The organism is Nocardia sp. FDAARGOS_372 (assembly GCF_002554515.1).
In the GTDB taxonomy this organism is placed as follows: Bacteria; Actinomycetota; Actinomycetes; order Mycobacteriales; family Mycobacteriaceae; genus Nocardia; species Nocardia farcinica.
On sequence record NZ_PDDW01000001.1, the window covers coordinates 50,705 to 106,698 of the forward strand.

Here is a 55,994-nt window from a genome sequence, read left to right on the forward strand (position 1 = left end):
CCCTCGCGCTGGCGGCCGCAGCGCAGATCGACGCCGCCGAAGCCGCCCGTATCCAGTCCTCGGCTCTGCAGGCGTTCGGGCTGGATGCCAGCCAAGCCAGCCGGGTCGCCGACGTGCTCGCCAACACCGCCAACGCATCCTCGGCAGAGATCTCCGAAGTCGCCTACGCCCTGCAGAGCGGCGGCGCGGTGGCCAAGCAGTTCGGGCTGACCATCGAAGACACCGCCGCCGCGATCGGCCTCATGGCCAACACCGGCATCAAGGGCTCCGACGCCGGCACCCTGCTCAAGTCCGCGCTGCTCGCGCTCACCGACACGGGCAAGCCCGCGCAGGAAGCGATGGAGAAGCTCGGCCTGACCGTCTACAACAGCCAGGGCCAGTTCGTCGGCCTGCACGCGTTGTTCGAGCAGCTCGACGCAGCAGCTGGGCGCATGACCCCGGAGATGTATCAGGCGGCCACCGCCACCCTGTTCGGCTCCGACGCGATGCGGTTGGCGTCCATCGCGGCCGACAAGGGCGCCGAAGGCTTCGACAAGATGCACGACGCCATGTCGAAGCAAGGCTCTGCCATCGACGTCGCCGCGGCGAAAATGGAGGGCCTGCCCGGCGCGATGCAGCGCATCACCAACGCGGCCCAGAATTTGGCCCTCGAGGTGTACGACCTCGTCAAGGGACCGATGGAATCCCTAGCCGAGGGCGCCGCGAACCAGATCACCGCGATGACACCCCGCATCGTCGACGGCCTGCACGCCACCGCCGATGCCGCGATCGATGTCGGGCAAGCGATCGCGCCGGTGATCGCCACCATCGCCGACCTCCCCGCACCGGTGCTGGCGGCAGCCGCTGCGTTCGTCGTGCTCCGCACCACCTCCCTCGCGGCGATGTTCGCCACCGCCGCATCCGCAGCAGGCAGCTTCCTCGTCGCCGCCCGCAACGTCGCCACCGCCACCGGCGGTGTCGCCAACGTCGCCGGTATGGGCGCGGTCGCGATGGGCCGGTTCGGCTCCGCTGTCCAGCAACTGGGCCAGCACGCCCCGGTGGTGGCGCGGATGCAGCAGGCGTACATGAACGCCGCCACCGCCGCGAGCACGTTCGGCCGCACCCAGGGCGCTGTCGCCGCCGGCGCGGTGGGTGTGCGGTCCGCGGTCAGCGGTGTGGTCAGCGCCCTCGGCGGTCCTTGGGTCATCGGACTCGCCGCCGCCGCCGCCGCGGTGTACCAGCTGTACTCGGAGATGCGGAAGGGCGAAGAGCACGCCAAGGCGATGCGTAACAGCCTCCGCGAAATCGGCGCCACGCGAAGTGAACTCGCTGAGCTGTTCGCGCTGAACGAGGGCGCGTTCAACGACCAGGCCATTCAGAACGTGACCCGGCAGATCGGGATCATGAAGAAGAGCCTGGACGACGCGGCGAACTTCAAGCCCGGTTTCCTCGAACGCAACTTCACCCCGCCGTGGATGGACTCGGCGCGTAACAAGCAGTGGTACGCCGAGCAGTGGGAGGGCGCCAAGCGGGTCATCGACGACCTCAAGCTGTCTGATGAGCAACTTGCCGCGACCCTCGCCGACAGCAGCAAGTTCAACGAACTGTCGGCCAAGTTGCAGACGATGGGCACCCACGGCAGGTTCGCGCTCTCGGAGCTGCAGGCGTTGCGGGATGAGATCGTCCGCACGCAGGAGACCGCCCGCAACACCACGCCGGGGTTCGCCACCCTCAGCCAGGCGGTGAAGGTCCTCGCGGATGCGTCGTCGTCGGCGGCCGAGCGGATCGACGCGATGAAGACCGCCCTGGACGTGATGTCGGGCAAGCCGATCGCCGCTCAGGACGCGTTGGCCAAGTACAACCAGCAGGTTCGCGATACCGCCGCTGCCACCTCCGAGGCGTGGGACGCCTCGCAAGGATTCGGCGCCCAGCTCATCGGGCAGGGCGGGCAGGTCGACACCGCCACCGCCAACGGCCAGCGCCTGTACGAGACGCTGACGAAGATCCGCGACGCCACCATCACCGCGGCCGAGGCTGGGGTGCCGCTGGGCCCGATCCTGGCGCAGAACGATCAGCAGTTCGCGCAGTTGGCCAACTCCACCGGCCTGGCGCAGGAGCAGATCAACCAGATGGCCGCCGCCCTGGGCTACCTGCCGCGCGACATCGAGATCCTGGCCAACCTGCGCAACGCCGACTCCGTCGAGCAACAGCTGCTCGTCATCCAAGGTCTGCTGCGCACCAACGCCAACGGTGTGGAGATCCCGGTCCAAGCGTTGACCGAGGAAGCGCGGGCCCGGCTGACCGAGGTCGGCGTGAAGATCGAGGACGTCAACGGCAAGCCCGGAATCGTCAGCGTCACCGCCCCGAACCTGGCTGCGGTGTTGGCGAGCCTGGATTCGCTGATCGCGAAGAAGCTCCCGGACAAGACCCAGAAGGTGAACATCACCTACGAGGAAGCCACCGCCTCCGGTGAGTGGCGTGCCCCGATGGTGATCCCGCAGCCCCGCGCCGACGGAGGCGTGGACGGACCCCTGCCCAGCCAGGCCGTGATCCAGTCCCCGAAGTCACGGCTCTACCAGTGGGCCGAACCGGAAACCGGTGGAGAAGCGTTCATTCCGCTGGCGCCCGCCAAGCGAGGCCGCTCCGTTCAGATCCTCGACCAGGTCGCCGGGATGTTCGGGTTCGGGCTGACGAAGATGGCTGACGGCGGTATCGCGGTCGGCCGGGCCATGAACTTCCTGCGCGGCGAATCCGGCAAGCCCTACCAGTACGCAGGCGTCGGCAACCCGAGTTGGGATTGCTCAGCGTTCATCTCCGCCGCCTACGCCCTGCTCAAGGGGCTGGACCCCTACATCCGCTGGTTCACCACCGAATCGGACTTCACCGCGCTGGGCTTCCGGCAGGGCAAGGACCCGACCGGGCGCGGCTTGGACATCGGGATCTTCCGCGGCGGCGGCGGCCAATATTCGCACATGGCCGGCACCCTCGCCGGTGTCGCGCTCGAGTCGGGCGCCAACGGTGTCCTCGTCGGTGCTGGGGCGCAGAGCGCGGCCAGCCCCGAACTTCCATTGAAGTTCTACCTTCCCGCGTCGGCGTTCAACCCGCCCGACTCCGGCGCCTCCCGCAGCCGTCGGTCGCGGTCCTCGTCGACCCGCGACACCTGGGACGAGTCCGACGAGCTGGAGTTGGAGTCCGCGCGGATCTCGGCCAACCAGGCACGAGAGGACCGCGACCGGGATCTGGCGGATGCGAAGAAGACCCCGGACGAGAAGCGGCAAGCCGAAATCCGTGCCCGCCAAGCCCAGCTGCGGGTGGAAGAGATGGAGCAGCAGAAGGCCGAAGCCAACTCCACCGGCGGGCCGGTCCCGGAAGCGCCAGAACTGACCGGGTCGATGTCAGACGACGAGATCCGGTTGGCCGACCTGCAGCAGGCGCTGGAGACCGCCAAGGCCGACCGCAACGAGGTCTACGCCGACCCCGACGCTACCGACGAGGACCGGGCCGCGGCCGACCGCGAGGTGTATTCGGCGATGAACGCCATCGTCGCCGAGCAGAAGAAGCAACGCGAATCCCTCGCCGGTGCCAGCGGGTCCAGCTACACCGGGACCAGCCCGATCCAGATGCTCGGCGACGCCATCTCCGAAGCCGTCACCGGGCAGCTCAAGGACGCACTCAACGTCGTCGGACTGGGCGGAGACATCGGGGGAGTCACCGGCGCCGCCATCGGTGTCGCCGCCGACCTGGCCAAGCAGTCCCAGGACAAGCCCACACCGGCCTCACCCAGTGCGGGCGAGCTGGCCAAGCAGGGTCCCGTCGTGCCCGGAAGCCCGGGCTGGATCGAGGAGTTGATGAAGACGCTGCGCATCCCCGCGGTCGTCCGCGACCAAGGCGGCCCGTTGCCGAACAACACCGTCGCGATCAACACGAGCGGTGAAACCGAGTGGGTGCTCACCGGCGCACAGATGCGCGATGCCGCGACCCGCCGGTCCCGGCCGATGCAGAACATCGACGCCCGCACGATCATCGAGAACCTGCACACCGGCATGAGCGCGGGCGAGTTCCAGCGCGAGTGGAAGATGCTGCAGATCAATCAGCGGGACCGGGTGCGCGGATTGGTGCCGCGCGCATGATCGAGCTGCCCGACGAAACACTCATCGAGTTGGAGGGCTGCGACGGCCAATGGTGGCCGCTGGCTGGCCCTGGCCAGTGGGGGCGAGGGGTGTGCCTGGCCGACGAGGATGAGGGCACCGACTTCGACGGCATGTACGAGTCGCCGGTCACCGCGATCTACAACTCGACAGCGTTCGAGGTCGGCGCCCACTTCGGCGGCACCCGGGAGGAGAAGTTCGACTTCATCCTGGCCCTGCACGTCAAGGGCGAGAAGGGTATGCCGTGGCGGTACATCGACTCCGCGTTCCGTAACTCCCTGAGCTTCCGCCGGGAGTCGAAACTGTGGGTGGCCACCGGTGATTCGCGCCGCCGACTCCCTGTCCGGCTGGGCGCGAAGGTCAACATCAAGGCGGTCAACGACCCGAACTCCGAGCAGTACGGGAAGCTGCTGGTGCCGCTGGTCGGCGCCTACCCGCGCTGGGTCGAAGACCCCGCTGTGTCGACGTTCATCACCCAGACCGACACCACCGGAGGCGGGACAGAGACCGGGTATGTGACGGTGTCGAACCCGCTGCCGGAGGACTACGAGATCTGGCCGGTCTGGCAGATCCAAGCCTCCGCCGCCGGGATGGTGGTCACTTTGCCCGACTACTCGTGGGGCAGCGACCTCTACGACCGCGCCGAAGAAGATGCCCTCCGCAAAGTGGTGCTCGCGCCGCTGCTCGCCGGCGAGCATCTCAAGATCAACACCGACAAGATGGCGTGGGGCGGCCAGTTCAACTCCTCCCTGGACACCGAGTTCCCCCAGCGGATGGGCGGCCGGCGCCTGAACTACTCGATCCCGGGCCGCACCAAGCCCACTCAAGTCCCCGTCACCGTGACCGGCGCACCCGCTGGGACCGGTATCCGGGTGCTTTGCCCGCGGCCGTGGCCGCGCCCGTGGGGAGGTGAAGCGTGACCACCGTCGAAACGATCGACTTCGACCAGGTCTTCGGCGAGATCGACGAGCGGCTGCGCAAGGACCAAGAACGGCGTATCCGCAAACCCTTGGTGCGTATCTGGGACGGCGACTGGAACCTGGTCGGCGAAGTCCACAACGAGATCTCCGCGAAGTTCACGCTGCCGGAGAACGAAACCGGCGTCGGCACGATCGAGCTTCCCGCCCAGTACTACCTGTCGAAGTGGTTGACCAACCACGACGACCGCCTCCACAACGTCCACGTCACCGTCGACAAGGACGGCGCCCGGTGGGGCGGAATGCTCGACGACCTCGAAGGCTACAAGGACGACACCGGCCGCCGGGTCGTGAAGGCCAGCTTCAAGTCGGACTACGAGCACCTCAAGAACATCCTCGCCTACAGCAATCCGTTCCTGCCGCCGGAGATCCAGTTCCCCCGGCTGTGGATCTTGTTCGGGCCCGCGAAGTGGGCGCTCAAGCTGACGCTTTTCGTCAACCTCCTCCGCCTGCAAGGGCTCGATGGACTGTGGACGCTGCCCGACGACCCGATGGATCCCGAGCAGTGGCTCGACCTCGACCAGTCGAATTGGCAGATGGTGGTGGCGCCGACCCCGATCGGCACCGACCACTCGCAGTTCGCGATCATCAGCTCCCGCTTCAAGTACATGCACGACGTCGCCAAGCGCGCGGTCGCGGACGCGCAGCTCACATGGCAGCCGCGCCGCTACCTCGACGGTGACGAACCGCCCTGGGAGGGCGCGAACCTCAAGCACGGCTGCCTGGTGTGGGACCTCGTCGACAACTCCGGCTGGGACACCGAAACATCCTTCGGCGGCAACATCTTCACCGGACTCGTTCGCGCGTTCACCACCATCGGCTCCGACGGCATGACCGAAGGCGTCGACATCATCGACGACCCGACATTCCCGCCGGAGTACTCCATCCCCGGGTGGAAGGGCACGATCCCTCGGGCACCGGGCATCATCCTGCGCGACGGCGAACGCACCGGCATCCAGTCCCACAGCTTCCACTGGAAACCGGCCACGGCCACCGAGTTCGTCACTGGCGGCCACTCGATGCCCGGCGTGAACGAGCTGATCTCGGCCACCATCAACATGGTCGGGGATCTGGTGGCTGCCGCGTTGTTCATCCCGCCCGTCGGCGGCATGGCCGACGCCCTGCTCAAACCGCTCTACACCGACGTCTTCCTGGCGTTCATGAAGTGGCAGGACATCGGCCGCGCTCAGAAGCTGGGCTGGTCGCACTACTTCGAGACCTGGTGCGAGGGCGCCGACCGCGCCTATACCTTGTCCGCGCTGATCGCACTGAGGACGGGGATGTGGCGGACCCGGGAGCAGACGTCCCACACCGTCACCGTCGCTGACGGCGTGGAGAACCTGCGTATCGGTGAGCGGGGCAAGGGCAACGCCTTCCTCGGAACCCGCATCGGCACCACTGTCCGCGACTGGGGCAAGCCCGGCCGCGTGTACGTCGACCGCATCACCGAACTCGTCCTCGCCTGGGACCGCGCCACCACCCCGGCGTGGACGATCACCGTCGGTCACCGCGAACCCGAAGACCCGGTGGCCAAGGCTCTGGAAATGCTGCAAGACGTCATGTCCATCGCCCGCGACCTGGGTGTTCTGTAGGAGGTTGGATTGGGCAAGATCTGGCAGCTCGAGGACATCGACCCCGACGACCCTGAGCAGCGGTTCCTGCCTGTGCTCCAGTACATCCCGGTCGGGTTCGGCACCGACGCCGGCGGCCGCAACCGGATCGTGCTTCCGGAAGCGTTGGCCCGCGCGATTTCCAAACACCTCACCGAGTGCGGTGTCCCCCCGGTCGACCCCGCGCAGGCGGTGAAGAAGCTCCGCGCCCCCTACCGCGGCGAGCAGTCACCGCTCAATCCGCTCGGAGACTGGGTGTCGATCGACGAGCCCGACCCGCCCAAGGTTCGGCTGCAGGACCCGGCGGCGATGACCCCACCGGAACGCACCGCGCTGGTGGAGAAGCTGCGCTACATGGGGTACCGGATCAACGAACCCCTCGCGCCGAAGCCCGTCGCCCAAGTCATCGACGCGATCGACGACCCACCGCGCTTCGACCCGCACACGCACTCGGTGACCGAGGTCAACGCCTACCTGCGCGACCTCGACGACGACGAGGTGGAGAAACGCCGCGTGCTCTACCAGGAGAAACGCGGGCAGGCCCGCCGAGGAATCCTCAAACGCTGGGAAGGAGCCTGATGAGCTTCCGAACCGTGTACGACTACACCCATTCCGAGAACGGGTGGCCGATGTGCGACAGAGACGAATGCGTGATCGCTGACGTCCCGCTGGAGTTCATCGACACCGCGCCGATCCGCCGCGGCGACGCGGCCACGATCCTCGGGGCGTGGATGGTCTGGTACGACCGCAACGTTGAGGAGATCGTCTCCCCGGTGTGGGGGTGGTCCCGCGAGAACTTGGTGCCCAACAGCAACCACCTGTCGGGCACGGCGATCGATCTGAACGCTCCGAAGTACCCGTGGGGACGGCGGGTGATGGCCCGTGATCTCGCGGACAAGGTCCGTGCAGGGCTGCAGCTGTTCGAGGGCTGCGTTTTCTGGGGCGCGGACTGGACGAGAGCCGACGAGATGCACTACCAGATCGGCCGGCTCGAAGGCGACCCGGTGCTGGTGAGCTTCGCGCAACGCCTGCGCGCCGGGCACTTGGGCATCTACGGCCCACCTCCACCGCCGGAGTACAGCGAGTTCGTCAGGACCGGGTTCGCGCAGCTGCTGCCGCCGTCGAGGAGGATCTGATGGGCACCACCTGGGCCGACGTCTCGCAGCACCAGCGGATCGCGGTGGATGCGAGCTACCCGCACCCCGTCTTCTGCTTCCGCACCAACTCCGGCGACAAGATCGACACCCTCGCCATCGAGAACGCGGTGCGGGCACAGGATCTGATCAAGGCTGGGCAGATCCAGGCGGTGATCGCCTACTACTTCTTCTGGCCCGGCCAAGCCAACTGCGACCTGCACAAGACCATCCTGGAGCAGGCGGGGCTGTGGGGGGACCCGCGGCTGGTGACGATGGTCGACGTCGAAGGCGCACCCCTCAACGGCGTGAAGCGGATCCGGGGTGATCAGTCGCCGGAGGTGAATGACGAGGTCGACCGGCTGCGCAAGTGGTACGGCGACCCGCGGCGGGTGATCGGCTACTGGAACCCCGTCGCCGACCCTGAGTTGTGGCCGTCGCGTCTGGACGGGATGCGGCTGGTGGTGCCGTCCTACGGCCGCCCGCCCGGCCAGCCTGCGCAGAAGCCGCGCGGCTACTTCGCCCACCAGTACACCGACCGCGGTCAGTGCGCGCCGTGGCCGGAGGGCGTGGACCTGAATTTCAGCGACCTCGAGTTGCCGGAGCTGCTGGCCTCGTGGGGAATCGATCAAGGAGGAAGACCCGTGGGAGACATCGTCACCGAGGCCGCCGCCCAGCTGCACCCGTGGCCCGGCAAGATCCGCCCGATCCAGCACCCGAGCACGTCAACGAGTCCACGAAGTCTCCGGCCGAGCCGTGGACCTACGACATGTGGGCCGACGTCTGGAACGAGGTGGTGTGGGACGGCTTCGAGCTGCCCGAATCCACCGACGACGAACCGAAGTCGCTGGTCGGTTGGACGCTCGACACCGCGGCGCGGGTGCGTCGCATCGAGGCCAAGCTGGACCGGCTGCTGGAAGGCGGTGCGAAGTGACCTCGCTCAACCCGCTGCGGTACAAGCCGTCCCAGATCGCGAAGGCGCTCATCGCCGCGCTGACCTCCATCGTGGGCCTGCTCGGTCTGGCGGCGAGCACCTTCGCCGACGGCGCGCTGGCCACCGTTGGACAATGGGCGATCGCAGCCGTCCTGTTCCTCACTCCGATCCTGGTGTTCTTGAAGAAGGCGGAGCCCTGGATCGGGATGCTGGACCAGCTACGCGGTGATGCCCGCGAATGAGCGAGCTGACCGCGCTGCCGTGGGACTCGGTCGGCACCGTTGGCCTGGCCCTCATCGTCATGGCCATGGTCGTGACCGGGCGCCTCGTGCCACGGTCCATGCTCGACAAGCTGACCACCGACCTGGCGCAGCAGAACGAGTACCTGCGCAAGCACATCGACGCCCAGCAGGCCGTGAAAAGCGAGCTGGCGACACAGAACACGGAGCTGTTGAGCACCGCGAAGCTGGCGACGGCGCTGCTCCAGGCGGTCGCTCCGAGGGAGAGCCATGTGGCCCAAGACCAGGAGTGACCGCAAGGAGTCGGCGCCGACCCGGCAGGCACGCGAAGGTGCACAGCGGGCGGAGGCAGAGCTGGCGGCGGTGCGACGGCAACGCAACGTCGTCGACAACCTTGCCGCGTTCATTGCCAGGAAGATCGAGGCCAACCACTTCGGGGAGCAAATCGAGAAGTCCATCGCACTCCGGAGGGGAGCTTCATGAGCGTCCGCGTGAATCACATCGTCCTGGCCGCGGCGACCCTGGCCGGGGGAGCGGCGTACATCTTCGTCCCGAACCGCGAGGCGCTGGCGAACGGGCTGCTGGCGACGATCGCTGTCCTCGGCTGGATCTTCGTGGCCGCCTACGGGATCCGCTCGAGGTGGACTTCTACCGCCGCCGGCCGGGGGTGATGCGGCTGATGGTGTGCCTGGCGCTGATCTGCACCCACGGCACCGCCACCCTGCTGTGGGGCTACCCCGGACGCGACTTCATCCGGCCGCTGCTCCTGCTGGCCATCGTGCTGGCAGTGCTCGATCTCCTGGCGACCCTGCTCCGTCTGCAGAGGACGAGGAGTGAGGCCGGATGACCACGCCAGGCGGTTCGCCTCCCGACGACGACTATGCGTGGGAGTGGGGCACGGACTTCGGCTCCACCCTAGACGAGGCCACGATCCTCGCGATCTCCACCAACGGCGCCAAGACGAAATTCACCGGCGTGCAGGGCGCGGTCGGATCCGAGATCCGCGAACCCGCTGAGCACACCCGCCTCATCGCCGTGTCAGCGCAGGGCACCGCGGACGAAGCCGTCACCACCGCGCAAGCTGCCGCGAACGCGGCCGCGAACGCGGAGAACCTGGCCGACGCCGCGTACGAGAACAGCCAGGAATGGAGCCTGGAGTTCGTGTGCGCTTCAGCGGAGGTGCTGCTGGGCGTGAACGAGCTGCTGGTGGGGCCCATGCTGAACGTGCGCGACGGCCTGAACGCGATCCTCACCGACATTCACGTCGCGTTGCTCGAACAGCACAACGGCATGACGATCCAGACCCGCAAATGGAACGCCGAGGGCACCGCGTACACGGTGGCGCATGAAGGCTCACTCGGACCCAACACCACTCGGCGCAGCTTCTCCGCGCTGTCAGTCCCGGTCGAAGACCTCGAACGGTTCTTCCCCTACGTCACCGCTGTCGTCGGTTCGGTCCCTCCGCAGGTGCTGCAGATCTGCGTGGCCGGCGTCTACGTCCCTGAATGAGGTGGTCTTGATGGCACGAGTATTCGAATGCGTCAGCGCCTCGGGCGCGGCGGTGCGCGACTACGTGATCCAGCCGAACCGGGAAGCCCTGTGGTGCGCGCTGTTCGATGTCGCGTCACTCGACAACCTGTTCGACATGACCCCGGCCGAGCAAGCGGTGTCGGTGGTCGACGCCGCGATCGCTCGGCTGACCGCTGACCCGGAGGCGTTCCGGCCGCTGCTCGCCGACGACGACATCGTGGGACTGCGCGGCAACCGCGGCGTGCTGATGAGCCTGCGCAAGCACCTGGTCACGGTAGGTGGCACGATCTCCGGCGCGGTGGAGTCCGAGTGAGCTTCCTGCTGCGCCGGAACCTACCGTGGGCGTGGGCTGGCTGGCGCGACCTCGACGCCGAGCACGCACGCCCGGACGAGAACCCGATCAAGCCGCCCTGGAAACGCACCAACATGGCCAGGTCGGTGTGGCTGCAAGGCAACGAACTACGCATCGCCGACTACTCCGAAACGGTGTTCCAAGTTGGCGGGGTCTCCTACGAGCAGATGTGCTACACCCCGGAGTGGGGCGCCGAGTACGACCTGAACATCGACGGCAACATCATCCAGCTCCAATTCTGGGGCGCGGCGATCTCTTCGTCCTGGTCGAAGGTCGGGTTCAGCGACCTGCTGAACGTGCCCATCGTGGTCGTGTACCGCGATGCCGCCTCCGCGGTGAACACGATCCGGATCATCGTCTACCGCAACGCCTCCACCATCGAGACACTCGCCTCCACGCAGGCGTACTCGGGGCTGATGCAGCGGTCGTGGTGGCGGATGAAGATCCGCATCAGCCTCGACCACCTGGTGCGCGTCTACTACAACGACATCCTGCTCCTGCAGCACTGGCTACCGAACTCACTGGCAGCCGGACCGAACAAGCGGGCACTGAGCTTCCTGAACCAAACCAGCGCCACCTCGTATCAGAAGAACTTCCGCCTCGGCGACTACCCGCCGGAGTACCAGATCCTGCGGCCGTCACAGTGGGCGGAGATCTTCGCTGACGACTTCAACCGCCCGGACGGAGCGGTCGGAAACGGCTGGACCCAGTTCGGTGTCAACGCCGAGATCAGGTCCGGGTCATGGACGACGATCGGCACCACCAACGGCAACCGAGCGATCCTGCGCAACTCCGGCAACGTCAACGGGGTGCAGCGGGTCGAAGGATCCTCGGCGGGTTCATCGACCCCACCACCGGCTATTCGTCGCTCATCGTGCGCGGGAACGCTGAGGGCACCCTCGGGCTGATCGGGACCTTCGCCGACAACGACCTGCGCATCGCCCGCTACACCAGCATCCTGTCCGGCGGCACCGTCGAGGCCGTCACGTATGTGACCACCGCCGATTACGGAATCCTCGACAACAACCTGCCCGTCGCTTTCTGCGCCAACGGGCAATTCGCGTGGCTGGAAATCGACGGAGAAGTGGTGCTGCTGTGCGAGATCACCAACGGCCCGACCGGCTCGTGGATGGGCGCACGGGTGCAGCGTGACGGCGTGAACTCCGCATCGTGGAACAGCATTCGACTGATGGAGGCAGCCCTGTGAAAAGCTACGGCCTCGGGTGGGCGCCGCACCGCAACCACATCAACCTCTACACCGGCGCCGACTGGATCCTCGAACGCACCAACCCCGACGGGATCTTCCCACCCGGCACCTCGATCGAGATCAAGTGGGAGAACGGGCAGACCTGGCCCGGCAGCATCGACGGCGACACCGTGTCCTGGCGCGTCGAATCCGCCACCGTCGCCCTCGTCCCGGACCAAACCGAGTTCACCATCTGGGTCCGCTACCCCAACGCCGAAACCTCCACCACCGACGACTACCCGTGGATCATCGGCGCCGCCCGATACCAGCAGTGAGGAGCCCTTCATGTCTTCGACCACCGCCGTGAAGAACTCGATGGCCAACGCCTGGGCCGCCCAAGGCAACACCTACTCCCTGCACACCGGCGACCCCGGCGCCGCGGGCACCGCCAACGAAGCGACCGGCGGCGGCTACTCCCGCCAGAACACCACCTGGGGATCAGCATCCGCCGGCACCGTCACCGGATCTCAGATCACCTTCACCGTCGTCGCGGGCAGCTACACACACATGTGCCGCTGGAACGGGTCGACGCTGTTGAACGTGTTCGACACCACCGACGCCATCGTGAACCCCGCCGGAGAAGTGAAGGTCACCCCCTCCTACACCTACACCGGCGACTGATGCGCCTACCCGACGCCGACACCGGCGCATTCCCCGCACCACGCCCTGACACCGGCACACTCACGGTGCCGGGCAGGGACACCGCATCGGTGACATTCCCGCCGCGGCCGGTGTTCGCGGTGATCATCACCGCCCCCGCCATGGCCGCCGGTGTCGCGCACGCGGTGATCGTGCACGTCCCCTGGCGTGACGCCGCCGCGGCAGGCGGCGGCACCGGCTCCGCGGTGCTCGTGGCAGCCACAGCGATCACCGTCGACGCCGCCGGGGCTGGTGACGGCACCCCGACGGTGGTGAAGACCGTCATCGACGCACCCGCTTACGGTGAGGGCGCGGCCTCGCATCTGGTCGCGGTCACCGCTACCGGTCTCGTCTCGGCTGCCGGTTCTGGTGCTGGTGCCGTGGTAACCGGTGTGGCGTCGGTGCTCGCTGCGGCAGCGGCCGGGCAAGGAACCACCGCAGTGGTTGTGGTGGTGACGCCAGCGATCACGGTGCCTGCCGCCGCGACCGGTGCAGGGTCGGCTGCGGTGACCCCGAGCGTGGCGGTGACCGTCGCCGCGGCTGCGGTCGGCGCGGGCTCGGCGGTGGTGTTCACCGGCGCCCAGTACAGCGACGACTTCGACCGCGCCAACGGACCATTGGGCGCGAACTGGGTCACGCTGGGAAGCTTCGCCCCCGTCATCGACGGCAACAAGGCCCAAGCCGGAACCAGCGGCCCGTCCAACACCGGCACCGTGTACCCGGCGCGGTGGGCGCAACCGGTCGCCACCGACACCCACGAAGTGTCCTGCGTCGTCATCACCCCCGCCACCGCGCCGAATCTGCAACGCGGCGGTGGGGTGTTCGTTCGCTGCGACAGCGCAGGCAACCGGGTCGAAGCGCTCGTCTCCGACACCGACGCCTACATCTTCACCCGCATCGGCGGCACACTCACCCAACGCGCCACCATTCCCGCCGCCATCCCCTCCGGCACCGCGCTGCGGATCCGCGCCTCCGGCAACGTGTACAGCGTGTACCTGGCAGGCAGCTCCACCCCAGCGCTCACCTGGACCGACACCGGCGGAGCCATCAGCATCGGCGCCAACAACCGCTACGTCGGCATCCTCACCGCCGGCACCGAGAACTTCTCCGGCACCCCCACCGGATACGGGTACGCCATCGACAACTGGGTCGGCAAGGACAGCTAAGGAGAGACATCATGGCCGCGGACAGCATCATCGCCGGACCTCTGCTGCTGCAGACGAAATGGGGTCCCGGCGGCCTCGGCCCCGCCCGGCCCGGAGCGATGGGCATGGGCTACGCCTACGACTCGACCACCGGCGAGATCGCCACCGACAACGACGGCAACGCGATCCTGGTGTCCGCCGAGGAGGAGTTCTCCCTGGCCGACTACCCCGACACCACCGCGCTGCGGGCTCGGATCATCGCGAACATGACCAGCCAGTTCAAGGCCGCTGGCCTGATCCCCGCGGAGGCCGAGGTCACCGCCCAGTGGATCGACGTCCCACCTGCGGCCTAGCTGGTCGCGATGTCGATCGTGGCCGCCACAACTACCAGGACGAACAGGCCACCGAGGATGATCCACAGGCCACGCAGCGAACCTCCGCGCCCGGACTTTCGCACGGGCGCGTCGGACGGTGAAAGGGTGGACCAGGCGACGAACGTGCACGCCAGGAACAGCACTGCGCCGCCAGCGATCCAGGCACCGCGGTTCGAGGGGTTCGTACGGCAGCTCTCGTAGCCGAGTATCGAGGTGCTGCACACTTCCTGCGGGTTCGCAAGGTCGAACACCAGCAGTACGACTCCGACAAGCAACGCCACCGCACCGGCTACCGTCAGCGATCGCATCAGCGCCAGCTGAGGTTTGGTCATCATCTCCCTTCGTCCTTCCGACGGAGGGACGCTACCTGTACACGAACGCCCCCGCTGATCCTTCACAGGATCGGCGGGGGCGCATTCGGCGTTTCAGCAGTCGAGCGGCCGAGGGAAGAGGACACTCGGGGATGGTGCGCGACTACGAGGCCGAGATGCATGCGTGGATCGCCAAGCAGCAGGTGGAGAAGTGGCCGCCGCTGTCTGAGCGGCAGAAGCAGGTTATCCGCGCGGCGTTCGCTGAGCTGCATCGTCGGTCAGTCTTCGGCCGGGACCGCGATCATGTCCCCGCCGAGGTCGACGAGGACTGACACGGCACCGTCGGCGTCGACCATCCATCCGCGTGGCCCATCCGAACGCGCGGCTTGCATCTTGGCTTCGTCGTCGGCTTCCCACATCGCCCGCAGCTCGGCGAGATCCATCATTCGAGACCCCGCGTGCTCCGCGGGTCGGGTACGACGTGGCCGGCCTCGACGAGCACCCGGTGCGCGGCGCGCTTGCGGGCGCACGTCTCGATCGGGCAGGAGGCGTGCCGCTGCATCGCGTAGTGCGCAGCATCGACGGTGAAAGGGCGGTCGGGTGCCTCGTGCGGCCAGGCTTGCGGGAGCATCGTGCGGTCGAGTAGTGCGTCCTCGAGCGCGATGTGCTCGGTGATGTCGGGTGCGGCCATGTGTCCCCCAGGGGCGGCGTGGATTGGTAGGCACCCGACGCCGGGGCGGGAGCACTCCCGGCGCCGGGGCTGCCCTCAGCCTCACCCAGCGGGACACGCTGCCGCACTGACAGATTCAGGCCGTGTCGGCCGCATCTAGTACTTTGCGGGATCCCGCAAAGTCACAGCTCGAGACGCACGGTGTCGGCGAGCTGGCGCATCTCGTCGGTCAGGGTGCGGCGGCGCTCCACCATCTCGCCCACGATGTCGCGGGCGTAACGCTGCTGCGCCAGCCACTGGGGCGCCACCTGCGCGACCGTCAACAGCGCGCCCGTCGCCTCACTCCACTGGCCGAGCTGGGTGTGCGCGTTGGCCATGTCGAGGCGGTGACGCAGGCGGCCGGCCGCGGTGGGAAGCAGCGTGGCCGGCGGCGTGCGTTCGGCGATCGCCAGCGCGAGCGCGGGTTGCTCTGTGATCGCGGCCGTTTCGGCGGCCAGGTGCTCGACGCTGGTCGGCCCGAAGATCCGCGTGGTCGCCAGCTCCGTGCACACCTCGGTGCCGATGCGGGCCGCGGCGGCGCGGGCCAGGCCGAGCGCGTCGTCGTGCTCGTGCGGGCGGTTGTCACGGGCGGCGATCGTGGCGACGTACAGCCACAGCCGCCCCCAGATCGCCAGCGCCGACACGGTCGCCCGCGAGAAACGCGGCTCGATGCGGTCGGCGGTGGACATCGCCAGCGTGCGGGCCTCGGAGAGATTGCCTTGCCGGATCTCCGACCACACGCGGGTGGTGACCGCGCCCGCGGCGAGGATCTCGTCGTCGGCGGCGTCGACGGCCTGGTCGAGCACGACCGCGGCGTCGTCCCACTGCCGATTCTGGACGAGCAGCCAGCCGACCATGCCGAGCGCGGCCGACCGTAGCCCGCGGTCGTCGATCGTCGCGGAGTCGCGCAGGAGCGCCGGCGCGTCGGCGGCCATCTCCGAATACCGGTGCGCGGCCATCAGACCTTGCAGGCGGCGCAGCTCGGCGCGCACCTCGGTGGCGGTGGGCTGGTCGGCCTCGTCGGATTCGGGCGGGGCGGCGAGCGCGTGACGTACAGGCTCCCACAGGTCGAGGGTGGCTGTGTCGGCGGATTCGGCGTCGCTGTGGCTGTCGCCCTGGAGCACGCTGGTCGGCACGCCGAGCGCGGCGGCGAGCTTGCGCAGCGTCGCCAGGCGCGGGGTGCCGTGCTCGTGCTGCTCCAGCTTGCAGACGGTAGAGAGGGAGACGCCGGCCGCGGCGGCGAGTTCGGTTTGAGTGAGGCTGCGCCGCTTCCGTATCGAGGCCAGACGGTCGCCGAGGTCGCGGGTACGATCAGACACGATTCCTCCATCCCAGGAGTCCGGGCCCCCGAGCGGTAGCCGCCGCTGCGGGGGTCATTTCTGCTCAGGGTACGACGATTTCGCCGCGCGCCGCTCGGGAAGCCAGGGCGTAGGTCGGTCGCGCAGCTGCGCAAACAAGTACCGCTAACAAGTAGTGAGCGGGGCGAACTTCACGATCGTGCTCACGGTGGTGCTCGGTGCGGCGCGGCGGCTCGGCCTGAGTCCGCGGTCCGCGGTGGCGGTCGCGGCGGCGGCGTTGGTGATGTTCGTGGTGGTGGCGCGGCCGGATCCGAGCGTGCTGCGCGCGGCGGCGATGGGGGTGGTCACGCTGGCGGCGGTGACGACCGGGCGGCGCAAGCAGGCGCTGCCCGCGCTGTGCGCCGCGGTGATCGGGCTGCTGCTGTACCGGCCGGAATTGGCGGTGAGTGCGGGGTTCGCGCTGTCGGTCCTGGCGACCGGCGCGCTGATCCTGCTCGCGCCCAGCTGGGCGGACTGGTTGCGGGAGCGGGGGTGGTGGCAGCTCCCGGCCGAGATCGTCGCCGTCTCGGCGGCCGCGTTCACCGTTACCGTGCCACTCCTGGTGGCATTGACCGGCCGGGTCAGTCTTGTCGCGGTCGCGGCGAACGTGCTGGTGGCTCCGGTGATCGCGCCGGTGACGATCATCGGGGCGGCCGCGGCCGCGGTCGCCTGGTTCTGGTCGCCGCTCGCGGAAGTGGTACTGCACCTGGCGATCCCGCCGTTGTGGTGGCTGCTCACCGTCGCCGGCCGCGCCGCCGCGTGGCCGGGCGCGGTGCTGTCGGTGCCCGGTGGGGCGGCAGGCGGGTTCGTCGCGGCCGCGGTGGTGGTCGCGATCGTCGCGGCGTTGCGGTACCGGGAACCGCGCCGGATCGTGACGGTGGTGGCGGTGGCCGCCCTGTCGACGCTGTTCCTGGTCCGGCTGTTGAGTCCCGGTTAGCGCCGCGGCGATCCACGGACCGCCGCTCCGCGCGCCCGAAGGAACTCCCGTACGGCCGGGTCGTCGGTGAGCGTGGCCGCCGTGTCGTACGCGGCGGCGGCTTCGGCGAACCGTCCGGCGCGGGCGAGGAGATCCGCGCGGGTGGCGTGGTAGGGCTGGAACCGCTCCCGCTCGGGCGGCAGGCGGTCGAGTAGGCACAGCCCGTCCTCGGCGGAGTCGGTGCGGCCGAGCACCGCGGCGTGCGCGGTGCGGCTGCCGAGAGTGGGGGCGACGGCGACCAGGGCGGTGTAGAGGGTGCGCAGTGCCTGCCAATCGGTGTCGCCGGTGGTGAGCCGGGCGCAGTGCACGGCGTGGATGGCCGCCTCGAGCTGGAAACGGCCCGGCGCCGCGCCCGGCCGCTCGGCCCGGCGGAGGTAGTCCTCGCCCTCGGTGATCAGCCGCGGATCCCAGTCGGCGGGGTCCTGCGCGTCGAGCGGCCGGAAGACGGTGTCGGCCGGGCTGTTCCGCGCCGCGACCAGGGTGGTCAGGGCGGCCAGAGCCCACGCCTCCGGTTCGTCGGCGAGCAGGGTGGCCAGCGTGACCGCGAGGTAGCGGGCCTCACCCGCGAGCGACCGGGTGCCCTCGCGCCAGGTCAGGGCGTGGCACCCGTAGATCGCCTCCAGTACGGGCGGCAACCGCTCGGCCAACGCGCCCCGCCCCGGCACCACGAACGGGATCCGGGCATCGCGGATGCGGCGTTTGGCCCGCACCAGCCGCTGCTGCATCGCCGCCGGTGACACCGCGAACGCCCGGGCCACCTGGGACGAGTCGAAGCCGAGCACGGTCTGCAGCATCAGCGGCGTGCGGGCCTCGGCGGCGACGGCGGGGTGGGCGCACACGAACAGCAGCGCCAGCCGCCGGTCCGGAATGGCATCGGCGTCGAGGTCGTCGAGCAGCGCGACGCCCTCGACGGGTGGGTCCTCGGTGTCGAGCGGCACGCTGCGCCGGTACCCCGCCGACTTCCACACGTCGCGCTGACGGTTGCGCGCCACCGTCAGCAACCAGCCCTCCGGGTTGGCCGGCACACCCCGGCGGGGCCAGGTGCGAAGTGCCTGCTCGAAGGCCTCCGCCAGGGTGTCCTCGGCGAGCGTCAGGTCGCCGCAACCGGCGGCCAGCACCGCGACCAGCCGCCCGTACGACGTGCGCGCGGTGTGCTCGGCCACCGCCGCCGCGGTGTCCGCGCCGGTCACGACGGCACCCAGACCCCGTCCTCGGTGTGCACCGCGCCCGGACGGATCTCGACGCAGCCCCAGCCGAGCGGCGGTGCCTGACGGGCGAGGTCCAGGGCGGCGTCGAGGTCGGGGACGTCGATGATCATCACCCCGCCGAGCTGCTCCTTGGTGTCGGCGTACGGGCCGTCCTGGATGCGCAGCCGCCCGTCGACGAGTCGCAGCGTGGTCGACCGGTCGGAGGGCTGCAACACCTGGCCGGATACGAGGACACCGGCCTGTTCCAGCGTCGCGGCGTAGGCGGCGAACTGCTGCCTGCCGGACGCCATCGCCTCGGCGCCGAGCGACTCCTCGGTCTCCTCGGGGTAGTGGAACAACAGCATGTATCGCATGATTCGATCCTCACAGAGTGGCGGGCCGCGCGGACCCGGTCGCGGGTGATGGGTGGCGACGCGGTCGCGCCGCCGACACCTCCATGACGAGAACGCCCCCGCGCGACCGACACCGCGGCCGATCCGGTGCTGTCGGTCGCGGACCGTAGGATCGGCCGGGTGAGCGAACGGCCTGCGGCGGTGCACCTGGTCCTCGGCGAGGAAGAGTTGTTGATCGAGCGCGCGGTCGCCGCGATCGTCGGGGACGTACGCGCGGTCGCACCCGACCCCGAGGCGGTGCCGGTGGACCGGCTGCGGGCCGGTGACGCGAGCACCGCCGAGCTGGCCGAGTTGCTGAGCCCCTCGCTGTTCGCCGAGGACCGGGTGATCGTGCTGGAGTCGGCGGCCGAGGCGGGCAAGGACGCGGTGGGCGTGATCACCACGGCCGCGGCCGACCCGCCCGAGGGCGTGGTGCTGGTGGTGCTGCATTCCGGCGGTGGCCGGGCCAAGGCGATGGCGCCCGCGCTGCAGAAGGCCGGGGCGACGGTGCACAACTGCGCCAAGCTCACCAAGGCCGCCGAGCGGGTGGAGTTCGTGCGTGCCGAGTTCCGGGCCGCCGGGGTGCGGGTCTCCGGCGAGGTCGTGCAGACCGTGCTCGAGGCGGTGGGCTCCGACCTGCGTGAACTGGCCGCGGCCTGCTCCCAGCTGGTGGCCGACACCGGCGGCAAGGTCGACGTGGCGGCGGTGCGCCGCTACTACTCGGGCCGGGCGGAGGTGACCGGTTTCGAGGTCGCCGAGCTGGCGGTGGCCGGTGACCGCGGTGCGGCGGTGGAGGCGTTGCGCTGGGCGATCGATCGCGGTGTGCCGCATGTGCTGTTGGCCGACGCGCTGGCGGACTCGGTGCACACCATCGCCCGGGTCGGTTCGGCGGGCCGCGGCGATCCGTTCAAGCTCGCCCAGCAGCTCGGCATGCCGCCGTGGAAGGTGAAGAAGGCGCAGGCCCAGGCCAGGGGCTGGACACCGGCCACCATCGGCTCCGCGCTCCAGGTGGTGGCGACGCTGAACGCCGACGTCAAGGGTGGTGCGGCCGACTCGGGCTTCGCGCTCGAACTCGCGCTCGGCCGGATCCTGGACCTGCACGGCTGAACCCCTCGGCCGGAGCCGAGGGGACGAAACTCATTCGGCCGAGTCGAGCGAGAACTCCTCGTCGTCGGGCTCCTCGAAACGGCCCTCCCACTCGTCGTACACGGGCACCTCGTCCTCGCGGGTGACGATCCATTCGGGCGCGTAGCCGCCGTCGTCGTCGGGAACCATGACGTTCTCGATCTTCAGGCCGATCCCTAGTACCTCGGCCGCCCGGATCACATCCGGCAGATCCTCGGCTCTGACCACAGTCTGATTCGCGTACACGGTTACCATGCGCGGAATGGTAGCCCCCGCGGCCGACATCGCCGCGACCCTTCGGTGAACTCCCGCGCGCCTGACGCGCACCGCGGCGAGGTCACGGCGGCGGGCACGACAAAAGCCGCCGTGGTCGTCGAGGCCGCGGCGGCTGCGTCAGAGGATGACGTGGTCCCGGCGAGGGGACCGGCGCATCAGAGCTTGTTGAAGGCCAGCGCGAGCGCGGACTTCTTGTTGGCGGCCTGGTTCGGGTGGATGACACCCTTCGAGGCGGCCTTGTCCAGCTTGCGGCTGGCGAACTGCAGGCGCTCGGCGGCCTTGTCCTTGTCGCCCGCCTCGGCCGCTTCCCGGAAGCTGCGGATCGCGGTGCGCAGCGCGGACTTGACCGACTGGTTGCGCTTGCGCGCCGCCTCGTTGGTGCGGATCCGCTTCATCTGGGACTTGATGTTGGCCACGCCTGTTCCTCGTGTTCCTGTCGCTGAGTGGATGTGCTGGAGAAGTCTCGCGCCGGCGACACACCCGGAAACACCGGGTAACGCCATGCCGAAGGTCGAGAGTACCAGCCGGGGCGCGGCACGCGAAATCGATCCGGCGCCGGATCATTGTCCCGGGCCCTCGTCTGGCGTAGTTTCCAGGCAGGACCGTTCGATCTTGAACAGCCCCGGCTTCACAGCAGTACCTCGTCTGGACAGCAGTAGCAACGGCTCGAGATGGCGGAAGGTGTGTCTGTATGTCTCCCACGGCTCAGGAAGTGGTCGAGGAAATCGCCGAGGACCGGCGGATTCCCGATGGTAAGAAGTGGGCCGCCGAGGCCCTCGGTACGTTCGTGCTGGTGATGGGTGGCGTCGGCACCGCGGTGCTGGCCGGTGAGCGGGTCGGGGCGCTGGGTGTGGCGCTGGCCTTCGGTCTCACGCTGATGTTCCTGGTCTATTCGATCGGCCCGATCTCCGGCTGCCACGTCAACCCGGCGGTCACCCTCGGCCAGTTGATCCTGGGCCGGGTGTCGGCGGTGAATGCCGTCGGCTACGTCGTGGCCCAGCTGATCGGCGCGTTCCTGTCCGGTCTCGTGCTGTTCGCGATCGCCAAGAACCTGCCCAGCTACGACCGCAGGACCGACGGCCTCGGCGCCAACGGCTGGGGCGAGCACAGCCCCTCGGCCAAGACCGGGCCGTTGGGCGAGGTCGTGGTGCAGAACGGCTACGGGTTCGCGGCGATGATCATCGTCGAGGTGATGCTCACCGCGATCCTGATCTTCGTGGTGCTCGCCTCCACCGACCAGATCTCGGATGTGCCGTTGGCCGGCCTGTCCATCGGTGTCACCCTGGCGGTGCTGCACCTGATCTCGATCCCGGTCGACAACACCTCGGTCAATCCGGCCCGCAGCCTGGGCGTCGCGTTCTATCAGGAGGGCGCGGCCGGGCAGGTCTGGGCGTTCGTGGTGTTCCCGCTGATCGGCGGTGTTCTCGGCGCGCTGGTCTACGGTCTGCTGTTCGGCCGCCGCCGCGAGATGGTGAGCTGATCGCCGACGACACCGCAGCCCGGGGCGGTGGCCGCGACGGCCGCCGCCCCGGTGCAGGTCAGCTCCAGTTGTATTCCACCACCAGCCGGTGCGCGACCAGGTCGAAGGTCTTGCGGGCGAGCACCGCCCCCTCGCGCCGGATACCCGCCTCGGGCACGTCGAGCACGCGGTCCAGGCGCACCCAGCTCGGCCTGCCCTGGTGATCCCAGCTACCGCTGCCGATCGCCAGCCAGTTGCGATCGTGGGCCCGCTCGGGATTCGACGACAGCATCAGCCCGAGCAGGGTGCGCTTGTCCCGGCCGACCACCAGCACCGGGCGATCTTTACCGTTGCGCGGATCCTCCTCGTAGGGCACCCAGGTCCACACGATCTCGCCCGGATCGGCCCGCCCGTCCAGGTGCGGTGAGTAGACGATCCGGCGGGCCCGCTGCTCGGTCGGCACCGGTACCGAGGCGGCCGGGCGCACGGGCACGCCGGGGGAGCGGCGCTGGCGCTGCGCGAGACCGCCGACCAGCTTCTCCACCAGCTTCGGCCCGTGCTGTTTGGCGATCCGCGGACCCTGCTCCTTCGCGATCAGGCTCAACTGCTTGCCCAGAGCGTTCCAATTACGCGCCATCCCTGGAGAATAACGGCGCGCGGGCGCGTGGGCCGAGCCCCGGCGGGACCGGTGGGCAGTCACGCCGCGCGCACATGGGACGATGGACGGCAGTTTGCCGATACCCAGCTGAGGAGTGGAGTGCCCGCCAGCTTCGCCGACACGACGTTCACCGATCCGTCGCGGATCAGGAACTTCTGCATCATCGCTCACATCGACCACGGCAAGTCGACGCTGGCCGACCGGATGCTGCAGCTCACCGGTGTGGTCGAGGAGCGGGCGATGCGCGCCCAGTACCTGGACCGGATGGACATCGAGCGCGAACGCGGCATCACGATCAAGGCGCAGAACGTGCGCCTGCCGTGGCGCGTGGACGACACCGACTACGTCATGCACCTCATCGACACGCCGGGCCACGTCGACTTCACCTACGAGGTCTCCCGTGCGCTCGAGGCCTGCGAGGGCGCGATCCTGCTGGTGGACGCCGCCCAGGGCATCGAGGCCCAGACCCTGGCCAACCTGTATCTGGCCCTGGACAAGGACCTCACCATCATCCCGGTGCTGAACAAGATCGACCTGCCCGCGGCCGATCCCGACCGCTATGCCGCCGAGCTCGCCCACATCGTGGGCTGTGAGCCCTCGGACGTGCTGCGGGTCTCGGGCAAGACCGGTGTCGGCGTGCCGGAACTGCTCGACGAGGTGATCCGCCAGGTGCCGCCGCCGGTCGGGGACGCCGACGCACCGGCGCGGGCGATGATCTTCGACTCGGTCTACGACACCTACCGCGGTGTGGTCACCTACGTGCGCGTGGTGGACGGCAAGCTGACCCCGCGCGAGAAGATCAAGATGATGTCGACCGGCGCCACCCACGAGCTGCTCGAGATCGGCATCGTCTCGCCGGAACCCAAGCCCACCGACGGGCTCGGCGTGGGCGAGGTCGGCTACCTGATCACCGGCGTGAAGGATGTGCGCCAGTCCAAGGTCGGCGACACCGTGACCGCCGCGCGCAACGGCGCGGCCGAGCCGCTCACCGGCTACCGCGAGCCGCGGCCGATGGTGTACTCGGGGCTGTACCCGGTGGACGGCTCGGACTACCCGGACCTGCGCGACGCGCTGGAGAAGCTGCAACTCAACGACGCCGCGCTGAGCTACACCCCGGAGACCTCGGTGGCGCTCGGCTTCGGCTTCCGCTGCGGCTTCCTCGGCCTGCTGCACATGGAGATCACCCGGGAGCGGTTGCAGCGCGAGTTCGACCTCGACCTGATCTCCACCGCCCCCAACGTCGTGTACCGGGTGGAGATGGAGGACGGCACCGAGCACGTGGTGACCAACCCGTCGTACTGGCCGGAAGGCAAGGTGCGCAAGGTGTTCGAGCCGGTCGTCAAGTGCACCATCATCTCCCCGAGCGAGTTCATCGGGTCGATCATGGAGCTGTGCCAGTCCCGTCGCGGCGAACTCGGCGGCATGGACTACCTGTCGGAGACCCGGGTCGAGCTGCGCTACACGCTGCCGATGGCCGAGATCATCTTCGACTTCTTCGATTCGCTGAAATCGCGTACCCGCGGCTACGCCAGCCTCGACTACGAGGAGTCGGGCGAGCAGGAATCGCAGCTGGTGAAGGTCGACATCCTGTTGCAGGGCGAGGCGGTCGACGCGTTCTCGGCGATCGTGCACAAGGACGCCGCGCAGGCCTACGGCCACAAGATGACCACCAAGCTGCGCGAGCTGATTCCCCGTCAGCAGTTCGAGGTGCCGATCCAGGCGGCCATCGGGTCGAAGATCATCGCCCGCGAGAACATCCGGGCCATCCGCAAGGACGTGCTCGCCAAGTGCTACGGCGGTGACATCAGCCGCAAGCGCAAGCTGCTCGAGAAGCAGAAGGAAGGCAAGAAGCGGATGAAGACCATCGGGCGGGTGGACGTCCCGCAGGAGGCCTTCGTCGCGGCACTGTCCTCGGATGCCCAGGCGGACAAGCCGAAAGACAAGAAATAGCAGACGCGCACATGTGTTGCTCGTCACACCGGGGGCTCCTGCTCGCAGCGAGGATGTGACAGCCGGGTCGGGCGCAAATATCGTTATGTGATCTTCACTCGGTCGGGCGGGGTGAGGATGGCTGGAGACCCCGAGACGTGGAGCTTGTATGACGCGCGACCTGCCTTTCGACGACGACACCGAGGTGACCGAGCCCGGGGGTGACACCGCCTACAAGGTGGCCTCGGGGGTGGCCCGGGTCGCGCGCGCGGGCGCCTACGTCACCGGTGGGGCCCTGGTCGCCTCGCACGGCGGCGGAATGCCCACCGAGCCGGGCGAGCAGCGGCTGGACAGCTGGAACGCCGGATGGGCGCACAACAGCGATCCCGACCCCGACGTGCCGAGCCCGGTGGTCACCTTCCCGGACCCCGAGCCCACGTTCGAGCCCTACACCCCCGGCACGCCCGGCGGTCCGGCGCCGGTCGCCCAGCACACGCCGGGTGCGCCCGCGCCGGGTTTCGGCATCACCGTGGGCGCGCCACCGGCGGCGGAGCGGTCGGACAGCTCCGGCTACGGCGAGTACCCCGAATACCACGAGTACTGGCGGCATTCCGGCACCGACGCGGGCTACGGCATCGACCCGGGCTACGGCGGCGGCGCCCCGGAGGGGTCGGCACCCACCGACGGCGGCGGCGAAAACCCCTTCGTGCGACCGGAATTCGGCTCCGGCGCCGACGACCCGTCGGACTGGTGGCAGCAGCCAGGCGGATTCGGGCTACCCGGGCACGGACTCGGCCAGGCCGGACCGGGTTTCGGCATGCCGGGCGCCGGCGGATTCCTGCCGCCCGGCTCGAATCCGTTGCTGTCCAAGGTGCCGGTCGCGGAGGAAACCGACGGCGCGACCGATGCCGCCTCGGGTGCGGTGCGGCTCGGTGCCGACACGAACCCGGCCACCCCGACCAACCCCTACACCGGGTCGGACGTGTACTCCGGTTTCGACGGCGTCGGCGAGGGATTCGGCGTCTACCTCGAGACCGACGCCTACGCCCAGGTATGGGCGAAGTTCGATGTGGACCTCGAGATGGGCCCCAAGGGCGTCTACCTCACCACCGACCTGCGGGTCGAGGCCTCCGCCGGGCTGACGGTCAAGGCCGCCGCAGGCACCGACGTCGGTGCCCAGATCGACAACTTCTCGCAGTGGCTGGACAGCTCGCGGCCCGGCGGCGGCAGGCTGAACGAACAGCAGCACGGCGCGGGCCAGGCCGGCGGGGCGCCCGGTGCCGCGAGCCCGCTCGGCGCCGCCGCTCCCGCCCCGGTGCACGCGCCCGCGGCGCCGATCGCGCCGGCGGTGGCCGCGACGCCGATCGCGCCGGTCGCCCCCGTCGCGGTCGCTCCGGTCGCCCCCGTCGCCCCGGCCCCGCCCCGCGGCGCCCGCCGCCGCGGCCGCCGCGCCGGTGGTGGCCACGCCGTTGCAGACCACGATTCAGCCCGAAGCCGCCACCCGCCCCATCGCCGACGTGTTCGGCGGCGGGAGCGGCCCGTCTCCGCTGACGGTGCCCGCCGCGGACGTGCCCGCGTTGCTGGACCTGCCGGGCAGGCACCACACCCCCGCGCCCACCACGCCGGAACCCGGCACGCCGCGCCCCACCGACGTCGTGCCCGGCACCACCGCGCCGAGCGTGCCCACCCTCACGCCCGCGGTGCCGACGCCGAGCCTGCCGCTGCCCACCCCGGGCACGACCCTGCCGACGGACGTGGTGACCACGCCGTCGCTGCCGGACACCGACATCGTCACCAAGACCCCCGGCGCCACGGTGACCCAGGTGCCCACCCCCGACGACGACATCACCACCCCGGGCACCGGCACCGGTGGCGGCACCTCCGGTGGCGGTACGGCTCCCACCACGCCGTCGGCGCCGTCGGTGTCCGTTCCGCAACCCACGGTGAGCGCTCCCGGCGCGCCGACGGCGAGCCTGCCCGCGCAGACACCGCCCACCCAGAGCGTGCCGACCCTCGACGTGCCCACCGGGGCCACCGTGCCGCCCACGGTGGACGTGCCGACGCTGCCGAGCGCCGCCGTGCCGACTCCGGTCGCGCCGGTGAAGCCGCCGGTGCCGCTGGATCCCAAGCCGAAGCCGATCAGCGACGACGGTGGCAGCCTGTACCACTACGCGGCGTACACCGCCCCGGCCGACCATGCGACACTGGCGCACGGCCTCGGCACGGGCCTGTGGTCCGACAGCGGTGTCGCCGACGTGCACCCGACCGCCGGACCGGACGCGGTCCTGTTCTAGCCGAGCAGCTCGCGACGACAGGAGCGTGCTCGTCGAACGACGCGACATGCAGCAGTAAGGAGGAGGCTTGTCTGCCGCAGCCGGGCTGGAGTCCGCGACGGTGAAACATCCCGACGCCATGGCGCCGCTCATCCGGATGCTCGACGAACTGCGGGAGATGGCCGGATCCGCGGGCCGCGACGACCTGGGCGGCCGACTGGGCATGGTGCGCGCCAGGATCAGCGATCCGCGGGTGCGTCTCGTCGTCGTCGGCGATCCGAAGAACGGCATGAGCACCCTGGTGAACAGCCTCGTCGGCGCGCAGGTCAGCGCGACCGACGCCGAGCGCAGCGCACCGGTGATCGTCGAATACGGTCCGGAGCCCACCGCCACGCTGGTGAAGGCGGCCGGGCCGGGCCGCACCGAGCGGCAGTCGGTGGACCGGCTGAGTTCGCGCCCGGCGCTCACCGCCGCCGACGTGGTCCGCGCCGAGTTCACCGAGCCCAGCGCGCTGCTCGCCGACGGCATCGTCCTGATGGACGCGCCCGGCGGCGGCGACGAACGGGTGACCTGGTCGATGATCGCCGCCGCCGACGCGGTGCTGTACGTGACCGAGGCGTCCTCGGAACTGTCCCCCGCGCAACTGGATTACCTGCAGCGGGTGCAGCAGTTCTGTCCCACCGTGATCTGTGTGCTGAACAAGATCGACCTGTATCCGCAGTGGTCGCATGTGCAGCAGCGGGACCGGGATCTGCTGGACGCGGCGGGGCTCGGTTTCGCCGTCGCCCCGGTGTCGGCGCGCATGCATCGCCCCGGCGCCGACCCGCATCGCGACATCGAATCCGGGGTGCCGCAGCTGATCGACCACCTGCGCGATCAGGTCATCGCGCGCGCCGACGCCGTCGCCCGCGACGCCGCGCTGCGCGACATCCTGCTCAGCGCCGACAATCTGGCGGTCACCCTGTACTCCGAGGCCGAAGCGCTGCGCGATCCGCGCCGCCGCGGCGAGATCACCCAGCAGCTGATGGTGGCCCGCGACGAGGCCGACCAGCTGCGCCAGCGCACCGCCAACTGGCAGATCGTGCTGGCCGACGGCGCGGCCGAGCTCATGGCCGACATCGAGCACGATCTGCGGCACCGGCTGCGCAGGCTCACCCGCGACGCCGAGGCCGAGATCGCCAGGACCGATCCGGCCCGCGGCTGGAAGGAGTTCGGCGCCGACCTCGACGCGCGAATCTGCGAGGCCGTCGAGGAGAACTTCGTGATGGCGCACTACCGCTCGGTGGAGCTGTGCGAACAGGTGGCCGCGAAGTTCCCCTCCGGCCCGCGCACGCCGCCGCTGCCCGACCTGCGGCTGACCGATCCGGGCGAGGTGCTCGAGCACGTGGCTCCGCTGGAGTCGCTGGACAGCGCCACCCCCGGGGTCACCCAGCAGGTGCTGTCGGGTCTGCGCGGCTCCTACGGCGGCATCCTGATGGTCGGTCTGGCCACCAGCCTGCTCGGGATGTCGCTGGTGAACTGGTATTCGGCGGGCGCCGGTGTGCTGCTGGGCGTCAACGCGATCTGGGACGACCGCAAGAACCGCAAGCTGCGCCGCCGCGCCGAGGCCAAGGTCGCGGTGGCGCGGCTGATGGACGACGTGGTGTTCCAGGTGGGCAAGGAGTCACGGAACCGGTTGCGGGCCATGCAACGGTCGTTGCGTGACCACTTCACCGACATCGCCACCGACGCGCTGCGCGCCGCCGACGAGGCGCTGCGGGCCGCCGAGGAGGCCTACGGCCGCTACGGCGACCGCCGCGAGGACCGCCTCGCCGAGCTGGACGCGCAGCTGGGCAAGCTGCGCGCGGTGCGCGACCGGGCAGCCGACCTGGCCGCCTGAGCCGAACCGGGCGCCCGAGCCTCAGTTCGGGTGATGGGCGGGGGAGTGCGCCGGGCGGAATCCGCCCGCGTCCTGCTCGTTCTCCGCGCGGATCACGTGCGTGACGGCGTTGATCAGCGCCAGGTGGGTGAACGCCTGCGGGAAGTTGCCCAGGTGCCGCCCACTGCGCGGGTCGATCTCCTCGGCGTAGAGCCGCAGCGGGCTGGCGAAGCCGAGCAGGCGCTCGCACAGGTGCCTGGCCCGGCGCACCTCGCCGATCTCCACCAGGGCCGACACCAGCCAGAACGAGCAGATCGTGAAAGCGCCCTCCGCACCGGTCAATCCGTCGTCGGTGGTCTCGGTGCGGTAGCGCAGCACCAGGCCGTTCTCGGTGAGCCGGTCGGCGATGGCCAGGACGGTCGCGCGCACCCGGTGGTCGTCGGGCGGCAGGAACCGCACCAGCACCACCAGCAGCAGCGAGGCGTCCAGGGTGTCGCCGCCATAGGTCTGGGTGAACACGCCCTCCTCGTTGACCCCGTGCACGAGGACGTCGGTGCGGATCTCCTCGGCGATCTCGGCCCACTGCGTGGCGCGTTCGAGCTGGCCGTGTAGTTCGGCCAGCTTGGCGCCGCGGTCGAGCGCCACCCAGCACATCACCTTGGAGGAGGTGAAATGCTGTGGCTCGCCGCGCACTTCCCAGATGCCGCGGTCGGGCTCGCGCCAGTGTGCGATGGCGGCGTCGACCTGTCGTTCCAGCAGCGGCCACAGCGCTTCGGGCACCTGCTGCCGGGATTTCACGTGCAGGTACACCGCGTCGAGCATGGTGCCCCAGATGTCGTGCTGCTCCTGGTTGTAGGCGCCGTTGCCGATGCGCACCGGCTGCGCGCCGTCGTAGCCGGCCAGGTGCGGCAGTTCGCGCTCGGTGAGTTCGCGTTCGCCGCCGATGCCGTAGAGCACCTGCAGCGGCACGGGTTCGCCGTTCGGCCCGGTGGTGGCGTCGTTGAGGAAGGCGAAGAAGTCGTCGGCCTCGCGGTCCAGCCCCAGTGTGTACAGGCCCCACAGCGCGAAGCTGGCATCGCGTACCCAGGTGTAGCGGTAGTCCCAATTGCGTTGCCCGCCGGGCTGTTCGGGCAGCGAGGTGGTGGCCGCCGCCAGCAGCGCACCGGTCGGGGCGTAGGTGAGGCCCTTGAGGGTCAGCGCACTGCGCTGCAGGTAGCTGCGCCAGGGGTGATCGGGGAACTTGCCCAGGGTGATCCACTGCCGCCAGCACTCGATCGTGCGGTGCATCTTGTGGGCGGCTTCCTCGAAGGTCTTCGGCGCGGGCAGCTCCGACCAGGTGAGGGCGACGAAGATCTCGTCGCCCTCGCGCATCCGGGTGCGGGCGCGGGCCTCCCTGCCTTCCAGCCCGAGCCGCAGATCGGTGGTGAGCACGAGGGTCGGCCCGGCGGCGGGATCGTCGGCGCGCACGGCGGTGGCCTCTTCGTAGACCTTGCCGGTGTACTCCCAGCGCGCGCCCGCCAGGTGGTAGTCGAAGCTGGGCTGGCAACTCATCTCCAGCTCGACGGTGCCGTTGACGCATTTCACGGTGCGCAGCAGCATGTGTTCGGCATCCCAGTCCATCGGGGTGCGCCGGTGCGTGCGGCTGCGCTGGTCGTTGTTGTGCCAGGGGCCGAGCACCAGCGCGTCGCGCACGATCAGCCAACCGGTCTCGGTCTGCCAGGTGGTCTCCAGGATCATGCCGCCGGGCAGATACCGGCGGGCGGCGGGGACGTTGCGGCCGTAGGGGCCGATCCGGAAGTGGCCCGCGCTGCGGTCGAGCATCGCGCCGAAGACGCTGGGGGAGTCCGGCCGCGGCAGGCACATCCATTCCACCGAGCCGTTGGCGGCGATCAGGCAGTTGGTCTCGCAGTCGGACAGGAAGGCGTAGTCGTCGATGGGCGGATACGCGGCCCGATGCCGATAGCCGCTCGGCGTGCTCGATGCGGTCGGGTCGTGCGATTCGTGGGGCGACGCCATACTTCATCATCCGTGCCCGGCGGCGCGATCGTCCACCGCACGCCGTGCGCGCCCGGCGCGCGGCGACCAGTAGGCTGGCGGTGTGGATCGCATCGCTGGCTGGTGGGACGGGTTCGAGCTGTGGGTGGCGGGATTGCCGTTCATCCCGCAGTTCCTGGTCGTCCTGGTGGGCATGGTGCCGGTGAGCTTCGCCATCGCCTACCTGCTCGATCGCGGGCTGCGCGCGTGCCTGCGCCTGCTCGGCCGCGACCGACGCCCGGCGCCGCCCGCCGCGCTGGTGGCCACCGCGCCGCCCGCCGAGACCGTGCGCCGCGAGCCCGTGCAGAGCGGAGCCCGCTGATGCCGCGCTCCCGAGTCCAACTCGCCCTGCTCGCCCTGCTCGTGCTCGTCGTGGTGGCCTGGTTCTTCACCCGCTGATGTCGTGAGCGGTGAGTTTCTCGATTCGAGAAGCCACGGGCGGCTCTGCTAAAGTCTGCCCGTGTCTTCGAGTGCCGTCCCGCAGGTCCGCCATGAATTGGCGTTGATCGCTGTCGGCAATCTCGCGGTCGCCGACATTCTCTGTCGCTGATCGGCGTCCGGGCACGTCCGCGCCTCCCGCCTCGTAGACCGGCGCGCGCCCCTCGCAGACGTGACCCGTAACCCCGGCGGCCTTCGGGCCGAAGTCGCGCCACCGCCGTGTGCGGTTCGGTCTACGACGATCAGCAGCTCTGTCAGCACCGAAAGGTCACCCCGATGTCTCGCACAACCTGGCTCGCCCCGCGCCGACGCTTCGCCGCCGCCGCCCTCACCACGGTCGCCGCGGTCGTCCTCACCGCGTGCGGTGGTGGCGCCAGCGATGTCGCCGGTGGCGGCGGCGCCGACGGCAGTGGCGGCAGCCTCAACCTCTACGCCTACGCCGTGCCCAAGCCGGGCTACGACAAGGTGATCCCGGCGTTCAACCAGACCGAGGCCGGCGAGGGCGTGCAGATCCAGCAGTCCTACGGTGCCTCGGGCGATCAGTCCCGCAAGGTCAAGGACGGCGCCCAGGCCGATGTGGTGAACTTCTCGGTCGAACCCGACATCACCCGCCTGGTCGACGCGGGCCTGGTCGACGCGAACTGGAACGCCGACGCCAACAAGGGCATCCCGTTCGGTTCGGTGGTGGCCATCGTGGTCCGCAAGGACAACCCCAAGAACATCCGCGACTGGGACGACCTGCTGCGCCCGGACGTCGAGGTGGTCACCCCCAACCCGTTCAGCTCCGGCTCGGCCAAGTGGAACCTGCTCGCCCCCTACGCCGCCAAGTCCGACGGCGGCAAGAACCCGCAGGCGGGCCTGGACTACCTGACCCAGCTGCTCACGCACGTGAAGGTGCAGCCCAAGTCCGGCCGCGAAGCCACCGAGACGTTCCTGCAGGGCACCGGTGACGTGTTGCTGAGCTACGAGAACGAGGCGATCTTCGCCGAGCGCAACGGCGACCCGATCGAGCACATCGTGCCCGCGCAGACCTTCAAGATCGAGAACCCGGTGGCGGTGCTGAAGAACAGCCAGAACCCGGAGAAGGCCGTGGCGTTCCGCGACTTCCTCTACACCCCCGCGGGCCAGAAGGCGTGGGCCGAGGCCGGTTTCCGGCCGGTGGACCCGGCGGTCGCCGCGGAGTTCACCGCCGACTTCCCGACCCCGGAGAAGCTGTGGACCATCGCCGACCTCGGCGGCTGGAAGCAGGTGGACTCGCAGCTGTTCGCGCCGGAGACCGGCAGCATCGCGGTGATCTACGACAACGCCACCAAGTAAAACGCCACCAAGTAGCCGGATCGATACGGGAAACTCGAGCACTGTGAGTGACAGCAGTAGCGCCGGTACCGAGGCGGGCACGCCCGCCCTCGGTACCGGCGTCACCAGGAAACCGACGCGCTCGCCGCTGGCGTGGCTGCGGGTCACCGGGTCGGTGGGCCCGCTCGGCATCGCCACCGCGGTGCTGTGGTTGAGCATCATCGTGCTGCTGCCACTGGCCGCCCTGACCGTCACCTCCTTCGAGGACGGCTGGGGCGGCTTCTGGGACGCGGTCACCGCCCCCGCGGCGCTGGACTCGTTGCGCATCACCGTGCTCGTCTCGGTGGTGGTCGCGCTGATCAACGTGGTGATGGGCACGTTGATCGCCTGGGTGCTGGTCCGCGACGAGTTCCCCGGCAAGGGCGTGGTCAACGCCCTCATCGATCTGCCCTTCGCGCTGCCGACCATCGTGGCCAGCATCGTGTTGCTCTCGCTCTACGGCCCGCAGAGCCCCATCGACATCCACCTCAACGCCACCCAGCCGGGCCTGGTGGTGGCGCTGGCGTTCGTCACGCTGCCGTTCGTGGTGCGCTCGGTGCAGCCGGTGCTCATCGAGGCCGACCGCGAGGTGGAACAGGCCGCGCTCTCGCTGGGCGCGGACAACTGGACCACCTTCCGCCGGATCGTGCTGCCCGCGCTCACCCCGGCCGTCATCAGCGGCGGCGGCCTGGCCTTCGCCCGCGCCATCGGCGAGTACGGATCGGTGGTGCTGATCGGCGGCGCGATCCCCCGCAAGACCGAGATGGCCTCGCAGTACATCCAGAAGCAGATCGAGATCGATCGGCCGATCAACGCCGCCGCGGTGTCGGTCGCGTTGCTGGCGATCGCGTTCGTGACGCTGCTGGTGCTGCGGCTGCTCGCCGACCGCGCCGCGCGCAAGGAGCAGGCGAGCCGATGAGACTGTCACCGTTGACCCGCCTGTCGCTGCGGACGGTGGCCCTGGGCTACCTGTTCGTGCTGCTGGTGCTGCCGCTGATCGTCATCCTGTGGCGCACGTTCGAAAACGGCATCGGCGCCTTCGTCGACTCCATCACCACCCCGGCCGCCATCTCGGCCTTCCAGCTGTCGCTGCTCATCGTCGCGATCGTGGTGCCGGTGAACGTGGTGTTCGGTGTGATCACCGCCCTGGCGCTGGTGCGCGGCCGGTTCCCGGGCCGCACCCTGGTGCAGGGCATCGTCGACCTGCCGTTCGCGGTGTCGCCGGTGGTCGTCGGTGTGGCGCTGATCCTGCTGTGGGGTGCGGGCGGCTGGCTGGGCGGCGTCGAGAACCTGGGTTTCAAGGTCATCTTCAGCTTGCCCGGCATGGTCATCGCGACCATCTTCGTCACGCTGCCGTTCGTGGTGCGCGAGGTCGAGCCGGTGCTGCACGAGATCGGCGACGACCAGGAGCAGGCCGCCGCGACCCTCGGCGCCTCGCGCTGGCAGACCTTCTGGCGGATCACCCTGCCCGCCATCCGCTGGGGCCTGACCTACGGCATCGTGCTCACCGTCGCGCGCTCGCTCGGCGAGTTCGGCGCGGTGATCATGGTGTCCTCGGCGCTGCCCGGCAAGTCCCAGACGCTCACGCTGCTGGTGCACGGCCGCTACATCAACGACCACAACACCTTCGGCGCGTACTGCGCCGCCACCTTGCTGATGGGCATAGCCCTGGTGACCCTGCTGCTGATGACCGTTCTCGAGCGCAAGCGGGACGCCACATGATCACCCCGCCCACCGGAACCCGCAGAGGCACGCCATGATCACCGTCACCAACGCCCGCAAGAACTACGGCAACTTCGCCGCGCTCGACGACGTCACCATCGAGATCCCCTCGGGTGAGCTGACCGCGCTGCTCGGCCCGTCCGGCTCCGGCAAGTCGACGCTGTTGCGCTCGATCGCCGGTCTGGAAGCCCTCGACGACGGCGTCGTGGTGATCGCGGGCAAGGACGTCACCCGGGTGGCGCCGCAGAAGCGCGACATCGGGTTCGTCTTCCAGCACTACGCGGCGTTCAAGCACATGACCGTGCGCGACAACGTCGCCTTCGGCCTGAAGATCCGCAAGCGGCCCAAGGCCGAGATCACCAAACGGGTGGACGAACTGCTGGGCATCGTCGGCTTGGACGGCTTCCAGCACCGCTATCCCGCGCAGCTGTCCGGCGGCCAGCGCCAGCGCATGGCGCTGGCCCGCGCGTTGGCGGTGGACCCGCAGGTGCTGCTGCTGGACGAGCCGTTCGGCGCCCTCGACGCCAAGGTGCGCGCCGATCTGCGCACCTGGCTGCGCAGGCTGCACGAGGAGGTGCACGTCACCACCGTGCTGGTCACCCACGACCAGGAGGAGGCGCTCGACGTCGCCGACCGGATCGCGGTGATGAACAAGGGCCGCATCGAGCAGGTCGGCACCCCCGAGGACGTCTACGACCGGCCCGCGAACGAGTTCGTGATGTCCTTCCTCGGTGACGTCGCCCGGCTCAACGGCCACCTGGTGCGGCCGCACGACATCCGGGTGGGCCGCGATCCCAGCATGGCGCTGGCCGCGCACGAGGGCACCGCGGAGTCGGCGGGTGTCACCCGGGCGACGGTGGAGCGGGTGGTGCACCTCGGGTTCGAGGTCAGGGTGGAGCTGCGCAACGCCGCGACCGGCGACCTGTTCTCCGCGCAGGTGACCCGCGGCGACGCCGAGGCGCTGCGCCTGACCGACGGGGAGACGGTGTACGTGCGGGCCACCCGGATTCCGGAGCTGCCGACGCAGTAACTGTGACCGAGAGTGCCGGACGCCGCTGGGCGTCCGGCACTTTTTCATGTCGCGTGCCGTGTGTTTTCGCAGGTGGGACGGGGTGACGGCGATCGATGATCTTGTCGGGTTGACCTACTCGCGCGTAGGTGTAACTATTGGAAACAGTTAATCGGTCCCCTGAGGAGAGGCAGTGACGACGATGTCGACAGCCGCGACGCCCGATATCGACCCCGATCTCGCGAAGGCGCAGGAGTACGCCGCCAAGCTGCTGCTGTTGTCCGAGGGCTCGGTGAACCGGCACTTCGACCCCTTCGAGGACATCGACTGGGACAACCCCGACTACGCCGCCACCGCCGGTGAGGAGCGCTGGATCCTGCCGCAGTCGGCCGATCCGCTCGGCCGGCACCCGTGGTACCTCGCGCTGCCCAAGGACAAGCAGATCGAGATCGGCAAGTACCGCCAGGCCAACGTGGCCAAGGTCGGCCTACAGTTCGAGTCGATCCTCATCAGCGGCATGGTGATCCACAACTTCGGCCTGCCCAACGGCTCCCCGGAGTTCCGCTACTGCTCCCACGAGATGATCGAGGAGCACAACCACACCCTGATGTTCCAGGAGATGGTCAACCGCATCGGCATCGATGTGCCGGGCATGGGCCCCCTGGTCAGCAAGTTCAAGTACCTGGCTGCGCCGGTGGCCGCGCTCGCCCCCAACCTGTTCTTCATGGCCGTGCTCGCGGGTGAGGAGCCCATCGACCACATCCAGAAGCAGATCCTGCGCTCCGGCGAAGAGGTCCACCCGATCATGCTCGGCGTGATGGCCATCCACGTCGCCGAGGAGGCCCGCCACATCTCCTTCGCGCACGAGTTCCTCAAGACCCACGTGCCCGAGGTCAACGCGGCCAACAAGTTCGTGCTGTCGCTGGCCATGCCGCTGGTGATGTGGATCCTTGGCCGCTCCATCGCCACCCCGCCCAAGTCGTTCTTCAAGGAGTTCGGCATCCCGGAGAAGGTGCGCAAGGAGCTGTTCTACGGCTCGAAGGAGGCCAAGCAGGTCTTCAGCGACTACTTCGTGGACGTGCGCGCGCTGGCCAAGGAACTGGGCCTGATGAACCCGATCGCCAAGCGGGTGTGGAAGCTGCTGAAGATCGACGGCCCGTCCAGCCGCTACCGGTCCGAGCCGCTGCGCCTGGTCACGGCCGGCTGATCGGCGGAAGACCATGCCCTACGTCGTCACCCAATCCTGTTGCAGTGACGCCTCGTGCGTGTACGCCTGCCCGGTCAACTGCATCCATCCCACGCCCGACGAGCCGGACTTCCTGACGGCGGAGATGCTCTACGTCGACCCGCAGGCGTGCGTGGACTGCGGTGCGTGCGCCACCGCCTGCCCCGTCGACGCGATCACCTCCTCGAAGAAGCTGACCGCCGAGCAGCTGCCCTTCGTCGAGATCAACGCCGACTTCTACCGGCAGGAGCGGCCCCGGCCACTGTTGGCGCGCCCGGTGCCCGCGCCGCGGATCGAGACCGAACGGTCCCCGCTGCGGGTGGCGATCGTGGGTTCGGGTCCGTCGGCGATGTACGCCGCCGACGAGTTGCTCACCCAGCCGAACGTCGCGGTGACCGTGTTCGACCGGCTCCCGGTGCCCTACGGCCTGGCCCGGCACGGCGTTGCGCCGGATCACGCGAAGACCCGGCAGGTCAGCAGGCTCTTCGACGTCATCTCCGCGCAGCCGGGCTTCGGCTCGTACCTGAACGTGGCGGTGGGCGAGCACATCTCGCACGAGGAACTGCTGCGGTACTTCCACGCGGTGATCTACGCGGTGGGCGCGTCCTCGGACCGCAAGCTCGGCATCCCCGGTGAGGGACTGCCCGGCAACGTCTCGGCCACCGACTTCGTCGCCTGGTACAACGGCCACCCCGACCACGCCGACGATCGGTTCGATCTGACCCAGCGGCGCGCGGTCATCGTCGGCAACGGCAACGTCGCCCTCGACGTCGCTCGCATCCTGACCAGCGACCCGGCCACTCTCGCGGGCACCGACGTCGCGCCGTACGCCCTGGCTGCGCTGCGCGAGAGCAAGATCGAGGAAGTGGTGGTGCTCGGCAGGCGCGGCCCGGCCGAATCCGCCTTCACCGTGCCGGAGTTCGTCGGCCTGCTCGGTGCGGACGTGGACATCGTGGTCGAGGGCGAGCTGCCCGAGATCACCGCGGACCTGCCGTACAAGATCGAGCAGAAGCTGCGCCTGCTGCACCAGGTCGCGCAGCGGCCGGTGGGCGAGCGCAAGCGGATCGTGTTCCGCTACCTGGCCTCGCCCGCGCAGGTGCTCGGCACCGACCGGGTCTCCGGCCTGGAGGTGACGCGCAACGAGCTGGTCACCGACGCGGACGGCCGCACCACCGCGGTGCCCACCGACGTCACCGAGCGCATCGACGCCGGTCTGGTGCTCACCTCGGTCGGCTACCGGGGCGTGCCGCTGCCGGGGCTGCCGTTCGACGAGCGCGGCGGCGTCATCCCCAACCGCGCCGGGCGGGTGCTCGACCGTGCCGAGGGCGAACCGTTGACCGGCGCCTACGTGACCGGCTGGATCAAGCGCGGCCCCACCGGGTTCATCGGCACGAACAAGTCGTGCGCGCAGGAGACGGTGCAGCAACTGGCCGACGATTTCAACGCCGGACGGCTGCCGGACCCGGTGCACGGTGCCGAGGAGTTCGACCGGCTCGTGCGGGCGCGCAGGCCCGAGGCGATCGCCGGCGGCGCGGTCGCGCCGCGACACGGGCGCGGGCTGCGGAAGCTGCTGGCGCGGGTGTGAGCGAGCGGGCCGCCGTGGGGCGGCCCGAACGGCGGTGAGTGAGCGGCGCATCGGAAACCGATGCGCCGCTCTCCTTTTCCCCGCGGTACGGCCGGCGCGGTGAAAACAGACCGATTGTCCGGCGACGGTCGTGCTTGGCATACCGACCGACCGGTAACAAGCGAATCGCCGGCAATGGGGGAAATGCGCTGTGTCCAGCGATGTCTCGCTATTTGCTCGTGCGCGCTCGTGGGGCGGCCCGGCGGGTGGCCATGGTTCACGTCATGGTCGCTGCTCGGTAGCGGAAGATCCTCCCGCTCAGTGCATTTCCGGCGTGTCGAGGGGACTTGATGCCCGCTTGTACCGCGTCTTCCTGCGACTTCGTGCCGAAATGTACCGAAGTGCACATGAATTGATACGGAATCGACATGCGCGGCGCGGATCGTCAGTTACCCTATGTGAGCTGTTTGGAAGACGACCGCGGCCACACGGCTGGACTGTGTGCTGGACGTGGTCTCGGTGCGTTGACGGGATGGCGAATTGTCTCTGTGCGTGGGTTTCAGCATCGGTGCGGTGAACTCCGTGTCCGCCGCGGTCACCACTACTCGGCCCCGGTCGTCGATCCGGGTCCGACGCACCGCCCTCACCTTCGATGACGCCGGCGCGGCGGTCCGCGTCGGGGGCGTGCCGCGGGTCGACTCGGCCGTCACCGATTTCGCGGATCTGGCGCGCGATCCCGAACCGCTGCTACTCGGGGGTCGCCTCTACACCGCGCCCGGTCTCGTCGCCACCGTGCTCCGTGAGCTGATCGGCGGCACCGAGGCCGTCGCGGGTGCGGTCCTCACCTATCCGGCGGTGTACTCGGACAAGCAGGTCGCCCTGTTGCGCCAGGCGCTCGACCTCTCCGGCGCCCGCGAGGTGATGCTGGTCCCCGAGCCGGTCGCCGCCGCGGAGTGGCTGGCGCACGAGCACGGCCCGCTCGAGTCCGGCTTCGTCCTGGTGTACGACCTCGGCGCCACCAGCCTCGACGTCACCGTCGTGCGGGTCGGCCCGGACTGGCCCGATCACCCGATCGTGGGAAATCCCCGGCGCTGCTACGACTTCGGCGGGCGACCGCTCGGGACGATGCTCGCCCGCTACTCGCGCGGCGCGGTCACCGGGTCGGTCTCGCTCACCTCGCTGGTCGATGTCGACGGCCTGCGCGCCGAGCACGTGCGCGACTCGTTCGAGGTCGTCCGGGCCGCGGTGCGCTCCACCGGCCGCAGCCTCTCCGACATCGACCGCGTGCTGGTCGTCGGCGGTGCGGCCCGCCCGCCCGAGGTGGCGGCGACCCTGGCCGAGCTGGGCAGGCCGGTGGTCACGGCCGCCGACCCGGCACACATCACCGCCGCGGGCGCGGCCCATTTCGCCGCGCGCGTCTTCGCGCCCGAGCTCGGCGAGTCGCACTCCGCGCGCGGGGTGGTGTTCTCGGGCGCCGCTGTCGCGTCCGCGATCGCGGTCTCGGCGGCGACCGTGCTCGGCGGCACCGCCGAGCCGGTGCTGGCGCCGGTCCTGCAGCGCTTCCCGGAACTGCCGGTGCCGCTGGAGGCGCTGCCGCACGCGTCCTACACCGGCGCGGTCGTGGATCACGGTGTCCGCCACGGTGTTCCACTAGGGTTGACTCAGCCCGTCGCCGGGCTCACCCGCAACCCGCACGGCCGCTACGTCGCCACCGCCACCGACCGGCCCGCCGGACCGACCATCGCGGAATCCCGCCGCGGTGCGCACAACGATCCCCGGACCGAGCGGTACCCCGCGCTCTACGCCGACCCGGCGCACTTCACCAACCCGCTGCCGTTCGGGTGGGCCACCCTCGACAGCGAATGGGAGCGGCCGACTCCGCCGAGCCCGGCGCCGGGCACGAACACACCGCCGGCACAGCCGGGTTCGGGCCCCGCGCCCGGTCAGCCGGCCACCGGCCCCGCCCAGGGGACGCCGGTCAGCGATCCCGGGGTGCCCGCGCCGGGCGGTGCGCAGCCCTCGGCTCCCGCTGCCGGTGGGTCGGTGCCCGCGGGTACCGAGGCAGCGCCGGGCACCGGCGCGGACGGAACGCCGGAGACGAATACCGGTGGGGATCAACCGGGTTCGGGGGCCGCGAGTGACGGCGGCGGAGCCGAAGGTGCGCCGGGAAGCGACGGTGCCGGTTCGGGCGGCGCGTCCGGCGGAACCACCGACGGTTCGGGCGGCGCTTCCTCCGGGGGTGAGAGTTCCGGTGGTGCTTCCGGTGGTGGCTCGGGGGCCGCGGACTCCGGCGGTTCCGATGGCGGTTCGGCGGGCGCGGGCTCCGGTGGTTCGGGCGGGGCGTCCTCCGGTGCCGGCGGCGGTTCCGGTGGCGGCACGTCCGCCGGTGGTTCGGGTGGTTCCGGCGGTGAGTCGTCGGGCGGGACGTCGGGTGACCGGGACGGTTCGGGGGCGAGTTCGTCCGGCACGTCGTCGAAGGGTTCGGATTCCGGCGGCGCGGGGTCGGGCGGTGGCTCGAAGTCCGGCGGCGGTAAGGGCGGCGGTAAGGGTGGCGGCGGCAAGTCCGACGGTGGCTCCCGCTCCGGTGGCGGGAACGGCGGTTCCGGCGGTGGCTCGGGCGACCGCTGACCGCCGGCGTACCCGTCCCCGTCGACCGGTCACCGGACCGGCGCGGCGTCGCGCCGGCCACCGTGTGGAGTGGGAAGCCGGTCGACGGGGACGTGGGCGCTCAGCCTGCGGCCGGGTTCACCGGCACGAGAGTGCCCAGCGCGCGGATCATTTCGGTGGCGACGACGGCATGCCCGCCGGTCCCGAAGTGGATGAGGTCGGCGCTCATCAGATCGGGACGCAGACGCAGCGGATGCCGCCAGAAGTCGACCAGCAGGGCGTCGTGGTCGGCCGCGACATCGCGGATCACCGCGTTCATGGCGGTCATGCGCTCGCGCATCGGCCGCATGTCCGCCATGCGCTCGACCTCCCACACGTCGGCGACAGTGAACGTACACAGCTGCGCGCCGGTGGCGCGCAGCGCGGTGAACATCGCGTCGAGGTTGTCGCGTAGACCGTCCAGGTCCGGTTCGGTGGCGAACATGTCGTTGCCGCCGCAGATCACGTGCACCAGGTCGGGCGCGAACTCGAGCACCCGGGGAAGTTGGTCTTCGCGAACCTGGGCCGAGGTGGCGCCCATCCGGCCGGTGTTGAGGTAGGCCAGGCCGGGGACCACCGCCCGCAGGGCGTCGGCGACGCGCTCGGCCCATCCGACCGCGCGGTAGCCGGGCGTGGGGTCGCCGATGCCCTGCGCGATGGAGTCGCCGAGCACCGCGTACCGGCGCCACGGCGCACCACGCAGGAGCGCGCGGGCGGCGCCGGGATCGAGGAGCATCGGGTCGTCGGCCTCGGTGTGGGATCCGATCGTGGTCTCGCTCATGGCTGTTCCTGTCGGGAGGGGAGGGCGGTGAGGACGGCCGTCAGCGCGGCGATGGCCGCGCAGACGGCGAAGTGGGTGTGCAGGCCGGTGAGCGCGTCGCCGGGATGGGCGGCGAGTACCGCGGCCATCACGGCGACTCCGAGCGCGCCGCCCACCTGGCGGGCGGTGAGGTTCATGCCGATGCCCGCGGCGAACTGCTCCGGTGGCAGCGCCGCGGCCGCGGCCGTGCCGAGCGCGGTGAGCACCAGCCCGATCCCGCCGCCGCCGAGCACGCCGGCGGGGATCCAGGCCGTCCACAGCGCCGGATCGGGGCCGAAGGAGTCGCTGCTCATCCACAGCGCGGCGGCCGCGAACAGCAGCGCGCCCAGCACTCCCGCCCACCGCCGCACGGCGGGCGCGGTGATCCGCCCGGCCGCCGTGGCGGTGATCATCGAGGTCAGCGCACCGGCCGTCATCGCCCCCGCCGATCCGAGCACCGAGTAGCCCCACACCGCGTCGAGGAACAGCGGCCCGGCCATCAGCCAGGAGTACATCGCGCCCGCGAACACGAAGGAGGCGGCGTTCGCCAGCGCGTACGGCCTGCTGCGCCACAGGCCGACGGCCAGCGCCGCGCCGGCCGCGCGCCCGGTGACGGTCAGGCGGGCCGAGCGGGCGATCGCGACCGCCACCAGAGCCGCGCCCACGCCGAGCGCGAGCAGGGTGGTGGGGGCGGCCCACCCCCACCGCTGGCCTTCGGTGACACCGACGACGAGTCCGCCGAGTCCGAGGGCGACGGCAACGGTGCCGACCGGGTCGGGCAGGGCGCTGCCCGGTGGCCGCAGGCCCGTCTCGGGGAGCCCGCGGGCGGGCAGCATCAGCGCCAGGGCGATCGGCACGTTGACGACGAAGACGGCGCGCCAGCCGAAGGCCTCCACCAGCGCCCCGCCCAGCGGCGGGCCGACCACCGCCGCGAAACTGCCCGCGGCGGACCAGGCGCCGATCGCCGCACCGATCCGCTCGCGCGGTGTCACGGCGAGGATCAGGCCGAGGGCGGCGGGCATCATCAGCGCGGCCGCGGCGCCCTGCGCCACCCGTCCCGCGATCAGGGTCGCGGCGTCGGGTGCCAGCCCGCACAGCAGCGAGGTCAGTGCGAAGGCGGCCAACGCGATCAGGAACAGCCTGCGCCTGCCGAGGGCGTCGGCGAAGCGGCCCGCCGGGGTGAGCAGGGCGGCGAAGGCCACGCCGTAACCGCTGACCACCCAGGTGAGGGTCGTGACGGGGGTGTCGGGGTAGTCGCGGGCGAGCGAGGGAAAGGCGATGTTGACGACCGAGAGGTCGAGCAGGGCGATGAAGGTGGCGCCGCAGGCGATCAGCAAGGTGCGGCGTGCGAGGTTCGGCGGACGCTGGGTCCGCTCGGACACCGTGGTCATGGGGTTCCTTCGAGGAGAGAACGGGAACAAAAAGTACGATCGTTCGTGTACTTAAAGTACGACCGACCGTTCGTATTCACAACCCCGCGGTGGGAGAATGGGGCTTATGGCCGAACCGATCACCGACCAACGCCTGGTCAAGGGCGCCCGCTCCCGCGCGGCGATCGCCCGCCACGCCGCCGACGTCGCCTCCGTGGAAGGGCTGGACGGGCTCAGCATCGGCAGGCTCGCCACCGATCTGGGCGTCAGCAAGAGCGGCATCGCCACCCTGTTCGGCTCCAAGCAGGCGTTGCAGCTGGCCGCGGTGCGGGCCGCGCGCGAGGTCTTCATCGAGCGGATCGTCGAGCCCGCCGTGCGCGAACCGCGTGGCCTGCCCCGGGTCCGCGCCCTGGTGACCCGCTGGCTCGACTACATCACCGACCCGGTGTTTCCCGGTGGCTGTTTCCGCGCCGCGACCCTGGCCGAGTTCGACAGCAGACCCGGCCCGGTCCGGGACGCCCTGGTCGCCGATCACGCCGAGTGGATGGCGTTGTTGGAGAAGCAACTTCGCCACGCCGTCGACCGCGACGAACTGCCCGGGCGCGACCCGGCCGCCCTGGCCTTCGAACTCGACGCCCTGGTCACCGCCGCCAACACCGCCCGTCAACTGGGCGACGAGACCAAGCTCGCCACGGCCCGCGCGATCATCGACCGGCTGCTCACCTGACCCGCCACGAGGTCGCCGCGTGCGATCCGGCAGCGGGGACAGCCGGTTCCGACGCTCCCGGCGATGGTCCGGGATTCGTCCGCCCGGATCTGGGAGGGTCGGAGCATGGCGGAGTTGTTGATCGGCGGGGTCGTGATGCTGATCGTGATCGCCGGCGCGGCCACCGTGGGCCCGAAGCTCGGGGTGGCCGCGCCGCTGATCCTGGTCGCGGTGGGCATCGTCGGGAGCGTGGTGCCCTTCGTGCCCGAGGTGGAGATCGATCCGGAGTGGGTACTGGAAGGCTTGCTGCCGCCGCTGCTGTACTCGTCCGCCGTCGCGATGCCCACGATGAACTTCCGCCGCGATTTCGGTGCCATCGGTGGGCTCTCGGTGGTGCTGGTCGTGCTGACCGCGGTGACCCTCGGGGTGTTCTTCGCCTGGGCGATTCCCGGTCTGAGCCTGGCGTGGGGGATCGCGCTGGGCGCGGTGATCAGCCCGACCGATGCGGTGGCGACCTCGATCATCCGGCAGGCGCCCGTGCCGCGGCGGGTGGTCGCGATCCTGGACGGGGAGTCGCTGCTCAACGACGCGACCGCGCTGGTGCTGCTGCGCACCGTGATCGCGGCCACCGCGGCGGCGTTCTCCTTCGGTGCGGCGGTGGGCACGTTCGCGTGGTCGGTGCTGGTGGCGGTCGTGGTCGGCGGTGTGGTGGGGTGGGCGAATCTGGCGGTGCGGCACCGGGTCGCCGATGCGACGGTGAACACGGTGATTTCGTTCACGGTGCCGTTCGTCGCGTCCGTCCCCACCGAACTGCTCGGCGGGTCGGGGCTCGTCGCCGCGGTGGTGGCCGGGATCGTCACCGGGTACCGCGCGCCGCGCATGCTCTCGGCTCGGCACCGGCTCTCGGACTCGCAGAACTGGCGCACGATCGAGGTGGTGCTGGAAGGAATCGTCTTCCTCACCATGGGCCTGCATCTGTCGGGCATCGTCGCCGAGGTGCACCGCGAGCACGCCGGGATCGGCTCGGCGTTGCTGGTCGCGGTGGGTGCGCTGGTGCTGGGTCTGTTGGTGCGCGCGGGTTACGTGGGGCTGCTGCTGGCCGCCCTGGCCCACCGTGCGCGCCGCAGCGTCGCGCTGCAACCGCGGATCCGGCAGTTCGGCGAGCGGCTCGCCCGCCGCGTGGCCGAGGGCGAGCCCGCGGGCCGGTCGATCCCCGAGCGCCGGGTGCGCCGGGCCGGTAGCCGGGTGCGCCGCGCGCTGGCCGACATCGACTACTTCCTCGCCCAGCCGCTCGGCCCCCGCGAGGGCTTCGTGGTGGTGTGGGCCGGGATGCGCGGCGCGATCACGGTCGCCGCCGCGCAGACCCTGCCCGCGGACACCCCGAACCGGCCGCTGTTGATCTTCGTCGCGTTCGCGGTGGCGACCCTCTCGCTGTTGTGCCAGGGCGCGACCGTCGGCCCGCTGGTGCGCCGCCTGCTCGGCCCCGCCCGGCCGGGCGACGACTTGCGGGACGAGCGCGCGAGTGTGCTCGAACTGCTGCGCACCGTCTCGGCCGGGGTACCGCGCGATCCGTCCGCCTCGCCGAAGCAGCACCGGCTGGCGGTCCTGTCGGCCCAGCGCGCGGCCATCCTGGACGCGCGCGACGACGGCGCTTTCGACGCCGAGGTGTTGCAGGCGGCGCTGTCGAACATCGACGCCGCCCAGATCGCGCTCGAAATGCGCGGCGGTCCGGTCTGATCCAGCGACTCACCGTGATCTGCCCGGCAACGCCGCCACGAGCAGCTCAGGCCGACAGCGGCAGCGCGGCCGTCACCGCCGCGTCGTAGCGGTCCCACACCACCTCGGCGAACGCCCGGTGCGCGCCGAGCACGTCGGCGTGGATCGCGTCGGGCGCGGCCGCGTGCAGACGGTCGGTCAGCAGGCCGGGCGCCAGGAACCACGGCGCGACCACGACCCGGTCCGCGCCCCGGGCACGCAACCGCGCGACGGCCGCGGGCAGACCGGGTTCGGCCGTGGCGAAACAGGATTCGGTGAGCCAGCCGGTCCGTGCGGTGAGTGCGCGGGCCACCGCGGCGGTGCGGGCGTTGGCGGCGGGGGAGGAGGAACCGACCGCGGCCACCGCCACGCCACGCCGAGCCGGATCGCCCGCCGGGTCGGCCGCCCGCACCCGTTCGGCCAGGACGGCGATCAGCCGGGGATCGGGGCCGAGCACCTCGGCTTGCTCCAGGCGCAACCGCGGATGCGCGGCCCGCCCGGCATCCAGCAGACCCGGCAGATCGACCCGGGCGTGGAAGGCGCTGCCCAGCAGCAACGGCACCACGACGGCGTGCGCGTGCCCGTGGGCCGCGACGGCGTCGACGACCTGTGCCACCGCGGGCGTGCTCAGGTCGAGGAAGGCCAGCCGCACGTCCACCTCCGGGCGGGCCGCGGCGACCGCGTCGACGACCGCGGACATGGTCGCCGCCGAGCGCGGATCCCGGCTGCCGTGCGCGACGGCGACGAGCGCCGGCGCGACGGCCACCCCGCGAGCCTGCCCCGGCGGGCCGAGCGCAGCGTTCATGTCAGGCGCCGGTACCGACCTCGACCGCCGTCAGCACGTCACCGACCAGGCCCGCGGCCAGCGTGTTGCCGCCCGCCGGGTCGATGAGCAGGAAGCTGCCGGTGTGCCGGTTGACCCGGTAGTCGTCGGCCGGGATCGGCTCGGCGACCCGCACCGAGATCCGGCCGATGTCGTTGAGCTCCAAGGCCTCCGGGCTCTCCTGCGCCGCCAGGCGCTGCTCGTCGAAGCGTTCGATGAGGGCGCCGACGATGGCCTGGGTGGTGCGGGTGCCGTGCTTGAGCAGCAGCCGGGCGCCGGGACGCAGCGGCTTGTCACCCAGCCAGCAGACGGTGGCGTCGAAGGTGTCCAGCGGCTCGGGCGCGTCGTCCACCGAGGCGATCAGGTCGCCACGGGAGATGTCGACCTCGTCGGACAGGATCAGCGTCACGCTGCGTCCGGTCTGCGCGACCGCCAGCTCGCCGTCGGGGGTGTCGATGCGCTCGACGGTGGTGCGCACGCCCGAGGGCAGCACCACGATCTCGTCACCCGGCGCGACCGACCCGGCGGCGATCTGCCCGGCATATCCGCGATAGTCCGGGTACTCGGCGGTGCGCGGCCGGATCACGTACTGCACCGGGAAGCGCAGCCCGATCGAGTGGGCGCCGGTGCTGTCGGCGTCCACCGGCACCGACTCCAGGTGCTCGATGAGCGAGGGGCCGTCGTAGTAGGGGGTGTTGTCGGAACGGCCGGCGATGTTGTCGCCGTGCAGCGCCGAGACCGGGATCTCCAGCACGTCCTCGTCGGCCCAGCCCAACCGACTGGTGAGTTCGTTGAACTCCGCGGAGATGCGGGCGAACACCTCGGCCGCGTCCTCGACCAGGTCGATCTTGTTCACCGCGAGCACCAGCTTCGGCACACCGAGCAGGGCCAGCACGGCGGCGTGGCGGCGGGTCTGCTCGATGACGCCCTTGCGCGCGTCGACCAGCAGGATCACCAGCTGCGCCGTCGACGCGCCGGAGACGGTGTTGCGGGTGTACTGGACGTGCCCGGGGGTGTCGGCGAGCACGAACGAGCGCTTGGGCGTGGCGAAGTAGCGGTAGGCCACATCGATGGTGATGCCCTGTTCCCGCTCGGCCCGCAGACCGTCGACCAGCAGCGAGAGATCCGGCGTGGCCAGGCCCTTGTCCACCGACGCGCGGGTCACGGCGTCGATCTGGTCGGCCAGCACCGACTTGGTGTCGAAGAGCAGCCTGCCCACCAGGGTGGACTTGCCGTCGTCGACGGAACCGGCGGTGGCCAGCCGCAGCAGCTGGGTCGGCGGCTCGGTGCGCACGTTCCGCTCGGCGGTGATCGGCTGAACGGACATCAGAAGTAACCCTCTCGCTTGCGGTCTTCCATCGCGGCCTCCGACACCCGGTCGTCGCCGCGGGTGGCGCCCCGTTCGGTGAGTCGCGAGGCGGCGACCTCGGCCAGGATCGCCTCGTTGGTCGCGGCCTCGGACAGGATCGCGCCGGTGGTGGAGCCGTCGCCGACGGTGCGGTAACGCACCGAGCGGGTCTCGAGCACCTCGCCCTCGCGCGGGCCGCCCCACACGCCGGGGGTCATCCACATGCCGTCGCGCTGGTAGACCGGGCGCTGGTGGGCGTAGTAGATGCTGGCCAGGTCGACGTTCTCGCGGGTGATGTAGCGCCAGATGTCGAGCTCGGTCCAGTTGCTCAGCGGGAACACGCGCACGTGCTCGCCCGGGGCGTGGCGGCCGTTGTAGAGGTTCCACAGCTCCGGGCGCTGCCGCTTGGGGTCCCACTGGCCGAAGGCGTTGCGCAGCGAGAAGATCCGCTCCTTGGCCCGCGAGCGCTCCTCGTCGCGGCGGCCGCCGCCGAACACCGCGTCGAAACGGTTCTCGGAGATGGCGTCCAGCAGCGGCACGGTCTGCAGCGGGTTGCGGATGCCGTCGGGTCGCTCGGTGAGCCGGCCGTCGGCCAGGTACTCCTCGACACTGGCGACATGGAGCCGCAGGCCGTACTTCTCGACGACCTTGTCCCGGAACTCCAGCACCTCGGGCAGGTTGTGCCCGGTGTCGACGTGCAGCAGCGCGAACGGCAGCGGCGCGGGCCAGAACGCCTTGAGCGCCACGTGCAGCAGCACCGTGGAGTCCTTGCCGCCGGAGAACAGGATCACCGGCCGCTCGAACTCGCCCGCGACCTCACGGAAGATGTGGATGGCCTCGGACTCGAGCGCGGCGAGGGTGTCGAAATCGCTGATGCCGAGGGAACGCTCGGCGGTCTCGGTGGTGATCGTGGTGTCGTTCATGACTGGTGCAACCCGCATTCGGTCTTGGCGAGGCCGGCCCAACGGCCGCTTCGCGGATCGGATCCCGGCTCCGGCTTCCGTGTGCACGGTGCGCAGCCGATGGACGGATAACCCTCCTCCACCAGGGGATTGACGAGGATGCCGTGCGCGGCGATGTAGCTGTCCATGTCCTCGTCCGACCACGGTGCGATCGGGTTGATCTTCACCAGGCCGAAGGCTTCGTCGAAGGAGATCAGCGGCGCGTTCGCGCGGGTCGGCGCCTCCACCCGGCGGATGCCGGTGACCCAGGCGTTGTAGCCGGCCAGCGCGCGCTGCAACGGCACCACCTTGCGCAACCGGCAGCACTCGTTGGGGTCGCGGGCGAACAGATCCTTGCCGAGCAGCCGGTCCTGCTCGTCCACCGACTGCTCCGGGCGCACGTTCACCACGTTCACCCCGTACACCGCCTCCACGGCGTCCCGGGTGCCGATCGTCTCGGCGAAGTGGTAGCCGGTGTCCAGAAAGAGCACGTCCACCCCGGCCCGGACCTGGGCGGCCAGATGCACCAGCACGCCGTCCTGCATGTTCGAGGCGACGATGTAGCCGGTGCCGAAGGTCTCGTCGGTCCAGCGCAGCAGGTCCTGCGCCGAGGCGTCGGGGCCGAGCTCGGCCGCCCCGCGCTCGGCGATGGCCCGCAGCTCGTCCTCGGCCAGCTTCTCCGCGAGTTGGGTTGTCACAGTTGATCTCCCGTCACCACTGAATCGGTGTCCGCGCCTCAGCGCAGGTCGGCCTCGTCGGCGCGGACGGCCCACTGAGCGAACCGCTCACCGCCGTCGCGGTTCTTGACGAAGTTGCGCACGACGCGCTCGATGTAGTCGCCGAGTTCGGCGCTGGTCACCTTGTGCTGGCGCAGTTTCCGGCCGAAGCCGCTGTCCAGCCCGAGGCTGCCACCCAGATGAACCTGGAAGCCCTCGACCTGATTCCCGTTGCCGTCGTCGACCAGCTGGCCCTTGAACCCGATGTCGGCGATCTGCGAACGGCCGCACGAGTTCGGGCAGCCGTTGATGTTCACCGTGATCGGCACGTCCAGCTCGGCGTTGATGTCGGCCAGGCGCTGCTCCAGCTCGGGGGCGAGCACCTGGGAGCGCTTGCGGGTCTCCACGAAGGAGAGCTTGCAGAACTCGATGCCGCTGCACGCCAGCAGGTTTCGTCGCCATGCCGACGGGCGGGCCTGCAGGCCGAGCGGTTCGAGTTCGGCGATGAGCTGTTCGACCTTGTCGTCGGCGACGTCGAGCACGATCAGCTTCTGGTACGGGGTGAAGCGGATGCGGTCGGAGCCGATGCGCTCGACCGCGTCGGCGACCTCGGTGAGCACGGTGCCGGACACGCGGCCGGCGATGGGAGAGAAGCCCACGGCGTTGAGGCCGTTGCGCAGCCGCTGCACGCCCACGTGGTCGATCGGGCGGACCGGCTTCTCCGGCGCGGGCCCGTCGATCAGCTTGCGCTTCAGGTACTTCTCCTCGAGCACCTCGCGGAACTTCTCCACGCCCCAGTCCTTGATCAGGAACTTCAGGCGGGCCTTGGTGCGCAGGCGGCGGTAGCCGTAGTCGCGGTAGAGCGCCACGACGGCCTCCCACACGTCGGGCACCTCGTCCAGCGGCACCCATGCGCCGACCCGCTGGGCCAGCATCGGATTCGTGGACAGGCCACCGCCCACCCACAGATCCAGGCCGGGGCCGTGCTCGGGATGCACCACGCCGACGAAGGCGACGTCGTTGATCTCGTGCACCACGTCCTGCTGGCCGGAGATCGCGGTCTTGAACTTGCGCGGCAGGTTCGAGTAGCGCTTGTCTCCGATGTAGCGGCGCACGATCTCCTGGATCGCCGGGGTCGGGTCGATCACCTCGTCGAGGGATTCACCGGCCAGCGGCGAACCGAGCACCACGCGCGGGCAGTCGCCGCAGGCCTCGGTGGTCTGCAGGCCGACCTCCTCGAGCCGCCGCCAGATCTCCGGCACGTTCTCGATCTCGATCCAGTGGTACTGCAGGTTCTCCCGATCCGACAGGTCCGCGGTATCCCGGGCGAACTCGGTGGAGATGCCGCCGAGGGTGCGCAACTGCGCGACGTTCAGGGCGCCGCCGTCGCAGCGCACCCGCATCATGAAGTACTTCGCCTCGAGCAGGTCGATGTTCTCGTCACCGGTGAAGGTGCCGTCGTAGCCCTGCTCGCGCTGGGTGTAGAGACCCCACCAGCGGAACCGGCCGCGCAGGTCGCTCTTGTCGATGCTGTCGAAGCCGTTGACCGCGTAGATGTTCTCGATCCGGGCGCGGACGTTGAGCGGGTTGTCGTCCTTCTTGTTCTGTTCGTTGGGGTTCAGCGGCTCGCGGTAGCCGAGCGCCCACTGGCCCTCGGACTTGCGGCGCACCGGCTTGCCGGTACGGGCACGCGTGGGCTTGGACTGAACGGTGGGACCGGCGTCGGTGCTCGACGTCATGGGGGTCGCTCCTGCTGGGTGGGTGGTACATCCGTGCTGAGGGCGCGAGGGGCTGACCCGCGCCGCGGTATCAGCGACAGGCTGCGCTCGGACGGATCGTTCGAGACCCGGGGACGTGACGCGTCGCTGCTCTACCGGTGCGAACCGGGCAGACAGCGGGCGCTGCAGACGCGCTTGTAGTCGACGTGGCGACGGGCCACAAGTCGAACTCCTGATGCGCGCATGACGCCCATTGTGCCATGTACGGTGGCCCGTTCTAACCCCGGTACCAGCATTTTCCGTGAAATCGCGGGAAATGCCCTGGATTCAGCGGCTCGAGTGTGACGGCCGTCATAGGTCCGCCGCCGCGCCGCGGTGGGGATCTGTCCGTTTCGCCCGGCGGCCGTTGACCTCGAGCCCGCTCGAGGTTGCACGCTGAGGACATGATCATCGACGCGAACCTGCCGCAGTACCTGCCCGCCGACCCCGACGCCGAACTCGCCGCCCTGCGCGAGGTGGTGGCGGCCGTGGACCGGGCCCAGGCCGCCGAGGACGTCGGCGCGTTCGTCGGGCAGTTCCGCCCGGACGCCATGTGGACCACCGGGCACGGCAAGCGGCTGTTCGGCCGCGACGCGATCGCCGAATTCACCGCGCGAGTGCTACCCGGCGCCACCGCGCACGGATCGGCCACCTACGAGATCGAGCGGGTGCTGTTCCTGCGCCCGGACGTGGCCGCGGTGAAGGTGCGCCAGCGCTACTTCGACGCCGACGGCGCGCCGGCGAGCGAGGGGACGCCGATGTACGTGCTCACCAAGGAGGACGGGCGCTGGTTGCTCACCGCCAACCAGAACACGCCGGTCGTCGCGGAGTGACCGCGTTCACCGGCGTGCGACCGCGCGCGGGCCCGGTGCGCGGGGCCGGGCACACTGGAGGGGTGAGTTCGGTCGCCGCATCCCCGACGCAGCCCGACGCCGACGCGCCCGCGCTGCGCGATTTCGGCGGCGGGCCGTTCGGCATCTACGTCCACGTGCCGTTCTGCGCCACTCGCTGCGGGTACTGCGACTTCAACACCTACACCGCGGGCGAACTGGGCACCTCGGCCTCGCCGCAGTCCTGGCTGGCGGCGCTGCGCGGTGAACTCGCCACGGCGGCAGCGCAGTTCGGGCGGCTGCCGAGCCCCGTCCCGCCGGTCGCCACCGTGTTCGTCGGCGGCGGCACGCCCTCGTTGCTCGGTGGCGAGGGGCTGGCCGAGGTGCTCGACGCCGTGCGGGCGAACTTCACCGTCGCCGCCGACGCCGAGATCACCACCGAGTCCAATCCCGAGTCGACCTCGCCGCGGTTCTTCGAGCGGCTCCGCGAGGCCGGCTACACCCGGATCTCGCTCGGCATGCAGTCCGCGGCACAGCACGTGCTGGCCGTGCTCGACCGCACACACACCCCCGGCCGCGCGGTCGCCGCGGCGCGGGAGGCGCGGGCGGCCGGCTTCGAGCACGTCAATCTCGACCTCATCTACGGCACCCCCGGCGAGACCGACGCCGACCTCGACGCCACCCTCGACGCCGTGCTGGCCGCGGGCGTCGATCACGTCTCGGCCTACTCGCTGATCGTGGAGGACGGCACCGCGCTGGCCCGGCGGGTCCGGCGCGGGGAACTGCCCGCCCCCGACGAGGACGTGCTGGCCGCCCGCTACGAGCGCATCGACCGCAGGCTCACCGCCGCCGGGCTGGCGTGGTACGAGGTATCCAACTGGGCCGCAACCGAATCCGCCCGCTGCCGGCACAACCTCGGGTACTGGGACGGCGGCGACTGGCTCGGCGCGGGTCCCGGCGCGCACAGCCACCTCGGCGGCGTGCGCTGGTGGAACGTCAAACACCCCGCCCGTTACGCCGAGCGGGTCGCCCGCGGCGGCCTGCCCGCCGCCGGGTGGGAAGCCCTCACCGACGACGAGCGCTACCTCGAGCGGGTCATGCTCACCGTCCGCCTGCGCACCGGCCTGCCCCTGGCCGACCTCGCCCCCGCCGCCGCCCCCGCCCTCGACCGCGTCGTCGCCGACGGCCTGGCCACCCGCACCCCCACCCACCTCGTCCTCACCGACCGCGGCCGCCTCCTCGCCGACGCCGTCGTCCGCCGGCTGGTGGAGTGAGCCCGGACGATCGATTGTCAGGTATTGCCCTGGGCTGGTGACCAGGTAGGCTCCGGGCAACCCTGAGGAGTCGCATTGGCCGAGACACGACGCGCACAACTGGTGCCCGAGCAGTACGAATTCGCCGAGATGCGCGCGGCCGAGAAGGTGGCGTTGGCGCAGAAGCGGGCGGTGGCGGCCAGGACGGTCGCCGGGCACGCGCAGGACGCGGCGGACTGTGAATCGCTGCTGGCGATGCTGGGGCTGGACGCGCAGGCGGGCAAGCTCGCCGGACAGTGACCCAACTCACCACGGGGAGGGGCTGATCCGGGGTATCACCGGTACGCCCGCGTCGCCGGGCAATTGGCGTGCGGGCAATTAGACTGGATACTCGGACGACCGGGTCACCGCGGTGAGTCGTCGCGGGCTCGGTACGTCGGCGGGCCTGCGACGTACTTACAGGAGCGAGGAGGTGGGGCCGATGTCGTCGAGCACCGAGGATCGGCGCTTCGAGGTCCTTCGCGCGATCGTCGCGGACTATGTGGCGACCAAGGAGCCGATCGGTTCCAAGACGTTGGTCGAACGGCACAACCTTGGTGTGTCCAGCGCGACGGTCCGCAACGACATGGCGGTGCTGGAGGCCGAGGGGTACATCACCCAGCCACACACCAGTTCCGGCCGGATCCCGACGGACAAGGGCTACCGGCAGTTCGTGGACCGGATCTCGGAGGTGAAGCCGCTCTCGGCGGCCGAGCGCCGGGCGATCCTGCAGTTCCTCGAATCCGGTGTCGACCTCGACGACGTGCTGCGCCGCGGTGTCCGTCTGCTCGCCCAGCTGACCAGACAGGTCGCGGTCGTGCAGTATCCGACGGTGTCGGCCTCGACGGTGCGCCACATCGAGGTGGTGGCGCTCAACCCGGCGCGGCTGCTGCTGGTGGTCATCACCGACACCGGACGGGTCGATCAGCGGATCGTGGAACTGGGCGCGGTGGTCGACGACGACGACCTGTCGGCCCTGCGCGCGCTGCTCGGCGCGGCCATGGACGGCAAGCGGCTCGCCGCCGCCTCCGCCGCGGTCGCCGAACTGCCGGAGAGCGCGCCGCAACAGCTGCGCGACGTCCTGATTCGGGTGTCCACCGTGCTGGTGGAGACCCTCGTCGAGCATCCCGAGGAGCGGCTGGTGCTCGGCGGCACCGCGAACCTGACGCGCAACGCCGCCGACTTCGGCCTGCCCGGTTCCCTGCGGCAGGTGCTCGAGGCGCTCGAGGAACAGGTCGTGGTGCTCAAGCTGCTGGCCGCGGCGCAGCAGCCGGGCACGGTGACGGTGCGGATCGGCGAGGAGACCCAGGTCGAGGAGATGCGCAGCGCCTCGGTCGTGACCACCGGCTACGGCGTGTCCGGCTCGGTGCTGGGCGGCATGGGCGTGCTCGGGCCCACCCGGATGGACTACCCGGGCACCATCGCCTCGGTGGCGACGGTGGCGCGCTACATCGGCGAGGTCCTGGCCGAGCGCTGAGACCGGTGCCCGCCCACGGCGCTGCTACGCTCGAACTCCTGGCCGGATAAAGTTGAGTGCATCCGACTTATGCTGCTACCGGCATTCGGTGGGGGCAGCGAGTGACAGCGACCCAAGGACTAGAGAACTCAAGTGGCACGGGACTACTACGGACTGCTCGGCGTCGCGAGGAACGCGACCGACCAGGAGATCAAGCGCGCCTACCGGAAGCTGGCGCGCGAGCTCCATCCGGATGTCAACCCGGATGAGGCGGCGCAGGCCAGGTTCAAGGAAGTGTCGACCGCCTACGAGGTGCTCTCCGATCCGGAGAAGCGCCGGATCGTCGACATGGGCGGCGACCCGCTCGAGTCCGGCGGCGGCGCCGGCGGCTTCTCCGGTGCCGGCTTCGGCGGCCTCGGCGACGTGTTCGAGGCGTTCTTCGGCGGGATGAGCGGCGCGGGTGGCGGGCAGCGCAAGCCGCGCGGCCGCGTGCAGCCCGGCGCGGATTCGCTGCTGCGGACCCGGCTCAGCCTCGCCGAGTGTGCGGTCGGCGTCACCAAGCACCTCACCGTCGACACCGCGGTGCTCTGCGACGCGTGTCACGGCTCCGGCACCCACGGCAACTCCAAGCCGGTCCGCTGCGAGACCTGCGGCGGCGCGGGCGAAGTGCAGTCGGTGCAGCGCTCCTTCCTCGGTCAGGTGCTCACCTCCCGGCCCTGCCCCACCTGTCGCGGCGCCGGGGAGACCATCCCCGATCCCTGCCACAAGTGCGGCGGCGACGGCCGGGTGCGGGCGCGGCGCGAGATCGCCGCGCCGATCCCCGCCGGTGTCGCCAACGGCATGCGGGTGCGGCTGGCGGCGCAGGGCGAGGTCGGCCCCGGCGGCGGCCCGCCCGGTGACCTGTACGTGGAGATCGTCGAGCAGCCGCACGACGTGTTCGTTCGCGACGGCGACGACCTGCACTGCACCATCCGGGTGCCGATGGTCGACGCGGCACTGGGCACCACCGTCGTCATCGACACCATCCTCGACGGCCCCACCGAACTGACCATCCCGCCGGGCACGCAGCCCGGCGAGGTGTCGGTGCTGCGCGGGCACGGCATGCCGAAGCTGCGTTCCGGTGTGCGCGGCGACCTGCTCGCGCACCTGGACATCGTCATCCCCACCAAGCTGGACGGCAAGCAGACCGACCTGCTGCGCAAGTACAAGGCGCTGCGCGACCGCGACCGTGCCGAGGTGATGTCGGCGCAGTCCGAGCACAACAGCGGCCTGTTCGCCCGGCTGCGGGCCTCGTTCAGCGGACGCTGATCCGTTGGCCGCCACGGTCTTCTACCTAAACGACATTCCCGAGCCCGGCCGGGTGGCGGTGCTGGACGGCCCCGAGGGGCGGCACGCCGCGACCGTGCGCCGCACCCGGGTCGGCGAGCCGATC

At 70.3% G+C, this 55,994-nt stretch carries 59 protein-coding genes (2 of these 59 running past the window's edge); 43 read left to right on the forward strand and 16 right to left on the reverse strand.

What is annotated here, in order from left to right; all coding sequences use genetic code 11:
* The 19 genes from CRM89_RS31485 to CRM89_RS00470 form a co-directional block, all read left to right on the forward strand.
* A protein-coding gene (locus CRM89_RS31485) for a phage tail tape measure protein (protein ID WP_253805077.1) crosses the window boundary here: on the forward strand, positions 1-4,109 show its 3' portion. Its footprint begins 376 nt before the window's first position; 4,109 of the gene's 4,485 nt are visible here — the last part of the coding sequence; its start codon lies off the left edge, out of view; the stop codon is at positions 4,107-4,109.
* Entirely contained in the window at positions 4,106-5,047 is a 942-nt protein-coding gene (locus CRM89_RS00395) for a phage tail protein (protein WP_098082966.1), read from the forward strand. The genes CRM89_RS31485 and CRM89_RS00395 overlap by 4 nt, the downstream gene beginning before the upstream one ends.
* The gene (locus CRM89_RS00400) at positions 5,044-6,696 is read left to right on the forward strand and encodes a phage tail protein (protein WP_098082967.1); all 1,653 of its coding nucleotides are present in this window, start codon (positions 5,044-5,046) and stop codon (positions 6,694-6,696) included. The genes CRM89_RS00395 and CRM89_RS00400 overlap by 4 nt, the downstream gene beginning before the upstream one ends.
* 9 nt (positions 6,697-6,705) lie before the next feature.
* The gene (locus CRM89_RS00405) at positions 6,706-7,293 is read left to right on the forward strand and encodes a DUF2744 domain-containing protein (protein ID WP_098082968.1); all 588 of its coding nucleotides are present in this window, start codon (positions 6,706-6,708) and stop codon (positions 7,291-7,293) included.
* Complete coding sequence (locus CRM89_RS00410) at positions 7,293-7,850, forward strand: M15 family metallopeptidase (protein ID WP_098082969.1); 558 nt, start codon at positions 7,293-7,295, stop codon at positions 7,848-7,850. The genes CRM89_RS00405 and CRM89_RS00410 overlap by 1 nt, the downstream gene beginning before the upstream one ends.
* 682 nt (positions 7,851-8,532) lie before the next feature.
* The gene (locus CRM89_RS00415; RefSeq protein ID WP_098082970.1) at positions 8,533-8,781 is read left to right on the forward strand and encodes a hypothetical protein; all 249 of its coding nucleotides are present in this window, start codon (positions 8,533-8,535) and stop codon (positions 8,779-8,781) included.
* On the forward strand, positions 8,778-9,023 hold the full coding sequence (locus CRM89_RS00420) for a hypothetical protein (RefSeq protein ID WP_098082919.1): 246 nt from the start codon (positions 8,778-8,780) through the stop codon (positions 9,021-9,023). Before CRM89_RS00415 ends, CRM89_RS00420 begins: the two co-directional genes overlap by 4 nt.
* On the forward strand, positions 9,020-9,313 hold the full coding sequence (locus CRM89_RS00425) for a hypothetical protein (RefSeq protein ID WP_011208075.1): 294 nt from the start codon (positions 9,020-9,022) through the stop codon (positions 9,311-9,313). The genes CRM89_RS00420 and CRM89_RS00425 overlap by 4 nt, the downstream gene beginning before the upstream one ends.
* Positions 9,291-9,503: a hypothetical protein gene (locus CRM89_RS30255; protein WP_011208076.1), complete on the forward strand. Its 213-nt coding sequence runs from the start codon at positions 9,291-9,293 to the stop codon at positions 9,501-9,503. The genes CRM89_RS00425 and CRM89_RS30255 overlap by 23 nt, the downstream gene beginning before the upstream one ends.
* On the forward strand, positions 9,500-9,691 hold the full coding sequence (locus CRM89_RS00430) for a hypothetical protein (protein WP_098082971.1): 192 nt from the start codon (positions 9,500-9,502) through the stop codon (positions 9,689-9,691). The genes CRM89_RS30255 and CRM89_RS00430 overlap by 4 nt, the downstream gene beginning before the upstream one ends.
* On the forward strand, positions 9,661-9,867 hold the full coding sequence (locus CRM89_RS30260; RefSeq protein ID WP_127516020.1) for a hypothetical protein: 207 nt from the start codon (positions 9,661-9,663) through the stop codon (positions 9,865-9,867). The genes CRM89_RS00430 and CRM89_RS30260 overlap by 31 nt, the downstream gene beginning before the upstream one ends.
* On the forward strand, positions 9,864-10,529 hold the full coding sequence (locus tag CRM89_RS00435) for a hypothetical protein (RefSeq protein WP_098082972.1): 666 nt from the start codon (positions 9,864-9,866) through the stop codon (positions 10,527-10,529). The genes CRM89_RS30260 and CRM89_RS00435 overlap by 4 nt, the downstream gene beginning before the upstream one ends.
* Positions 10,530-10,539: 10 nt before the next feature.
* Positions 10,540-10,863 carry a hypothetical protein gene (locus CRM89_RS00440; RefSeq protein WP_127516022.1) on the forward strand — a complete coding sequence of 108 codons (324 nt, stop codon included), beginning with the start codon at positions 10,540-10,542 and terminating at the stop codon, positions 10,861-10,863.
* Positions 10,860-11,810, forward strand: a complete 951-nt coding sequence (locus CRM89_RS00445) for a hypothetical protein (RefSeq protein ID WP_098082973.1) — start codon at positions 10,860-10,862, stop codon at positions 11,808-11,810. The genes CRM89_RS00440 and CRM89_RS00445 overlap by 4 nt, the downstream gene beginning before the upstream one ends.
* Complete coding sequence (locus CRM89_RS30265; protein ID WP_127516024.1) at positions 11,777-12,109, forward strand: hypothetical protein; 333 nt, start codon at positions 11,777-11,779, stop codon at positions 12,107-12,109. The genes CRM89_RS00445 and CRM89_RS30265 overlap by 34 nt, the downstream gene beginning before the upstream one ends.
* Entirely contained in the window at positions 12,106-12,423 is a 318-nt protein-coding gene (locus CRM89_RS00455; RefSeq protein ID WP_098082923.1) for a hypothetical protein, read from the forward strand. Before CRM89_RS30265 ends, CRM89_RS00455 begins: the two co-directional genes overlap by 4 nt.
* 10 nt (positions 12,424-12,433) lie before the next feature.
* Positions 12,434-12,769: a hypothetical protein gene (locus CRM89_RS00460; protein WP_253805078.1), complete on the forward strand. Its 336-nt coding sequence runs from the start codon at positions 12,434-12,436 to the stop codon at positions 12,767-12,769.
* An 89-nt stretch (positions 12,770-12,858) separates the two neighbouring features.
* Positions 12,859-13,953, forward strand: coding sequence for a hypothetical protein (locus tag CRM89_RS00465; protein ID WP_127516026.1), 1,095 nt, complete (start codon positions 12,859-12,861; stop codon positions 13,951-13,953).
* Between the two features lie 11 nt (positions 13,954-13,964).
* Positions 13,965-14,285: a hypothetical protein gene (locus tag CRM89_RS00470; RefSeq protein WP_011208084.1), complete on the forward strand. Its 321-nt coding sequence runs from the start codon at positions 13,965-13,967 to the stop codon at positions 14,283-14,285.
* Here the strand turns inward: CRM89_RS00470 and CRM89_RS00475 are convergent.
* A complete protein-coding gene (locus CRM89_RS00475; RefSeq protein ID WP_127515999.1) occupies positions 14,282-14,614 on the reverse strand; it encodes a hypothetical protein in 333 nt (110 codons plus the stop codon). The two genes, CRM89_RS00470 and CRM89_RS00475, sit on opposite strands and share 4 nt — an antisense overlap.
* Positions 14,615-14,769: 155 nt before the next feature.
* Here CRM89_RS00475 and CRM89_RS30270 point away from each other — a divergent pair, with 155 nt between their 5' ends.
* Entirely contained in the window at positions 14,770-14,949 is a 180-nt protein-coding gene (locus CRM89_RS30270; protein WP_127516001.1) for a hypothetical protein, read from the forward strand.
* 110 nt (positions 14,950-15,059) lie between these two features.
* On the opposite strand, the gene CRM89_RS00480 is transcribed toward CRM89_RS30270, so the two are convergent.
* On the reverse strand, positions 15,060-15,308 hold the full coding sequence (locus CRM89_RS00480) for a hypothetical protein (RefSeq protein WP_098082927.1): 249 nt from the start codon (positions 15,306-15,308) through the stop codon (positions 15,060-15,062).
* A gap of 161 nt (positions 15,309-15,469) precedes the next feature.
* Entirely contained in the window at positions 15,470-16,645 is a 1,176-nt protein-coding gene (locus CRM89_RS00485) for a helix-turn-helix domain-containing protein (RefSeq protein WP_098082928.1), read from the reverse strand.
* 154 nt (positions 16,646-16,799) lie between these two features.
* Here CRM89_RS00485 and CRM89_RS00490 point away from each other — a divergent pair, with 154 nt between their 5' ends.
* Complete coding sequence (locus tag CRM89_RS00490; RefSeq protein ID WP_212735017.1) at positions 16,800-17,600, forward strand: ComEC/Rec2 family competence protein; 801 nt, start codon at positions 16,800-16,802, stop codon at positions 17,598-17,600.
* On the opposite strand, the gene CRM89_RS00495 is transcribed toward CRM89_RS00490, so the two are convergent.
* Positions 17,597-18,829, reverse strand: a complete 1,233-nt coding sequence (locus CRM89_RS00495) for an RNA polymerase sigma factor (RefSeq protein WP_098082976.1) — start codon at positions 18,827-18,829, stop codon at positions 17,597-17,599. The two genes, CRM89_RS00490 and CRM89_RS00495, sit on opposite strands and share 4 nt — an antisense overlap.
* A complete protein-coding gene (locus tag CRM89_RS00500) occupies positions 18,826-19,200 on the reverse strand; it encodes a YciI family protein (RefSeq protein ID WP_086842840.1) in 375 nt (124 codons plus the stop codon). The genes CRM89_RS00495 and CRM89_RS00500 overlap by 4 nt, the downstream gene beginning before the upstream one ends.
* A gap of 159 nt (positions 19,201-19,359) precedes the next feature.
* Here CRM89_RS00500 and holA point away from each other — a divergent pair, with 159 nt between their 5' ends.
* Positions 19,360-20,325, forward strand: a complete 966-nt coding sequence (gene holA, locus CRM89_RS00505) for a DNA polymerase III subunit delta (protein ID WP_098086842.1) — start codon at positions 19,360-19,362, stop codon at positions 20,323-20,325.
* Between the two features lie 30 nt (positions 20,326-20,355).
* On the opposite strand, the gene CRM89_RS00510 is transcribed toward holA, so the two are convergent.
* Complete coding sequence (locus CRM89_RS00510) at positions 20,356-20,598, reverse strand: hypothetical protein (RefSeq protein ID WP_041559938.1); 243 nt, start codon at positions 20,596-20,598, stop codon at positions 20,356-20,358.
* 176 nt (positions 20,599-20,774) lie between these two features.
* A complete protein-coding gene (rpsT, locus tag CRM89_RS00515) occupies positions 20,775-21,035 on the reverse strand; it encodes a 30S ribosomal protein S20 (RefSeq protein WP_011207926.1) in 261 nt (86 codons plus the stop codon).
* 275 nt (positions 21,036-21,310) lie between these two features.
* Between rpsT and CRM89_RS00520 the strand changes: the two genes are divergently transcribed.
* The gene (locus CRM89_RS00520; RefSeq protein ID WP_041559939.1) at positions 21,311-22,099 is read left to right on the forward strand and encodes an aquaporin; all 789 of its coding nucleotides are present in this window, start codon (positions 21,311-21,313) and stop codon (positions 22,097-22,099) included.
* A gap of 58 nt (positions 22,100-22,157) precedes the next feature.
* Here the strand turns inward: CRM89_RS00520 and CRM89_RS00525 are convergent, their stop codons facing one another.
* Positions 22,158-22,715, reverse strand: coding sequence for a type II toxin-antitoxin system PemK/MazF family toxin (locus tag CRM89_RS00525; protein WP_041559940.1), 558 nt, complete (start codon positions 22,713-22,715; stop codon positions 22,158-22,160).
* A 120-nt stretch (positions 22,716-22,835) separates the two neighbouring features.
* Here CRM89_RS00525 and lepA point away from each other — a divergent pair, with 120 nt between their 5' ends.
* The 3 genes from lepA to CRM89_RS00540 all read left to right on the forward strand — a co-directional run bounded on the left by lepA (position 22,836) and on the right by CRM89_RS00540 (position 28,817).
* Positions 22,836-24,686, forward strand: a complete 1,851-nt coding sequence (lepA, locus tag CRM89_RS00530) for a translation elongation factor 4 (RefSeq protein WP_011207929.1) — start codon at positions 22,836-22,838, stop codon at positions 24,684-24,686.
* Positions 24,687-26,134: 1,448 nt separating this feature from the next.
* Positions 26,135-26,959: a hypothetical protein gene (locus CRM89_RS00535; protein WP_127516028.1), complete on the forward strand. Its 825-nt coding sequence runs from the start codon at positions 26,135-26,137 to the stop codon at positions 26,957-26,959.
* 67 nt (positions 26,960-27,026) lie between these two features.
* On the forward strand, positions 27,027-28,817 hold the full coding sequence (locus tag CRM89_RS00540) for a dynamin family protein (protein ID WP_098082978.1): 1,791 nt from the start codon (positions 27,027-27,029) through the stop codon (positions 28,815-28,817).
* A 21-nt stretch (positions 28,818-28,838) separates the two neighbouring features.
* On the opposite strand, the gene CRM89_RS00545 is transcribed toward CRM89_RS00540, so the two are convergent.
* The gene (locus CRM89_RS00545; protein ID WP_098082979.1) at positions 28,839-30,812 is read right to left on the reverse strand and encodes a glycoside hydrolase family 15 protein; all 1,974 of its coding nucleotides are present in this window, start codon (positions 30,810-30,812) and stop codon (positions 28,839-28,841) included.
* 82 nt (positions 30,813-30,894) lie between these two features.
* On the opposite strand from CRM89_RS00545, the gene CRM89_RS00550 reads away from it, so the two are divergent.
* The 9 genes from CRM89_RS00550 (at position 30,895) to CRM89_RS00585 (ending at position 40,751) form a co-directional block, all read left to right on the forward strand.
* Positions 30,895-31,152, forward strand: coding sequence for a hypothetical protein (locus CRM89_RS00550; protein ID WP_098082980.1), 258 nt, complete (start codon positions 30,895-30,897; stop codon positions 31,150-31,152).
* Positions 31,153-31,290: 138 nt separating this feature from the next.
* On the forward strand, positions 31,291-31,380 hold the full coding sequence (locus CRM89_RS32155) for an Ms4533A family Cys-rich leader peptide (RefSeq protein ID WP_309546086.1): 90 nt from the start codon (positions 31,291-31,293) through the stop codon (positions 31,378-31,380).
* Between the two features lie 164 nt (positions 31,381-31,544).
* Positions 31,545-32,585, forward strand: coding sequence for a sulfate ABC transporter substrate-binding protein (locus CRM89_RS00555; protein ID WP_060593470.1), 1,041 nt, complete (start codon positions 31,545-31,547; stop codon positions 32,583-32,585).
* A gap of 127 nt (positions 32,586-32,712) precedes the next feature.
* Positions 32,713-33,522 carry a sulfate ABC transporter permease subunit CysT gene (gene cysT, locus CRM89_RS00560; protein WP_041560753.1) on the forward strand — a complete coding sequence of 270 codons (810 nt, stop codon included), beginning with the start codon at positions 32,713-32,715 and terminating at the stop codon, positions 33,520-33,522.
* Positions 33,519-34,325 (forward strand): sulfate ABC transporter permease subunit CysW, encoded by an 807-nt coding sequence (gene cysW, locus CRM89_RS00565; protein ID WP_011207936.1) that lies wholly within the window; start codon positions 33,519-33,521, stop codon positions 34,323-34,325. Before cysT ends, cysW begins: the two co-directional genes overlap by 4 nt.
* Before the next feature lie 34 nt (positions 34,326-34,359).
* Positions 34,360-35,355 (forward strand): sulfate/molybdate ABC transporter ATP-binding protein, encoded by a 996-nt coding sequence (locus CRM89_RS00570; RefSeq protein ID WP_098082981.1) that lies wholly within the window; start codon positions 34,360-34,362, stop codon positions 35,353-35,355.
* Between the two features lie 181 nt (positions 35,356-35,536).
* Positions 35,537-36,541 (forward strand): diiron oxygenase, encoded by a 1,005-nt coding sequence (locus CRM89_RS00575; protein WP_041560754.1) that lies wholly within the window; start codon positions 35,537-35,539, stop codon positions 36,539-36,541.
* A 13-nt stretch (positions 36,542-36,554) separates the two neighbouring features.
* Positions 36,555-38,144 (forward strand): FAD-dependent oxidoreductase, encoded by a 1,590-nt coding sequence (locus CRM89_RS00580; protein WP_098082982.1) that lies wholly within the window; start codon positions 36,555-36,557, stop codon positions 38,142-38,144.
* Between the two features lie 552 nt (positions 38,145-38,696).
* Positions 38,697-40,751 (forward strand): Hsp70 family protein, encoded by a 2,055-nt coding sequence (locus CRM89_RS00585; protein WP_172964422.1) that lies wholly within the window; start codon positions 38,697-38,699, stop codon positions 40,749-40,751.
* A gap of 100 nt (positions 40,752-40,851) precedes the next feature.
* On the opposite strand, the gene CRM89_RS00590 is transcribed toward CRM89_RS00585, so the two are convergent.
* Together CRM89_RS00590 and CRM89_RS00595 are read right to left on the reverse strand one after the other, a co-directional pair.
* Positions 40,852-41,550 carry an SGNH/GDSL hydrolase family protein gene (locus CRM89_RS00590; protein WP_060592799.1) on the reverse strand — a complete coding sequence of 233 codons (699 nt, stop codon included), beginning with the start codon at positions 41,548-41,550 and terminating at the stop codon, positions 40,852-40,854.
* Positions 41,547-42,959, reverse strand: coding sequence for an MFS transporter (locus tag CRM89_RS00595; protein ID WP_098082984.1), 1,413 nt, complete (start codon positions 42,957-42,959; stop codon positions 41,547-41,549). The genes CRM89_RS00590 and CRM89_RS00595 overlap by 4 nt, the downstream gene beginning before the upstream one ends.
* A 97-nt stretch (positions 42,960-43,056) precedes the next feature.
* Between CRM89_RS00595 and CRM89_RS00600 the strand changes: the two genes are divergently transcribed.
* Both CRM89_RS00600 and CRM89_RS00605 read left to right on the forward strand, forming a co-directional pair.
* On the forward strand, positions 43,057-43,665 hold the full coding sequence (locus tag CRM89_RS00600) for a TetR/AcrR family transcriptional regulator (protein ID WP_011207943.1): 609 nt from the start codon (positions 43,057-43,059) through the stop codon (positions 43,663-43,665).
* A gap of 105 nt (positions 43,666-43,770) precedes the next feature.
* Entirely contained in the window at positions 43,771-45,381 is a 1,611-nt protein-coding gene (locus tag CRM89_RS00605) for a sodium:proton antiporter (protein WP_098086843.1), read from the forward strand.
* Between the two features lie 46 nt (positions 45,382-45,427).
* On the opposite strand, the gene CRM89_RS00610 is transcribed toward CRM89_RS00605, so the two are convergent.
* From CRM89_RS00610 to CRM89_RS00630, 5 genes are read right to left on the reverse strand one after another with little or no spacing between them, the layout of a single operon-like run.
* Positions 45,428-46,204: a sirohydrochlorin chelatase gene (locus CRM89_RS00610; protein WP_098082985.1), complete on the reverse strand. Its 777-nt coding sequence runs from the start codon at positions 46,202-46,204 to the stop codon at positions 45,428-45,430.
* A gap of 1 nt (position 46,205) precedes the next feature.
* Positions 46,206-47,549, reverse strand: a complete 1,344-nt coding sequence (locus tag CRM89_RS00615; RefSeq protein WP_011207946.1) for a sulfate adenylyltransferase subunit 1 — start codon at positions 47,547-47,549, stop codon at positions 46,206-46,208.
* On the reverse strand, positions 47,549-48,493 hold the full coding sequence (gene cysD, locus CRM89_RS00620) for a sulfate adenylyltransferase subunit CysD (protein ID WP_011207947.1): 945 nt from the start codon (positions 48,491-48,493) through the stop codon (positions 47,549-47,551). The genes CRM89_RS00615 and cysD overlap by 1 nt, the downstream gene beginning before the upstream one ends.
* On the reverse strand, positions 48,490-49,209 hold the full coding sequence (locus CRM89_RS00625; protein ID WP_098082986.1) for a phosphoadenylyl-sulfate reductase: 720 nt from the start codon (positions 49,207-49,209) through the stop codon (positions 48,490-48,492). The genes cysD and CRM89_RS00625 overlap by 4 nt, the downstream gene beginning before the upstream one ends.
* A 38-nt stretch (positions 49,210-49,247) precedes the next feature.
* Positions 49,248-50,966 carry a nitrite/sulfite reductase gene (locus CRM89_RS00630; protein WP_060592793.1) on the reverse strand — a complete coding sequence of 573 codons (1,719 nt, stop codon included), beginning with the start codon at positions 50,964-50,966 and terminating at the stop codon, positions 49,248-49,250.
* Between the two features lie 422 nt (positions 50,967-51,388).
* On the opposite strand from CRM89_RS00630, the gene CRM89_RS00635 reads away from it, so the two are divergent.
* From CRM89_RS00635 to CRM89_RS00655, 6 genes are all read left to right on the forward strand, one after another.
* The gene (locus tag CRM89_RS00635) at positions 51,389-51,817 is read left to right on the forward strand and encodes an SgcJ/EcaC family oxidoreductase (protein ID WP_098082987.1); all 429 of its coding nucleotides are present in this window, start codon (positions 51,389-51,391) and stop codon (positions 51,815-51,817) included.
* Positions 51,818-51,930: 113 nt separating this feature from the next.
* Positions 51,931-53,088, forward strand: a complete 1,158-nt coding sequence (hemW, locus tag CRM89_RS00640) for a radical SAM family heme chaperone HemW (protein ID WP_228822016.1) — start codon at positions 51,931-51,933, stop codon at positions 53,086-53,088.
* A 75-nt stretch (positions 53,089-53,163) separates the two neighbouring features.
* Positions 53,164-53,367, forward strand: a complete 204-nt coding sequence (locus tag CRM89_RS30275) for a hypothetical protein (protein ID WP_011207954.1) — start codon at positions 53,164-53,166, stop codon at positions 53,365-53,367.
* 181 nt (positions 53,368-53,548) lie between these two features.
* A complete protein-coding gene (gene hrcA, locus CRM89_RS00645) occupies positions 53,549-54,583 on the forward strand; it encodes a heat-inducible transcriptional repressor HrcA (RefSeq protein ID WP_041559945.1) in 1,035 nt (344 codons plus the stop codon).
* 132 nt (positions 54,584-54,715) lie between these two features.
* Positions 54,716-55,870 carry a molecular chaperone DnaJ gene (dnaJ, locus tag CRM89_RS00650; protein ID WP_060592790.1) on the forward strand — a complete coding sequence of 385 codons (1,155 nt, stop codon included), beginning with the start codon at positions 54,716-54,718 and terminating at the stop codon, positions 55,868-55,870.
* 4 nt (positions 55,871-55,874) lie between these two features.
* Positions 55,875-55,994, forward strand: the beginning of a protein-coding gene (locus tag CRM89_RS00655; protein WP_098082989.1) for a 16S rRNA (uracil(1498)-N(3))-methyltransferase. The gene runs 621 nt beyond the window's last position; 120 of the gene's 741 nt are visible here — the first part of the coding sequence; its start codon is at positions 55,875-55,877; the stop codon falls past the right edge of the window.

What these genes read in the sequence shown, in the direction of transcription:
- CRM89_RS00395 (WP_098082966.1), top strand. Translation starts at nt 4,106, where the DNA reads ATGATCGAGCTGCCCGACGAAACACTCATCGAGTTGGAGGGCTGCGAC.
- CRM89_RS00410 (WP_098082969.1), top strand. Translation starts at nt 7,293, where the DNA reads ATGAGCTTCCGAACCGTGTACGACTACACCCATTCCGAGAACGGGTGG.
- CRM89_RS00425 (WP_011208075.1), top strand. Translation starts at nt 9,020, where the DNA reads ATGAGCGAGCTGACCGCGCTGCCGTGGGACTCGGTCGGCACCGTTGGC.
- CRM89_RS30255 (WP_011208076.1), top strand. Translation starts at nt 9,291, where the DNA reads ATGTGGCCCAAGACCAGGAGTGACCGCAAGGAGTCGGCGCCGACCCGG.
- CRM89_RS00430 (WP_098082971.1), top strand. Translation starts at nt 9,500, where the DNA reads ATGAGCGTCCGCGTGAATCACATCGTCCTGGCCGCGGCGACCCTGGCC.
- CRM89_RS00435 (WP_098082972.1), top strand. Translation starts at nt 9,864, where the DNA reads ATGACCACGCCAGGCGGTTCGCCTCCCGACGACGACTATGCGTGGGAG.
- CRM89_RS00440 (WP_127516022.1), top strand. Translation starts at nt 10,540, where the DNA reads ATGGCACGAGTATTCGAATGCGTCAGCGCCTCGGGCGCGGCGGTGCGC.
- CRM89_RS00460 (WP_253805078.1), top strand. Translation starts at nt 12,434, where the DNA reads ATGTCTTCGACCACCGCCGTGAAGAACTCGATGGCCAACGCCTGGGCC.
- CRM89_RS00470 (WP_011208084.1), top strand. Translation starts at nt 13,965, where the DNA reads ATGGCCGCGGACAGCATCATCGCCGGACCTCTGCTGCTGCAGACGAAA.
- CRM89_RS00475 (WP_127515999.1), bottom strand. Translation starts at nt 14,614, where the DNA reads ATGCGATCGCTGACGGTAGCCGGTGCGGTGGCGTTGCTTGTCGGAGTC.
- CRM89_RS30270 (WP_127516001.1), top strand. Translation starts at nt 14,770, where the DNA reads ATGGTGCGCGACTACGAGGCCGAGATGCATGCGTGGATCGCCAAGCAG.
- CRM89_RS00480 (WP_098082927.1), bottom strand. Translation starts at nt 15,308, where the DNA reads ATGGCCGCACCCGACATCACCGAGCACATCGCGCTCGAGGACGCACTA.
- CRM89_RS00500 (WP_086842840.1), bottom strand. Translation starts at nt 19,200, where the DNA reads ATGCGATACATGCTGTTGTTCCACTACCCCGAGGAGACCGAGGAGTCG.
- CRM89_RS00510 (WP_041559938.1), bottom strand. Translation starts at nt 20,598, where the DNA reads ATGGTAACCGTGTACGCGAATCAGACTGTGGTCAGAGCCGAGGATCTG.
- CRM89_RS00520 (WP_041559939.1), top strand. Translation starts at nt 21,311, where the DNA reads ATGTCTCCCACGGCTCAGGAAGTGGTCGAGGAAATCGCCGAGGACCGG.
- CRM89_RS00525 (WP_041559940.1), bottom strand. Translation starts at nt 22,715, where the DNA reads ATGGCGCGTAATTGGAACGCTCTGGGCAAGCAGTTGAGCCTGATCGCG.
- CRM89_RS00545 (WP_098082979.1), bottom strand. Translation starts at nt 30,812, where the DNA reads ATGGCGTCGCCCCACGAATCGCACGACCCGACCGCATCGAGCACGCCG.
- CRM89_RS00555 (WP_060593470.1), top strand. Translation starts at nt 31,545, where the DNA reads ATGTCTCGCACAACCTGGCTCGCCCCGCGCCGACGCTTCGCCGCCGCC.
- cysW (WP_011207936.1), top strand. Translation starts at nt 33,519, where the DNA reads ATGAGACTGTCACCGTTGACCCGCCTGTCGCTGCGGACGGTGGCCCTG.
- CRM89_RS00570 (WP_098082981.1), top strand. Translation starts at nt 34,360, where the DNA reads ATGATCACCGTCACCAACGCCCGCAAGAACTACGGCAACTTCGCCGCG.
- CRM89_RS00575 (WP_041560754.1), top strand. Translation starts at nt 35,537, where the DNA reads ATGTCGACAGCCGCGACGCCCGATATCGACCCCGATCTCGCGAAGGCG.
- CRM89_RS00580 (WP_098082982.1), top strand. Translation starts at nt 36,555, where the DNA reads ATGCCCTACGTCGTCACCCAATCCTGTTGCAGTGACGCCTCGTGCGTG.
- CRM89_RS00590 (WP_060592799.1), bottom strand. Translation starts at nt 41,550, where the DNA reads ATGAGCGAGACCACGATCGGATCCCACACCGAGGCCGACGACCCGATG.
- CRM89_RS00595 (WP_098082984.1), bottom strand. Translation starts at nt 42,959, where the DNA reads ATGACCACGGTGTCCGAGCGGACCCAGCGTCCGCCGAACCTCGCACGC.
- CRM89_RS00600 (WP_011207943.1), top strand. Translation starts at nt 43,057, where the DNA reads ATGGGGCTTATGGCCGAACCGATCACCGACCAACGCCTGGTCAAGGGC.
- CRM89_RS00605 (WP_098086843.1), top strand. Translation starts at nt 43,771, where the DNA reads ATGGCGGAGTTGTTGATCGGCGGGGTCGTGATGCTGATCGTGATCGCC.
- CRM89_RS00610 (WP_098082985.1), bottom strand. Translation starts at nt 46,204, where the DNA reads ATGAACGCTGCGCTCGGCCCGCCGGGGCAGGCTCGCGGGGTGGCCGTC.
- CRM89_RS00615 (WP_011207946.1), bottom strand. Translation starts at nt 47,549, where the DNA reads ATGTCCGTTCAGCCGATCACCGCCGAGCGGAACGTGCGCACCGAGCCG.
- cysD (WP_011207947.1), bottom strand. Translation starts at nt 48,493, where the DNA reads ATGAACGACACCACGATCACCACCGAGACCGCCGAGCGTTCCCTCGGC.
- CRM89_RS00630 (WP_060592793.1), bottom strand. Translation starts at nt 50,966, where the DNA reads ATGACGTCGAGCACCGACGCCGGTCCCACCGTTCAGTCCAAGCCCACG.
- CRM89_RS00635 (WP_098082987.1), top strand. Translation starts at nt 51,389, where the DNA reads ATGATCATCGACGCGAACCTGCCGCAGTACCTGCCCGCCGACCCCGAC.
- hrcA (WP_041559945.1), top strand. Translation starts at nt 53,549, where the DNA reads ATGTCGTCGAGCACCGAGGATCGGCGCTTCGAGGTCCTTCGCGCGATC.